This window comes from Bacteroides zhangwenhongii (assembly GCF_009193325.2).
GTDB lineage: Bacteria > Bacteroidota > Bacteroidia > Bacteroidales > Bacteroidaceae > Bacteroides > Bacteroides zhangwenhongii.
The window spans coordinates 3,285,344-3,340,584 of record NZ_CP059856.1 but is presented as its reverse complement, the minus strand read 5'-3'; the positions used below and the strand labels follow the sequence as shown (position 1 = coordinate 3,340,584).

The following is a 55,241-nucleotide window of genomic DNA, read 5'->3' as shown; positions in this document are numbered from 1 at the left end:
GGACAGAAGCATTTGTGAAGACTCAGGCGGATGAGATTATCCTTCGGGATACAGCTCCGGATTATCGTGTACTGAATTTTGTCGGTTTTCCGGGCAATACGTTTAATGAAAACAATACTGCTTACTGGCATAAGAGTGTCGGTGGTTATCATGCAGCGAAATTACGTCGCTATCAAGAGATGATCGATCATCATATCATGCCCGAAATGCAGGATACTTATCAGGCTGTGGCTGCTGCCGGAGGTAGGATGGATAGTGTGGACGCTTCCAAATTCCGCGTATTGAATATGCTGAATACGAAATACTTTATTTTCCCAGCCGGAGAGAAGGGACAGCCTGTTCCTGTTGAGAACCCGTATGCATATGGTAATGCCTGGTTTGTGGATAAAGTGCAGTATGTGAATAATGCGAATGAGGAAATTGACGCTTTGAATGATATTCGCCCGGTGGAGACTGCTGTGGTGGATGTGAGATTTAAAGAACAGCTAAAAGGGGTGACGGAAGGATACAAGGATTCTTTGTCTACTATCCGGTTGACGGATTACGAACCTAACCGATTGGTTTATAAAGTTTCTACTCCTAAAGATGGAGTTGTGGTATTCTCTGAAGTATATTATCCGGGATGGCAAGCGACAATTGATGGTCAGCCTGTAGATATTGCCCGTGCAGATTATATCTTGCGTGCCATGAATGTACCTGCCGGTGAACATACCATTGAAATGTGGTTTAATCCGCAGAGCATACACGTCACGGAAAGTATCGCTTATGTCGCGTTGGCTTTATTGTTGGTCGGAGTGATGATCCTTGTGTGGACGAAACGTAATAAGTTTACTGGAAAAACTGAAACGAAATAAATGAATATTTGCTTTTGAATAATTAAAGTAGCTGAATTTGATAGGAACGGCTCTCTTCGGAAGGAAGAGAGCCGTTTGTTTTTCTATGCAGTATATCCGGAATAGTCCGGTTTTGGGTAGATTATTGCTCGAAAAGGGAAAATATGAATATAAACAAATAGTTTGTGGATACTCTCATTATGTCATAAGCTGCTAAATTTGTAGCCAATAATAGCATATATATTATGAGAAGACTACTATTCATATTTTCCTTTCTTTCCTTACTTGTCGTGGACGGAAAAGCGCAAGAGGTGGAGATCCTGACATTAGAGGATTGCCTTCGTATTGGTATTGACAATAACTTGTCGTTGGAGGGGAAACGCAAAGAAATACAGAAAAGCAAGTATGGCGTATCTGAGAACCGGTCGAAGTTATTACCACAGATAACGGCGATAGCCGGTTATAATAACAATTTTGATCCGCCTGTGTCCGTTACTGACGGCTCTTCTTATGGTGTCCCTTATAATATTACGAAAACATTGCAGCATACTGCCAATGCGGGGTTGGAAATGCAAATGCCGCTTTTCAATCAGACACTCTATACCTCTATGTCCATAGCTAAGGTGATGGAGGAAATCAGCCGCCTGTCTTATGGAAAGGCTAGGGAAGATATCATTATGCAAATCAGTAAGATGTATTATCTCGGACAGGTTACGGCCGAACAGATAGTACTGATAAAAGCTAATATCACTCGTTTGGAAGAATTGAGGGATATTACGCAAGCTTTTTTTGATAACGGGATGTCTATGGAAGTCGATCTGAAAAGAGTGAATATAAATTTGGAAAATCTGAAGGTACAATATGACAATGCGCAGGCTATGATGAAACAGCAGTTGAATATGCTGAAATATATAATGGATTATCCGGCTGAAAAGGAGTTTGTATTAACACCGGTAAATACCGATAGTATTACTACAGTGGCTTTGACCGGTTTGTCGGAAAATATCTATGAACTTCAACTTTCACAATCACAAGTGCGACTGGCAGAGAAACAAAAGAAGATAATTAGTAACGGTTATATACCTTCACTGAGCTTGACGGGTAGTTGGCGATATGCTGCTTATACGGATAAAGGCTACCACTGGTTTCACTCCGGCCCATCCAACCATTGGTTCCGCTCTTACGGGTTGGGGCTGACGTTGCGTATTCCTATCTTCGACGGGCTGGATAAGACATATAAAATCAAGAAGGCGATGATTGATATTGAGAACAGTAAGTTGGCATGGGAAAATGCCCGGAAGAGTCTGCAAACTCAGTATCTGAATGCCGTGAACGACTTGATGAACAATCAGCGTAACTTTAAGAAGCAGAAGGATAATTATTTGTTGGCGGAAGATGTGTATACGGTCACATCCGACCGTTACCGTGAAGGAATTGCTTCTATGACTGAAGTGTTGCAGGATGAGATGCAAATGAGTGAGGCGCAGAATAATTATATTAGCGCGCACTATAATTACCGGGTCACTAACCTGATGTTGTTGAAACTGACCGGACAAATCGAATCATTAGTCAAATAACAATCATAAATATGGAAACAATGGAAAATAATATTCCTTCCGCTACTCATCAGGAGAAAGCGAAGAAGATGAAGAAACTTCGTCGGTGGCAGATAGCAGTCAGCCTTTTGGGAGTGGCTATTATCGTCTGGGGAGTGATTGAAGTGATCTGTCTTTTCCTGAATTATAGTCAGACGGAGACTAGTAACGATGCACAGATAGAACAATATGTGTCGCCTATCAACTTGCGTGCATCCGGCTATATTGACAAAATCTATTTTACCGAGCATCAGGAAGTACGTAAGGGAGATACGTTACTGGTACTTGACGACCGTGAATATAAGATTCGGGTAATGGAAGCGGAGGCTGCTTTGAAAGATGCGCAAGCCGGTGCAACGGTTATCAATGCGACACTCAATACAACACAGACAACAGCAACCGTTTATGACGCGTCTATCGCGGAGATTGAGGTGCGTTTGGCGAAGTTGGAAAAAGACAGGAAGCGATATGAGAATCTGGTGGAACGGAAAGCGGCTACCCCCATTCAGTTGGAACAGATTGTCACGGACTATGAAGCTACACGTAAGAAGCTGGAGGCTGTGAAAAGACAGAAAAAGGCAGCTCTTTCCGGTGTGGATGAAGTGTCTTATCGCCGTGTGAGTACTGAAGCTGCCATCCAAAGAGCAACGGCTGCACTCGAAATGGCACGTTTGAATCTTTCTTATACGGTTGTGGTGGCTCCATGTGATGGAAAACTGGGACGTCGTTCCTTAGAAGAGGGGCAATTTATTGCAGCCGGACAGACTATTACGTATATTCTCCCCAATACGCAAAAATGGATTGTGGCTAATTATAAGGAGACACAGATAGAAAATCTGAGTATCGGACAAGAGGTATCTGTTACGGTAGATGCGATCAGTGATAAAGAATTCAAAGGGAAGGTGACCTCCATATCCGGAGCTACCGGATCCAAATATTCATTAGTACCAACGGACAATTCGGCAGGCAACTTTGTGAAGATTCAGCAGCGTATTCCGGTGCGAATTGATTTTACCGATTTGTCCAAGGAGGATAATGAACGACTGGCAGCAGGCATGATGGTAGTGGTGAAAGCCAAACTCTAATTACCTACCACCTCCTCCCGCACTATATCTCCTTCTTTGATTTTTAATTTATAATTTTTAATTAAACCCAATGCCCTCTTATCCTAAAAACTATCCTTTTTACAGTTGGATGCCCAAACCGTTGGGTATTATAATTCTTTTGTTCTTCTTTCTGCCGATTCTTACGGTAGGTGGGGTTTATTCGGTCAATAGTACCGAAATGATGAGTGGGCTTGGTATTATCTCCGAACATATACAGTTTGCCAACTTTGTAACTTCGATAGGTATGGCGGCTTTTGCTCCCTTTCTTTATCAACTGGTATGTGTGCGACGGGAAAAGATGATGTGTATTGTCGGGTTTGCATTCATGTATATATTCAGTTATATCTGTGCAAAGACTGATAGTGTTTTTTTGTTGGCACTTTGTAGTCTTTTGACAGGATTTTTGCGCATGGTGCTGATGATGGTCAATTTGTTTACGCTTATCTGGTATGCCGGTGGCATGGAAGCTACCCGCAACATTACTCCAGGTTTGGAACCAAAAGACGCTTCCGGATGGAATAAGCTGGATATTGACCGGTGTGTGAGTCAGCCGGCGGTTTATCTGTTTTTTATGATTCTGGGACAGTCAGGTACGGCGCTGACGGCCTGGCTGTCCTTTGAATATGAGTGGAAGTATGTGTACTATTTTATGATGGGGATTCTGCTGGTATCTATTTTACTCCTTTTTATAACTATGCCGAATTATAAGTTTCCAGGACGGTTTCCTATTAATTTTCGTAAATTTGGCAATGTTACAGCGTTCTGCATCTCTTTGACGTGTCTCACTTATGTGCTGGTCTATGGGAAAGTACTCGATTGGTATGCTGATGAGTCCATTCGCTGGGCGACGGCTGTCAGTATTCTTTTTGCGGGAGTATTTCTTTATATGGATGCGAGGCGCCGCTCTCCTTATGTATTGTTGGATGCGTTTAAACTGCGTACCATACGTATGGGAGCATTACTTTATTTGTTGTTGATGGTGATAAATTCCAGTGCAATGTTTGTCAATGTGTTTGCGGGGGTCGGTATGCATATTGATAATTTACAGAATGCGGCGTTGGGTAACTGGTGCATGGTGGGGTATGCTATTGGTGCTGTACTTGCTATGGTGTTGGGAAGTAAAGGATTGCATTTTAAGTATCTATTTGCTATGGGATTCTTCTTTCTGTCTTTGTCTGCCGTATTCATGTATTTTGAAGTGCAGACCGCAGGAGTTTATGAGCGTTTGAAATATGCGGTTATTATCCGTGCCACGGGTATGATGATTTTATATGCGCTGACGGCTGCCTATGCTAACCAACGTATGCCCTTTAAATATCTTTCCACATGGATCTGCATTATGCTTACCGTGCGTATGGTTGTGGGGCCAAGCATTGGAGGAGCACTCTATACAAATGTATTGCAGGAACGTCAACAACATTATGTAACCCGTTATGCACAGAATGTAGACTTGCTTAATCCGGATGCTTCCGCTTCTTTTCTCGGTACGGTACAAGGGATGAAATATCAGGGGAAGAGTGAGACGGAAGCTCGTAATATGGCTGCCATATCTACCAAAGGCCGTATTCAGGTGCAGGCTACACTTTCCGCTCTTAAAGAAATGGCGGGCTGGACGATCTATGGTGGATTAATTTGTATGATATTTGTGCTTGTTGTTCCTTATCCTAAACGGAAATTGTTAACTTAGTGCCGTTTTTAGTAGTACTCTGTTAATATGCTGTTATAATGGGAATTGGACGAGATCGTTTGTTGCAGTTTGAACGCGATTTGCTAAACGGAAAAAATATATGTAGTTCAAGAGGAATATTTGTGACTTTTCCCTCCCCGCTGCAAGCACCTTTTCGTATGAAGGGGTTGGGGGTGATTGTTTGTGGGCAAGGAGAGTTTCTGTTTTTACTCAATCAGAAGAAACATTTGGCTAAGGCGGGTGAAAGTTTGTTTATTCCTGAAGATGGTGAATTTCAGATCCTCGAAGAATCTGGGGATTTGGAAATACAGATGTTGTTTTATCAGATAGATCCTATTCGGGATATTATGGGTAATCTGGTTGTTTCCATGTATATGTATTCTCGGTTGACATCTGAAGCCCCCTCTTGCGTGTGGAATACCGGTGAGGAGGAAGATATTCTGAAATATATGTCTTTGTTGGATAGTGCTTTGCAGCCTGAAGAGAATTCATTTAAGTTCTATGAACAGAAGTTGCTTCTGCTTGCGCTGACATACCGGATTTGCTCTATTTATAATCGTAAACTTGTTAGTGAAAGACGAGATGCGGGAGGGCGTAAGCGTGAAACCTTTATCCGCTTGATTCAACTGATCGAGCAGCATTATATGCAGGAGCGGGGAGTCGAATTTTATGCAGATAAATTATGTCTGTCACCTAAATACTTGTCTGCTGTATCTAAAAGTATCTGTGGATATACGGTACAGGAACTCGTTTTTAAGGCGATTATACGTAAATGTATCTCCTTGCTTAAAAATACTCAAAAAAATATTCAGGAAATATCCAATGACTTTGGCTTCCCAAATGCTTCCTATTTTGGCACTTTCTTTAAGAAGCAAATGGGGATGTCGCCACAACAGTATCGGAAAAGTCTCTAAAGGATTATTCCTTTTCTCCGTAAGCAAGGTCGCCTGCGTCGCCCAATCCGGGAACGATATAAGAATGTTCGTTGATTTCAGGATCAATAGCGGCACACCAGATAATAGTCTTGTCTTCGGGGAATATATTTTTGATATGATCGATGGCTTGTTGGCTGGCGATAATGGAAGCTACATGAATTTCGGTTGGATGACCTTTGGTCAGCATTGCCTGATAACTGAGTTCCATGCTACTACCCGTTGCCAACATGGGATCTGTGATGATTAGTGTTTTGTCATCAATGCGTGGTGAAGCAATATATTCTATGTGTATATCAAATTTCAGTGTATCCTTATATTTACGGTAAGCAGAAACAAATGCGTTCTCCGCTCCGTCAAAATAGCTTAGGAAGCCTTGATGAAAAGGCAGACCGGCACGTAGAATAGTGCTGATAACCAATTGGTTGTCCGGAGTGCTGACCGGGGCGATTCCGAGAGGTGTCCGAATGTTCTTTACCGAGTAGGTAAACTCCTTACTCATTTCATAAGCCATGATTTCTCCGATACGCTCAATGTTACGGCGGAAACGCAGGCGGTCGTTCTGAACTTCTACATTTCTAATTTCGGAGACGTATTGGTTTAGAATCGAATTTGTTTTGCTAAAATCAACTACTTTCATGATGAATAATTATTTAATGTATCCCGCATTATTTTGTTTTGCAAAGTAAGCGATAATCTTTCAAATTGCAATATTCAGTTTGCAGATATTGTTAGGAATTTATAAAAGAGATTCAATTAGGGAAAAATTTCTCTAATCCCTTCTTGCATTCCAAAGAAAGTATTACTTTTGTACCCGGATTTACAAGAGGGTATCCAATCTCCTCTGCATTTATATATCATAGAAAGAGATAATAAAACAAAATACCAATTTTAATTAATTCAAAAGAAAATGGCAAATTTAGATTTGAGCAAGTACGGTATTACAGGTGTAACAGAAATCCTGCACAACCCGTCTTATGATGTTTTGTTCGCTGAAGAAACAAAACCGAGTCTGGAAGGCTTTGAAAAAGGTCAAGTAACTGAATTAGGTGCTGTTAATGTAATGACAGGTATCTATACCGGTCGCTCTCCTAAAGATAAATTCTTCGTTAAGAATGAAGCTTCTGAAAATTCAGTATGGTGGACTTCTGACGAATACAAAAACGACAACAAACCTTGTACTGAAGAAGCTTGGGCTGACTTGAAGGCTAAAGCTGTGAAACAGTTGTCTGGCAAGCGCTTGTTCGTTGTTGATACTTTCTGTGGCGCTAACGAAGCTACTCGTATGAAAGTACGTTTTATCATGGAAGTAGCTTGGCAGGCTCACTTCGTAACTAACATGTTTATTCGCCCGACGGCAGAAGAACTTGCTAACTACGGAGAACCTGATTTTGTATGCTTCAACGCTTCTAAGGCTAAAGTTGACAACTACAAAGAACTGGGCTTGAACTCAGAAACTGCTACAGTATTCAACTTGAAGACTAAAGAACAAGTTATCCTGAACACTTGGTACGGTGGTGAAATGAAGAAAGGTATGTTCTCTATCATGAACTACATGAACCCGCTTCGTGGTATCGCTTCTATGCACTGTTCTGCTAACACAGATATGGAAGGTACTAGCTCTGCTATTTTCTTCGGTCTGTCAGGTACAGGTAAGACTACTTTGTCTACTGACCCGAAACGTAAATTGATCGGTGACGACGAACACGGATGGGATAACGAAGGTGTATTCAACTACGAAGGTGGTTGCTATGCTAAAGTTATCAACTTGGATAAAGACAGTGAACCGGATATCTACAATGCTATCAAACGTGACGCTTTACTGGAAAACGTAACTGTTGATGCTAATGGCAAGATCGATTTCACGGATAAGAGTGTAACGGAAAATACTCGTGTTTCTTATCCTATTTATCACATCGAAAACATCGTTAAACCTGTATCTAAAGGCCCTCACGCTAAACAAGTTATTTTCTTGTCTGCTGATGCATTCGGTGTATTGCCTCCGGTATCTATCTTGAATCCGGAACAGGCTCAATACTACTTCTTGTCTGGATTTACAGCTAAGTTGGCTGGTACAGAACGTGGTATCACTGAACCTACTCCGACTTTCTCAGCTTGCTTCGGTGCTGCTTTCTTGTCATTGCACCCGACTAAATATGCAGAAGAACTGGTTAAGAAAATGGAAATGACCGGTGCTAAAGCATACTTGGTTAACACTGGCTGGAATGGTTCCGGCAAACGTATCTCTATCAAAGATACTCGTGGTATTATCGATGCTATCCTTGACGGTTCTATCGACAAAGCTCCGACTAAGGTTATTCCTTATTTCGATTTTGTTGTTCCTACAGAACTTCCGGGTGTTGATCCGAAAATCCTTGATCCGCGCGATACTTATGAATGTGCTTGTAAATGGGAAGAGAAAGCAAAAGATTTGGCTGGACGTTTCATCAAGAACTTTGCTAAGTTTACAGGTACCGAAGCTGGTAAGGCTTTGGTTGCTGCTGGTCCGAAGCTCTAATTGGAAAATCAGATATAATAGAAAAGCGGTTCGAATGTCGGACCGCTTTTTTGTTTGCTCAACATGAAAATATCTAAAGAAAATTGCGTTATTTTGCAGAATAACTATTAATCATATAAAATATGGAAGAACAAAATAATAACGGTCAATTGCAGATTGAATTGAAGGAAGAAGTGGCACAGGGTACATATGCCAATCTTGCTATCATTACCCATTCAAGTTCAGAATTTATTCTTGATTTTATACATGTAATGCCGGGTATGCCTAAGGCTGGAGTGCAATCTCGTATTGTTGTAGCTCCTGAGCATGCAAAACGTCTGTTACGGGCTTTAGAAGATAATATCGCTAAATATGAACGGGTATTTGGTCCGATACGTACTTCTGACGAATCTTCGATTCCTCCTTTGGCGAGTGTAAAAGGCGAAGCGTGAGGCTGATATAAAAATATTAAAAAATAAAAAAAGGTTGTAGTGCATTGAATATTCAAATATTATTCGTATTTTTGCAGCCCAAAATGTATAGTTGCGAAATTAATATAACAATAATATAAATCAAAAAACAATTAAAATGCCTACAATTCAGCAATTAGTAAGAAAAGGACGCGAAGTGCTGGTGGAGAAAAGTAAATCTCCGGCCTTGGATTCTTGTCCTCAAAGACGTGGCGTTTGCGTGAGAGTATACACTACTACTCCGAAGAAGCCGAACTCTGCAATGCGTAAAGTAGCCCGTGTACGTTTGACTAACCAAAAAGAGGTGAACTCATACATTCCGGGAGAAGGACACAACTTGCAGGAACACTCAATCGTTTTGGTACGTGGCGGTCGTGTAAAAGACCTTCCAGGTGTACGTTATCACATTGTACGTGGAACTCTTGATACAGCAGGTGTTGCTGGTCGTACTCAAAGACGTTCTAAATACGGCGCTAAGCGTCCGAAACCGGGACAAGCTGCACCGGCTAAGAAAAAATAAGGATTAAAACCTAATTAAAATTAAAGTAATAACTTACGTTTTAGTTTGTTGGAGATGCTAAAGGTTGAGTAAATTCTCCGGTGGGAGAGTTGAAGAAGTCAAGAAGTAGACAACCAAGAACAAAAAACATTATTTTTCAAACAAATGAGAAAAGCAAAACCAAAAAAACGCGTTATCCTTCCGGATCCCGTGTTTAATGACCAAAAGGTTTCTAAGTTCGTAAACCATTTGATGTATGATGGTAAAAAGAATACATCTTATGAAATCTTTTATGCCGCTCTGGAAACAGTGAAAGTGAAACTTCCTAATGAAGAAAAATCCGCTCTCGAAATCTGGAAAAAGGCTTTGGATAATGTGACTCCGCAAGTGGAAGTTAAGTCTCGCCGTGTAGGTGGTGCTACTTTCCAAGTTCCTACTGAAATCCGTCCGGATCGTAAAGAATCAATCTCAATGAAGAATCTGATTCTGTTTGCTCGTAAAAGAGGTGGTAAATCAATGGCTGATAAACTGGCTGCTGAAATCATGGATGCCTTCAATGAACAAGGTGGTGCATATAAGCGTAAAGAAGATATGCACAGAATGGCTGAAGCTAACCGTGCATTTGCTCATTTTAGATTCTAATACTATAAGATACAATCATTAAAAACTTAAAGTAAAAGGAATTAAGATGGCTAAGCAAGATTTACATTTGACTCGTAATATCGGTATCATGGCTCACATCGATGCCGGAAAAACAACAACTTCTGAACGTATCCTGTTCTATACCGGATTGACTCACAAGATTGGTGAGGTGCATGATGGTGCTGCTACTATGGACTGGATGGAGCAGGAACAAGAACGTGGTATTACTATTACATCTGCAGCGACTACTACACGTTGGCAATATGCAGGTGATACCTATAAAATTAACTTGATTGACACTCCGGGACACGTTGACTTTACTGCTGAAGTAGAACGTTCATTGCGTATCTTGGACGGTGCTGTTGCTGCTTACTGTGCAGTAGGTGGTGTAGAACCTCAGTCGGAAACTGTATGGCGTCAGGCTGACAAGTATAATGTACCTCGTATTGCCTACGTAAATAAGATGGACCGTTCTGGTGCAGACTTCTTTGAAGTGGTTCGTCAGATGAAGGATGTTCTAGGAGCTAATCCTTGTCCTATTGTTGTTCCTATCGGTGCTGAAGAATCTTTCAAAGGTCTTGTTGATCTTATCAAAATGAAAGCTATCTATTGGCATGATGAAACAATGGGTGCTGACTATACTGTAGAAGAAATTCCAGCAGATCTTGTTGATGAAGCAAACGAATGGAGAGATAAAATGCTCGAAAAAGTAGCTGAATTTGATGATGCTTTGATGGAGAAATATTTCGATGACCCTTCTACTATTACAGAAGAAGAAGTCTTGAGAGCTCTTCGTAATGCAACTGTTCAGATGGCTGTTGTTCCAATGCTTTGCGGTTCTTCATTCAAGAATAAGGGTGTACAGACTTTGCTTGACTACGTTTGTGCTTTCTTGCCTTCTCCATTGGATACCGAAAATGTAATAGGAACAAACCCGAATACTGGTGCTGAAGAAGATCGTAAACCGAGTGATGATGAAAAGACATCAGCTTTGGCGTTTAAGATTGCTACTGACCCGTATGTTGGTCGTTTGACTTTCTTCCGTGTATATTCAGGTAAGATCGAGGCTGGTTCTTATATTTACAACTCTCGCTCTGGAAAGAAAGAACGTGTTTCTCGTCTGTTCCAGATGCATTCAAACAAACAGAATCCGGTTGAAGTAATCGGTGCTGGTGATATCGGTGCGGGTGTAGGTTTTAAAGATATCCATACAGGTGATACATTGTGTGACGAAAGTGCTCCGATTGTACTTGAATCTATGGATTTCCCGGAACCGGTTATCGGTATTGCAGTTGAGCCTAAAACTCAGAAAGACATGGATAAATTGTCTAATGGTTTGTCTAAACTTGCTGAGGAAGATCCGACGTTTACGGTAAAAACTGATGAGCAGACAGGTCAGACTGTTATCTCTGGTATGGGTGAGCTTCACTTGGATATCATTATCGACCGTTTGAAACGTGAGTTCAAAGTAGAATGTAATCAAGGTAAACCGCAGGTTAACTACAAAGAAGCAATTACAAAAACAGTTGATCTTCGCGAAGTTTATAAGAAACAATCCGGTGGTCGTGGTAAGTTTGCTGATATCATCGTTAAGATTGGTCCGGTTGATGAAGACTTCAAGGAAGGTGGATTGCAATTTGTTGATGAAGTAAAGGGTGGTAATATTCCTAAGGAATTTATTCCGTCGGTTCAGAAAGGTTTCACGACTGCGATGAAAAATGGTGTATTGGCGGGTTATCCGTTGGATTCACTGAAAGTAACTTTGGTTGATGGTTCATTCCATCCGGTTGACTCTGACCAGTTGTCTTTCGAAATTTGTGCTATCCAAGCATATAAGAATGCATGTGCTAAGGCAGGTCCGGTGCTGATGGAGCCTATCATGAAGCTGGAGGTTGTAACTCCGGAAGAAAATATGGGTGATGTCATTGGTGACTTGAACAAACGTCGTGGCCAGGTTGAAGGTATGGAGTCCAGCCGTTCAGGTGCTCGTATCGTGAAAGCAATGGTTCCGTTGGCTGAAATGTTTGGTTATGTAACAGCGTTGCGTACAATCACTTCAGGTCGTGCAACTTCATCTATGGTTTACTCTCATCACGCTCAGGTTTCTACTTCTATTGCTAAGGCTGTATTGGAAGAAGTGAAGGGACGTGCTGATTTACTCTAAAATATCTAAGGCAGCAGGCTAGCGAATGACTCTTAGCCTGCCGCTTTATCTTATTTATAACTATCTAAATTTAAAATTATAATGAGTCAGAAAATTAGAATTAAATTGAAATCTTACGACCACAACTTGGTTGACAAATCGGCTGAGAAGATTGTAAGAACCGTAAAGGCTACGGGTGCTATTGTTAGTGGGCCAATTCCTCTTCCTACGCACAAGCGTATCTTTACAGTGAACCGCTCGACTTTCGTAAACAAAAAGTCTCGTGAACAGTTTGAACTCTCTTCTTACAAGAGATTGATCGACATCTATAGCTCAACAGCTAAGACGGTAGATGCTCTGATGAAGCTGGAGTTACCGAGTGGTGTGGAAGTAGAAATTAAAGTTTGATAATTAAAAATTAGTGAAATGCCAGGATTATTAGGAAAAAAAATCGGAATGACATCCGTTTTCAGTGCCGATGGTAAAAACGTACCATGCACTGTTATCGAAGCAGGTCCTTGTGTTGTTACTCAAGTTAAAACTGTAGAAAAGGATGGCTATGAAGCTGTTCAGTTGGGTTTCCAAGACAAAAAGGAAAAGCACACAACTAAACCGTTGATGGGTCACTTTAAAAGAGCTGGAGTAACACCGAAGAGACACTTGGCTGAGTTCAAAGAATTTGAAACAGAATTGAATCTGGGGGATACAGTTACTGTAGAAATGTTTAATGACGCTAACTTTGTTGACGTTGTTGGTACTTCTAAAGGTAAAGGTTTCCAGGGCGTAGTAAAAAGACATGGTTTTGGTGGTGTAGGCCAGACTACTCACGGACAGCACAACCGTGCTCGTAAGCCAGGTTCTATCGGTGCTTGTTCTTACCCTGCAAAGGTATTCAAAGGAATGCGTATGGGTGGACAGCTTGGTGGTGACAGAGTCACTGTACAAAACTTGCAGGTATTAAAAGTAATCGCGGATCATAACCTTCTTTTGGTTAAAGGTTCTATCCCGGGTTGCAAAGGTTCAATCGTATTAATTGAGAAATAATGGAAGTTAACGTATATAACATTAAAGGTGAAGACACTGGGAGAAAGGTTACGTTAAACGAATCTATCTTCGGAATTGAGCCCAACGACCACGCTATTTATTTGGACGTAAAGCAGTTTATGGCTAATCAGCGTCAGGGTACTCATAAGTCAAAAGAAAGAAGTGAAATCAGTGGTTCTACTCGTAAGATCGGTCGTCAGAAAGGTGGCGGTGGAGCACGTCGTGGTGATATGAATTCACCGGTTCTTGTTGGTGGTGCTCGCGTATTCGGTCCGAAACCAAGAGACTACTTCTTCAAGTTAAATAAAAAAGTTAAGACATTGGCTCGTAAGTCCGCTTTGTCTTATAAAGCTCAAAACAATGCGATCGTTGTCGTTGAAGATTTCAATTTTGAAGCTCCAAAGACGAAAGATTTCGTTGCAATGACAAAAAATCTTAAAGTTTCCGATAAAAAGCTACTTGTGATTTTACCGGAAGCAAATAAAAACGTATATTTGTCAGCTCGTAACATCGAGGGTGCTAATGTTCAGACTATCTCAGGATTAAATACTTACAGAGTATTGAATGCTGGGGTTGTTATGCTTACAGAAAACTCTCTGAAAGCTATTGACAATATCTTAATTTAAATAGGAGGCTTAAATAATGGGAATTATTATTAAACCGTTGGTAACAGAGAAAATGACTGCAATTACAGATAAGCTGAATCGTTTCGGCTTTGTTGTGCGTCCTGATGCTAACAAACTGGAAATTAAGAAGGAAGTTGAAGCTCTTTATAATGTTACAGTAGTTGATGTGAATACTGTGAAGTATGCTGGCAAAAATAAGAGCCGTTATACCAAAGCAGGTATCATCAATGGTCGTACGAACGCTTTCAAAAAAGCAATCGTAACATTGAAAGAAGGAGATACTATTGATTTTTATAGCAATATTTAATAAAAATGGCAGTACGTAAATTTAAGCCCACAACACCGGGGCAAAGACATAAAATTATTGGTACTTTCGAAGAAATTACTGCATCAGTACCAGAAAAGTCTCTTGTATATGGTAAGAAATCATCTGGCGGTCGTAACAACGAAGGTAAGATGACTATGCGCTACATTGGTGGCGGTCATAGAAAGGTGATTAGAATTGTTGATTTCAAGAGAAATAAGGACGGTGTTCCAGCAGTGGTTAAAACAATTGAATACGATCCGAACCGTTCGGCTCGTATCGCTCTGTTATTTTATGCTGATGGAGAAAAAAGATATATTATTGCTCCCAATGGATTGCAAGTTGGTGCGACTCTGATGTCAGGTGAAACAGCAGCGCCAGAGATTGGTAATGCTCTTCCTCTTCAAAACATTCCGGTGGGTACTGTGATTCACAATATCGAATTACGTCCGGGACAGGGTGCTGCTCTGGTTCGCTCAGCTGGTAACTTTGCTCAGTTAACTTCTCGTGAGGGTAAGTACTGTGTAATTAAGTTGCCTTCAGGTGAAGTAAGACAGATTCTTAGCACTTGTAAAGCTACTATCGGTAGTGTAGGTAACTCTGATCATGGATTGGAAAGTTCAGGTAAAGCTGGACGTTCTCGTTGGCAAGGACGTCGTCCTCGTAACCGTGGCGTTGTAATGAACCCGGTTGATCACCCGATGGGTGGTGGTGAAGGACGCGCTTCCGGAGGTCACCCAAGATCACGTAAGGGATTGTATGCTAAGGGACTTAAGACTAGAGCTCCTAAGAAACAATCATCTAAGTACATTATTGAGAGAAGAAAAAAGTAATCTGATTAATTGAGTAAACTATGAGTCGTTCATTAAAAAAAGGTCCATATATTAACGTTAAGCTTGAAAAGAGAATTCTTGCCATGAATGAATCAGGTAAGAAAGTCGTAGTAAAGACTTGGGCCAGAGCTTCAATGATTTCGCCTGATTTTGTAGGCCATACAGTTGCAGTTCACAATGGAAATAAATTTATTCCTGTTTATGTTACCGAGAATATGGTAGGACACAAGTTGGGCGAATTTGCTCCAACTCGTACATTCAGAGGACACGCTGGTAATAAGAAAAAATAACAGGATTTATTTGAAATAATAAAGTAATAATAATAATGGGAGCAAGAAAAAAAATATCGGCTGAAAAAAGAAAAGAAGCCCTTAAGACCATGTATTTTGCAAAATTGCAAAATGTTCCTACTTCTCCGCGTAAGATGCGTCTGGTTGCAGACATGATTCGTGGCATGGAAGTGAACAGAGCACTTGGTGTTTTGAAATTTTCTTCAAAAGAAGCTGCTGCAAGAGTGGAAAAATTGCTTCGCTCTGCAATTGCTAACTGGGAACAGAAAAACGAACGTAAAGCTGAAAGCGGTGAATTGTTCGTAACAAAGATTTTTGTTGATGGTGGAGCTACACTCAAAAGAATGAGACCGGCACCACAGGGTAGAGGTTATAGAATTCGCAAACGTTCAAATCACGTAACATTGTTCGTTGGTGCTAAAAGTAATAACGAAGATCAAAATTAAGGTAGATGGGACAAAAAGTTAATCCAATAAGCAACCGTTTAGGAATTATCAGAGGATGGGATTCTAACTGGTATGGTGGAAATGATTACGGTGATTCTTTGCTGGAAGATAGCAAAATCCGTAAATATCTTAATGCAAGACTTGCAAAGGCAAGTGTATCAAGAATCGTAATTGAACGTACGCTGAAGCTCGTTACTATTACTGTTTGTACTGCTCGCCCAGGCATTATCATTGGTAAAGGTGGCCAGGAAGTTGATAAGTTGAAGGAAGAGTTGAAGAAGGTTACCGACAAAGATATTCAAATCAATATCTTTGAAGTGAAAAGACCGGAACTGGATGCTGTGATTGTTGCTAATAACATAGCTCGCCAGGTAGAAGGTAAAATTGCCTATCGCCGCGCCATCAAGATGGCTATCGCAAACACTATGCGTATGGGTGCTGAAGGTATCAAAATTCAGATTTCAGGACGTTTGAATGGAGCTGAAATGGCCCGTTCTGAAATGTATAAAGAAGGAAGAACTCCGTTGCACACTTTCAGAGCTGATATCGACTACTGTCATGCAGAAGCATTGACTAAAGTAGGTTTGCTGGGTATCAAGGTTTGGATTTGTAGAGGTGAAGTGTTTGGTAAGAGAGAATTGGCTCCGAACTTTACACAAAGCAAAGAAAGTGGTCGTGGAAACAATGGTGGAAACAACGGCGGAAAGAACTTCAAAAGAAAGAAAAATAATCGCTAAACGAATTTGAATTTTAGGAAACTATGTTACAACCGAAAAAGACAAAATTCAGAAGACAACAGAAAGGCCGTCAGAAAGGTAATGCCCAGAGAGGTAACCAGTTGGCCTTCGGTTCTTTTGGCATAAAGGCTTTGGAGACTAAGTGGATTACAGGCCGTCAGATCGAAGCTGCTCGTATTGCAGTAACAAGATATATGCAACGTCAAGGACAGATCTGGATCCGTATATTCCCGGATAAGCCGATCACTAGAAAGCCTGCCGATGTACGTATGGGTAAAGGTAAGGGTGCTCCAGAGGGATTTGTGGCTCCCGTAACTCCAGGTAGAATCATTATTGAAGCTGAAGGAGTATCTTACGAAATCGCGAAAGAAGCATTGCGCTTAGCTGCTCAAAAGCTTCCTATTACAACGAAGTTTGTCGTAAGACGTGATTATGATATTCAAAATCAAAATGCGTAAGTGTTATGAAAATTGCAGAAATTAAAGAAATGACTACTAATGATTTAGTAGAAAGAGTAGAGGCAGAAACAGCTAATTATGACCAGATGGTTATCAATCATTCTATTTCTCCTTTGGAAAATCCTGCTCAAATCAAACAATTACGCAGGACTATTGCGCGTATGAAAACTGAGTTACGCCAAAGAGAACTTAACAATAAATGATCAGCTTGATGGAAGCAAGAAATTTAAGAAAAGAAAGAACAGGGGTTGTGTTGAGCAATAAGATGGATAAGACTATCACAGTTGCTGCCAAGTTTAAGGAAAAACACCCTATATATGGTAAGTTCGTTAGTAAAACGAAGAAGTACCATGCTCACGATGAAAAGAATGAATGCAATATCGGTGATACTGTAAGCATCATGGAAACTCGTCCTTTGAGCAAGACTAAAAGATGGAGATTAGTAGAAATAATTGAAAGAGCTAAGTAATTATGATACAAGTAGAATCCAGACTTACAGTATGTGATAACAGTGGAGCGAAAGAGGCTTTGTGTATCCGCGTTTTGGGTGGCACAGGTCGTCGTTATGCTTCAGTGGGGGATGTCATTGTTGTTTCAGTGAAAAGCGTTATCCCTTCTAGTGATGTTAAAAAAGGTGCAGTATCAAAGGCTTTGATTGTACGTACGAAGAAAGAAATCCGTCGTCCTGATGGTTCTTATATACGTTTTGATGATAATGCTTGCGTGTTGTTGAATAATGCAGGTGAAATTAGAGGAAGTCGTATTTTCGGTCCTGTAGCAAGAGAACTTCGTGCTACAAACATGAAAGTTGTGTCACTTGCGCCTGAGGTACTTTAATTTTGTAAAAGATTTAAGTAATGAGTAAATTACATATTAAAAAAGGCGATACAGTTTACGTAAATGCTGGTGAAGATAAGGGCAAAACTGGTCGTGTATTGAAGGTTCTTGTTAAAGAAGGACGTGCATTTGTAGAAGGTATCAATATGGTATCTAAAAGCACAAAGCCGAATGCTAAGAATCCGCAGGGTGGTATTGTGAAGCAGGAAGCTTCTATCCACATTTCAAACTTGAACCCGGTTGATCCAAAAACTGGTAAAGCAACGCGTATTGGGAGAAAAGTAAGTTCTTTGGAAGGTAAAAGAACTGTAGTGCGTTATTCTAAAAAATCAGGAGAGGAGATTAAGTAATGAGTAATACTGCTAGTCTTAAGAAAGAATATGCAGAGCGTATAGCACCTGCATTGAAATCACAGTTCCAGTATTCTTCTACAATGCAGATACCCGTACTTAAGAAGATTGTTATCAATCAGGGTTTAGGTATGGCTGTTGCTGACAAGAAGATTATTGAAGTTGCAATCAATGAAATGACAGCTATCACAGGTCAAAAGGCTGTAGCTACCATTTCTCGTAAAGATATCGCGAACTTTAAGTTGCGTAAAAAAATGCCGATTGGCGTTATGGTGACTTTACGTCGTGAAAGAATGTACGAATTCCTTGAAAAATTGGTTCGTGTAGCTCTTCCTCGTATTCGTGACTTCAAAGGTATCGAAAGTAAGTTTGATGGTAAAGGTAACTATACCCTTGGTATTCAGGAACAAATCATTTTCCCTGAAATAAATATCGATAGTATTACAAGAATTCTCGGAATGAATATTACCTTTGTAACCTCTGCGGAAACAGATGAAGAAGGTTATGCATTGCTGAAGGAATTCGGTTTACCTTTTAAAAACGCTAAAAAAGACTAATAGATATGGCAAAGGAATCAATGAAAGCACGTGAAGTTAAACGTGCTAAATTAGTAGCCAAATACGCCGAAAAAAGAGCTGCTTTGAAGCAAATCGTAAGAACAGGTGATCCTGCTGATGCTTTTGAAGCTGCACAGAAATTGCAAGAGTTGCCAAAGAATTCTAACCCGATTCGTATGCACAACCGTTGCAAACTGACTGGACGTCCTAAAGGTTATATTCGTCAATTCGGAATTTCGAGAATTCAATTCCGTGAAATGGCGTCTAACGGACTGATACCAGGCGTAAAAAAAGCAAGCTGGTAATTATTGTTTAAATATTGTCAGGGTAGTCCTGATTAATTTAATTTATTTTTTATATGACTGATCCAATAGCAGATTATTTGACGAGGTTGCGGAACGCGATTGGTGCAAAGCACAGAGTTGTTGAAGTTCCCGCTTCGAATTTGAAAAAAGAAATCACTAAGATTCTTTTTGAGAAAGGCTACATTCTTAATTATAAGTTTGTAGAAGATGGTCCTCAAGGAACTATTAAAGTTGCCTTGAAGTATGATTCTGTTAACAAAGTTAACGCAATCAAGAAGTTAGAAAGAATATCTTCTCCGGGTATGCGTAAGTATACCGGTTACAAAGATATGCCGCGTGTTATTAATGGGTTGGGTATTGCTATAATATCTACTTCCAAAGGTGTAATGACTAACAAAGAGGCTGCAGAACTGAAGATCGGTGGTGAAGTCTTGTGTTATGTATATTAATTAGGAGGAATTAGAATGTCAAGAATAGGAAAATTACCCATTAGTATCCCTGCTGGAGTGACAGTCACTCTGAAGGATAATGTGGTTACCGTAAAGGGACCCAAAGGCGAAATGAGCCAATATGTGAATCCTGCTATCAATGTTGCGATTGAAGACGGACACGTAACTTTAACAGAAAACGATAAGGAAATGCTTGATAATCCGAAGCAGAAACATGCTTTCCACGGCTTGTATCGTTCATTGGTTCATAACATGGTTGTGGGCGTATCTGAAGGATATAAGAAAGAGTTGGAACTTGTTGGTGTAGGTTATCGTGCTTCTAACCAAGGTAATATCATTGAACTGGCTTTAGGTTATACACACAATATTTTCATTCAATTGCCTGCTGAGGTAAAAGTTGAAACTAAGTCTGAAAGAAATAAGAATCCTCTTATCATATTGGAATCGTGTGACAAACAGTTGCTTGGTCAAGTTTGCTCTAAAATACGTTCTTTCCGTAAGCCTGAACCATACAAGGGTAAAGGTATTAAGTTTGTTGGCGAAGTAATTCGTAGAAAGTCTGGTAAATCAGCCGGTGCTAAGTAAATCATATAAAATTAGATTATTATGACAACAAAAATAGAAAGACGAATTAAGATCAAATATAGAGTACGCAACAAAATTTCAGGTACTACTGAATGTCCGCGTATGAGTGTATTTAGAAGTAACAAGCAAATTTATGTCCAGATTATCGATGATCTTTCTGGCAAAACTTTGGCTGCCGCTTCTTCTTTAGGTTTGACTGAGAAAGTCGCTAAAAAAGAACAAGCTGCTAAAGTGGGTGAAATGATTGCTAAAAAGGCTCAGGAAGCAGGTATAACTACTGTAGTTTTCGACCGTAATGGTTACTTGTATCATGGGAGAATAAAAGAAGTAGCTGATGCTGCTCGTAACGGTGGACTTAAATTTTAATCATTATGGCAGGAGTTAATAATAGAGTTAAGATTACTAACGATATAGAACTGAAAGATAGATTGGTTGCTATTAATCGTGTTACTAAAGTTACCAAAGGTGGTAGAACTTTTAGTTTCTCTGCAATCGTTGTTGTAGGTAACGAAGAAGGTATCATTGGTTGGGGGCTTGGTAAAGCAGGTGAAGTAACAGCTGCTATCGCTAAAGGTGTTGAGTCAGCTAAAAAGAACCTGGTAAGAGTACCTATTTTAAAGGGTACTGTTCCTCACGAACAATCAGCTAGATTTGGTGGTGCTGAAGTATTCATCAAGCCTGCATCTCACGGAACAGGTGTTGTAGCTGGTGGTGCTATGCGTGCTGTATTGGAAAGTGTTGGTGTTACTGACGTTTTGGCTAAATCTAAGGGTTCTTCAAATCCGCACAACCTTGTTAAAGCTACAATTGAAGCTTTGAGTGAGATGCGTGATGCAAGAATGGTTGCTCAGAACAGAGGTATTAGTGTTGAAAAAGTATTTAGAGGATAAGGAGGAGATATGTCAACTATAAAGATTAAACAAGTTAAAAGTAGAATTGGTGCTCCGGCTGATCAGAAGAGAACTCTTGATGCACTGGGACTTCGTAAACTGAACCGCGTGGTTGAACACGAAAGCACTCCTTCAATTCTTGGAATGGTAGATAAAGTAAAACACTTGGTTGCCATTGTTAAGTAATTATTTGTTGAATAATAAAACGAAATTACAATATGAACTTAAGTAATTTAAAACCTGCAGAGGGATCTACTAAGACAAGAAAAAGAATTGGACGTGGTGCTGGTTCTGGATTAGGCGGTACTTCTACAAGAGGTCATAAAGGAGCTAAATCAAGATCTGGATACTCTAAGAAAATCGGTTTTGAAGGTGGTCAGATGCCTCTTCAACGTCGAGTTCCTAAATTTGGTTTTAAGAATATCAATCGTGTAGAATATAAAGCTATCAACTTGGATACTATCCAAAAACTCGCTGAAGCTAAGAGTTTGGTAAAAGTTGGTATAAACGACTTTATCGAAGCAGGATTTATTTCTTCAAATCAGTTAGTAAAAGTATTGGGTAACGGAACTCTGACTAACAAGCTGGAAGTAGAAGCTCATGCATTCTCTAAGACTGCAACTGCTGCTATCGAGGCTGCTGGTGGAACTGTAGTAAAACTCTGATTCAATGAGAAAAGCTATTGAAACATTAAAGAATATATGGAAGATTGAGGATCTGAGACAGCGGATCCTCATCACCATATTGTTTGTGGCAATTTACCGTTTTGGGTCATACGTCGTATTACCGGGTATCAATCCGGCGATGTTGGCAAAATTGCACGAACAAACAAGTGAAGGCCTTTTAGCCTTGTTAAATATGTTCTCTGGAGGAGCATTTTCTAATGCCTCTATTTTTGCATTAGGAATTATGCCTTATATCTCTGCATCTATCGTGATCCAGTTGTTGGGAATCGCTGTGCCGTATTTCCAGAAATTACAGCGCGAAGGTGAGAGCGGCAGAAGAAAAATGAATCAATATACTCGTTATCTGACGATTGCTATATTGTTAGTTCAGGCCCCTTCTTATTTGCTCAATCTTAAAATGCAGGCTGGTCCTTCCTTGAATGCTTCATTAGATTGGACTCTGTTTATGATTACCTCTACCATTATTTTGGCAGCTGGTAGTATGTTTATTTTGTGGCTTGGTGAAAGAATTACTGATAAAGGTATTGGTAATGGTATTTCATTTATCATCTTGATTGGTATTATCGCTCGTTTCCCTGATGCTTTGTTGCAAGAAGTTGTATCCAGAGTAGCAAATAAGAGTGGTGGTTTGATCATGTTTATAATTGAAATCGTATTCTTGTTATTAGTGATTGGTGCCGCTATTCTTTTGGTGCAGGGTACAAGAAAGATTCCTGTACAGTATGCAAAAAGAATTGTAGGTAACAAGCAATATGGTGGTGCTAGACAGTACATTCCTTTGAAAGTGAATGCTGCAGGTGTAATGCCTATCATCTTTGCTCAGGCAATCATGTTTATACCTATTACATTTATCGGTTTCTCAAATGTAAATGATGCAGGCGGTTTCTTGCATGCGTTTACAGATCATACAAGTTTCTGGTATAACTTTGTCTTTGCGGTAATGATTATATTATTTACATATTTCTATACTGCAATTACAATCAATCCGACTCAGATGGCTGAGGATATGAAGAGAAATAATGGTTTCATCCCTGGTATCAAACCGGGAAAGCAGACAGCAGAGTATATCGATGATATTATGTCACGTATCACTTTGCCGGGCTCTTTCTTCTTGGCTTTGGTTGCCATTATGCCTGCTTTTGCCGGTATATTCGGAGTGCAAGCCGGATTCGCTCAATTCTTCGGCGGTACATCTTTGTTAATTCTTGTAGGTGTAGTTCTAGATACGCTGCAACAGGTTGAAAGTCATTTGTTGATGAGACATTATGACGGTCTGTTGAAATCCGGTCGTATCAAAGGGCGCGCTGGTGTAGCGGCATATTAATTCTTTAGATTAGAAATGATATTTCTTAAAACAGAAGATGAAATAGAATTGCTCCGTCAGAGCAACCTGCTTGTTGGCAAGACTCTTGCTGAGGTTGCCAAACTGGTGAAGCCTGGTGTGACTACACGTGAGTTGGATAAAGTTGCCGAAGAGTTCATTAGAGATCATGGAGCGATTCCAACTTTCAAAGGATTTCCGAATCAATATGGAGAACCGTTTCCCGCATCCCTTTGTACTTCTGTAAATGATCAGGTAGTACATGGAATTCCGAATGATATTGTTCTGAAAGATGGTGATATCGTATCTGTGGATTGTGGAACTTATATGAATGGTTTCTGTGGTGATTCTGCTTATACTTTTTGTGTAGGAGAGGTGGACGAGGAAGTTCGTAATTTGTTGAAGGTTACTAAAGAAGCGTTATATATCGGTATTCAAAACGCAGTGCAAGGCAAGAGAATCGGAGACATCGGGTATGCTATTCAGCAATATTGTGAGTCTCACTCTTATGGTGTAGTGCGTGAGTTTGTAGGTCATGGCATCGGTAAAGAGATGCACGAAGATCCTCAAGTACCTAATTATGGTAAAAGAGGATATGGACCTTTGATGAAGAGAGGTCTTTGCATAGCAATAGAGCCGATGATAACATTGGGAGACCGACAAGTGATTATGGAACGTGACGGGTGGACTGTGAGGACCAGAGATCGTAAATGTGCTGCGCATTTTGAACATACGGTAGCTGTTGGAGCTGGTGAAGCTGATATTTTGTCTTCATTCAAATTCATAGAAGAAGTTTTAGGAGATAAAGCAATATAATATGGCAAAGCAATCTGCAATAGAACAAGATGGAGTTATAGTTGAAGCATTGTCTAATGCAATGTTTCGTGTTGAATTAGAAAACGGACATGAGATTACTGCACATATTTCAGGTAAGATGCGGATGCATTACATCAAGATCCTGCCGGGGGATAAAGTGAGAGTCGAAATGTCTCCTTACGACTTATCGAAAGGAAGAATTGTGTTTAGATATAAATAAAATAAGATATGAAAGTAAGAGCATCATTAAAGAAACGCACGCCAGAATGTAAGATCGTTAGACGTAATGGCCGTTTGTATGTTATTAACAAGAAAAATCCTAAGTATAAACAACGTCAAGGATAATTTGTTATTTTTGCAAAAAAAATAATTTAGTATATGGCTATAAGAATAGTTGGTGTAGATTTGCCTCAGAACAAAAGAGGTGAAATTGCGTTGACCTATGTATATGGAATAGGTCGCAGTAGTTCAGCAAAAATTTTAGATAAAGCTGGTGTAGATAAAGATCTGAAGGTTAAAGACTGGACAGATGATCAGGCTGCTAAGATTCGTGAGATTATCGGTGCAGAGTATAAAGTAGAAGGTGATCTTCGTTCTGAAATCCAATTGAACATTAAGCGATTAATGGATATTGGTTGCTATCGTGGTGTACGTCACCGTATTGGTCTGCCTGTAAGAGGTCAGAGCACTAAGAACAATGCACGTACTCGTAAGGGTAGAAAGAAAACCGTTGCTAATAAGAAAAAAGCTACTAAATAATAATTGTTGATATGGCAAAAAAAACAGTTGCAGCTAAAAAGAGAAATGTGAAAGTAGACGCTAATGGACAGTTGCATGTTCATTCATCTTTCAACAATATTATTGTTTCTCTTGCAAATAGTGAAGGGCAGATTATCTCTTGGTCATCTGCTGGTAAAATGGGATTTAGAGGTTCTAAAAAGAACACTCCTTATGCAGCGCAGATGGCTGCCCAAGATTGTGCTAAAATTGCATTCGATCTTGGCCTAAGAAAGGTAAAAGCATATGTGAAGGGTCCAGGTAACGGACGTGAGTCTGCTATTAGAACTATCCACGGTGCTGGTATCGAAGTTACTGAAATCATTGACGTGACTCCGCTTCCACATAATGGTTGTCGTCCTCCGAAAAGACGTAGAGTTTAATTTACCTTTAACTTACACAATGATCTTGATTTTGTTTTTGGATTACATTTAATTTCTCTCTGTAATCGCGGCTGCAACAAATTAAGTTCATGAATAAACAATTAAATATTTAAAAGAAATGGCTAGATATACTGGACCAAAATCAAGAATCGCCCGTAAATTCGGTGAAGGAATCTTTGGAGCTGATAAAGTTTTGTCAAAGAAGAACTATCCTCCCGGACAACATGGAAATTCAAGAAAAAGAAAAACTTCCGAATATGGTGTGCAACTTCGTGAAAAGCAGAAAGCTAAATACACCTATGGGGTTTTAGAAAAACAATTCCGCAATTTGTTTGAAAAGGCAGCTACTGCGAAAGGTATTACCGGTGAGGTACTCCTTCAATTGCTGGAAGGCCGTCTTGACAACGTAGTATTCCGTTTGGGTATTGCTCCTACACGTGCTGCTGCTCGTCAGTTGGTTGGTCACAAACATATTACTGTAGATGGTGAAGTAGTAAACATTCCTTCATACGCAGTAAAACCAGGACAATTGATTGGTGTTCGTGAAAGATCTAAATCTTTGGAAGTAATTGCTAATTCTCTCGCTGGTTTCAATCATAGCAAATATGCTTGGTTGGAATGGGATGAAGCTTCAAAGGTTGGTAAAATGTTGCACATACCTGAGAGAGCTGACATTCCTGAGAACATTAAAGAACATTTGATCGTTGAATTGTATTCTAAATAATAATTAATTTCATGGCGATATTAGCATTTCAAAAACCTGATAAAGTATTAATGTTGGAGGCGGACTCCAGATTCGGTAAATTCGAATTTCGTCCGTTGGAACCCGGTTTTGGTATTACTGTAGGTAATGCGTTACGCCGTATCCTTCTCTCTTCATTAGAGGGTTTTGCTATCACAACTATCAGAATCGATGGTGTGGAGCATGAATTTTCTAGTGTACCTGGAGTAAAAGAGGATGTTACCAACATTATCTTGAATCTGAAACAAGTGAGATTCAAGCAAGTAGTTGAAGAGTTCGAGAGCGAAAAAGTGAGCATTACTGTCGAGAATTCCAGTGAATTTAAAGCAGGTGACATAGGTAAGTATTTGACTGGATTTGAAGTGTTAAATCCGGAATTAGTTATTTGTCATTTAGATTCTAAGTCAACTATGCAGATTGATATTACAATTAACAAAGGACGTGGTTATGTGCCTGCTGATGAAAATCGCGAGTACTGTACGGATGTTAATGTAATTCCAATCGACTCTATTTATACACCGATACGTAATGTCAAGTATGCTGTAGAAAACTTCCGTGTAGAACAGAAGACTGACTACGAAAAGCTAGTACTTGAAATTAGTACCGACGGTTCTATACATCCGAAAGAAGCGCTGAAAGAAGCTGCAAAGATCCTGATATATCACTTCATGTTATTCTCAGATGAGAAGATCACGCTTGAAAGTAATGATACTGACGGCAATGAAGAGTTTGATGAAGAAGTATTGCACATGCGTCAATTGTTGAAAACTAAACTCGTTGATATGGACTTGTCAGTTCGTGCCCTCAACTGCTTGAAGGCTGCTGACGTAGAAACTCTCGGCGACTTGGTACAATTCAACAAAACTGACCTGTTGAAATTCAGAAACTTCGGAAAGAAATCGCTTACCGAGCTTGATGATTTGCTGGAAAGTCTGAATCTGTCGTTTGGAACCGATATTTCTAAATATAAATTAGATAAAGAATAAAAAATGAGACATAATAAAAAATTCAATCATTTAGGTCGTACTGCTTCTCATAGAAGCGCTATGTTATCTAACATGGCTTGCTCTTTGATCAAGCACAAAAGAATCACTACGACTGTTGCAAAGGCGAAAGCTTTGAAAAAGTTTGTTGAGCCTTTGATTACTAAGTCTAAAGAAGATACTACGAACTCTCGTCGTGTTGTATTTAGCAACTTGCAAGATAAGATTGCAGTAACAGAATTGTTCAAAGAAATCTCTGTTAAGATTGCTGATCGTCCGGGTGGTTATACTCGTATTATCAAGACTGGTAACCGTTTGGGTGACAATGCAGAAATGTGCTTCATTGAGTTAGTTGACTACAATGAAAACATGGCTAAGGAAAAAGTTGCTAAGAAAGCCACTCGTACTCGTCGTTCTAAGAAGAGTGCAGAGGCTGCAGCACCTGCTGCTGTTGAAGCTCCTGCAACTGAAGCTCCTAAGGCTGAAGAACCTAAAGCAGAGTCTGCAGAATAATTCAACGATTGTTCATATCGAATATAAAGGCTATTCCGGCAACGGGGTAGCCTTTTTTGTTATGATCCTGTTACTAATCCTAAGATAAATTAAAAGATTTCTTCAATGAACCTTACCTGGATAGAATCTGTTATATTTGTACGAGATTATGGCAAAATTTGTAAAGGTTATATTGTTTCTGTTGTTGACGGTTACCCTTCACGGGGTAGCAGGCAATGTTTTCACTGGAAAAGCAGTGGAGCAGGAAAAGTATGCCGTAACATACTCGATGAGTCAGCATGAGCAGATCAGTGAACCGGAGTTTCCTTGTTCGCCTGTGGCTGAATTAAATAATTTGCAAAGTTATCAGACTTCGGTAACTCGTGTCCAGCGTGTACAACTTGGCGAATATTTCTCTACTCTAAAGAATCTGTTACAATGCTGTGCAGACTATGAGAATTCTCTCTCCCAGCATTTGGGAAAGATTTATAATACTACGATATCCTATTATTGTCAACCGTCCAGCGAGTACTATGTATTTGCTTTAAGGCGTATTATTATTTAGCAGTTTATTTATTGGTATTATTTCTTTTAAGATTACCGGTATAACTTATTATCTACCGGTCATCCTATCACCTTTATATTTTTACTAATAAATTAAACTTTAAATATTATGGCAACTACTCAAGCTATTGATGCTACTATATTTGCATCTTCACATCCCGATATCGCAAAACGTACTAGTTTTTCAGGTGTATTAATATCCTCCATTATGTTGGTGGTCGGTGTTATAGCATTTGCTTCCACCTTCGGACTGGAAGACAAATCTTCGACAGTCAGTATGGCTTTAATGGTTCTAGGAACAGGGCTGTTTCTTATGGGCATTTTCCGGCTATTCTGGAAATCAAAAGAGGTGGTTTATTTACCGACAGGCAGTGTTGCAAAAGAACATAGTGTATTCTTTGACCTAAAACATATGGATTCGTTGGTGAACATAGTGAATTCCGGTTCTTTTTCTGCAGATTCTGCAATAAAGAGTGAGTCTAACGGTAACATACGAATGGATATTATACTTTCTGAGGACAAAAAGTTTGTAGCGGTACAGCTATTCCAATTTGTACCTTATAATTATCAGCCTATAACGTCGGTACAGTACTACACCAATGAAAGTGCGTCTGCTGTTGTTGCATTTCTTTCCAAAAGCAAAATTTAAGGTATAGGCACACTTATTTGAGTTAGCAATCGCATAAAGAGAAAACTTTGATTTTTATATGTTGTGGGATGGGGATTAGTCGTCAATAACGGCAATCCCCATTTTCTTCATTAAGAAACATGCATTCATATTTTGGGCAACCCCGTTCCTCATCCGATAAGAGAAGGTAAGCTCATTATTTGTGATATCTGCTTCAAAGCAATAATTCCGGATATTTTCCGGAAAGGCTTCTATTAAAGTACCTAAAAGGAGATCATGAGTGGCGATGATACCGTTAGCATTCATACTCATGAATTGTTTGATAAGGGCAAAAGACCCCTTCTGTTTATCCATAGAATTTGTACCTTTCAGGATTTCATCAAGGATAATAAAGAGTTCTTCCCCAGCTTCCAATTTATCGATGATTAATTTTAGTCGTTTAAGTTCAGCGAAGAAATAAGATTCGTTATCGGTCAATGAGTCGCTGGTACGCAGACTGGTGACAAGGCGTGCCGGGTATATTTCCATTTCATCCGCCCAGACAGGCGCACCCATACATGCCAAAAGATAATTTACGCCTACAGTGCGTAGATACGTACTTTTGCCAGCCATGTTAGCACCGGTGATAATAATAAAGAAAGGCCGTTTGTCGATGTCTATTCCGTTACGTACACATTTGTTACGATCCATCAGAGGATGTCCCAATGCTTTCGCTTGCATATGGAAAGAATGCGAGTTGATTTTAGGATAGATATATTCCGGGTGATTATAGGCAAATGTTGCCAAAGAGCAATAGGCGTCGATTTCTCCGACAGTCTCTATCCAGCGGGGTAGATCCGAAGCGTGTACCTCCTTCCATTGTTCAATTTTCATAACCTGGCGTAATTCCCAAAATATAAGTCCATTGAGAAGCATACTAATTAACAGATTATTCCGCTGGTCTAGTGCATTCATTAGTTTGGAGAGTCGGCGTACTGCCTGAGAAGCCGTTTGATTCCGGCTGGTAAGTTCAGCTTTCAACTCTTGCAATACAGGACTGTGCATATCTTTTTTCTCGGTGAGAAGAATCTGGTCAGCATACGTAGAGAGAATTTGTAGCTTTTTGCCATAGGTAGCCTGCAATTTAGTGATTCCTTTGGAAAAGACAGAACTGAATACTACAAAGCAAGCAAATACTCCTCCGGTAACGCTGGCGGGAAGGATATCCAGACAGGCAAGACTTATGCACAGCAGATTGGTTACGCTTACGGCGGCAGGAATCATGCGTAAAAGCCTATGCTTCCGATAATAGCTTGGGCTATTTGCCCATTCCTTGATTTCGGAAGTATCTGCAGGTTTTCCTTTATAAAGCAACCCTGATAAACGGATTTGTTGTCTATACTCCAGGTCTGTCGATAACTCACGGATAGCCTCCTGCCGTTGTTCAATAGCCTCCTTATTTTCCAAATGCGCATTGAACCACTCTGCCAGATGCTCCTTGCCGACAGGCGTTGAAGTGCGATTTATATATTGGAAAAGAGAATGCTCTCCGAAGATATCCAAATCAAAAGTATAAAGATGTCCCGGATCAATATATTCTTTTCCTCCATCAAAATCGGAGAAATCATACTGAATAGCGCGCAACTCCTGTTCATTGATAACAATCTTCTTTTTCAGGAAATCTTTTCGGTGAAACCAGAAATTGTGCCGTTTGACCAACCATATAAATAAAATGAAAGGTAAAATAGCAAATATGGAAATATACAGCCAGCCGTCCGGCCAGAAAATGATAGCTCCTGCTATGGCTCCCACAAATAAAACGAGTCGCAAAAGACTGATATAATAGATACGTTTCCGGGCATTTCGTAACTCCAGTTCAGCTTTTTGAATGGTAAGCCGGTATGTTTCAATGATCTGTTCCAATTTTTCCATAATAAACTCAATACTTTTTCGCAAAGGTAATCAAAGTATATTTAAATATTTCTTTTTCTCCCTTGCATTTATCCGCTAAAATGTATAACTTTCCACTCGAAAAATGCGTTTAGACAGGAAAGGAGGAAGACCAATGAAGAAAGGATGTATCTTATTGTTGTTGATGAGCGTGATTAGCCTCCCGTTAATTGCGCAGAATATCATTTATTCTAATTTGAAAGAACTGTTGGCTCAAGACGGTGATACTGTTGCCGTGTTGCGTGTAGAGAGACGTTCCAAGAACCAGATAGTATTGACAGGAGGAGCTGATTACCGGATAACGGCCGGAAATGACGAGTCCATGTGTCGGCGTTTGAAAAAGCGTTGTTTTGCTGTGCGTGATGAAAAAGGAGACTTATATCTGAATTGCCGTAAACTGCGATATAAAAAGTTACGTTTTGGAGCCTGGTATGCACCGGCTGTTCAGTTAGGCAAGAAGATCTATTTTTGTGCTATGCCTTTAGGATCTGTTGTTGGTGGAAATTTTGTGGAAGAAGATGATGTCAAGTTAGGTGGGAATATAGGGGACGCTCTTGCTGCCTCGAGTCTGGTGACAAAGCGGGTTTGTTATGAACTTGACGGCGAGACCGGGAAGATTGAGTTTTTGGATAAGAACAAAATGGTTGAATTGTTGAAGAAATCTCCTGAACTAAAGAAAGCCTATCTCAAAGATGATAGTCAGGAAGCGAAACACACATTCAAATACCTATTGGAGTTGAAGGAACAACAAAAACCATAACCCCTAATAATAAGCTTTTATTTTACGTTAATAGAGATACTGATTATTGAGAGTGTGTCAAAATGCATTCCCCTTTTATAGCGATAAAACTTTACTTCTAGTTTTTATACTTTCTATCTTTCTCCTCCATTTGTTCTGTATTTCCTAATTAACACTTGTTTTCATATTGCTCTATTGAATGATAATAATTCCCAAATGGATTATAAATAGGCGGAAACTTAATTCGTTAATTGAGTTTTCTGTATATCTTTGTTCCGTTTTTCCTTTGGAAACGAATATAAAATGAAAACTGTATTTTAATAAAATTGAAAACGGACGATGGCAGAGCATGGAAAAGACGCTTCCCAACGGGCAGAGCTAAGAGAACGGATTTTGGTGACGGCAACAGAAGCTTTCGCTTCAAAAGGTATCAAGAGTATAACAATGGACGACATTGCAGCGGCATTGGGTATCTCCAAGCGTACTCTTTATGAAGTCTTTTCGGACAAAGAATCGCTGCTGAAGGAATGTATATTGAAGGTACAGTCCGATAGGGAGGCTTATTTGCAGGAAGTATATGAACAGTCTCACAATGTACTGGAAGTGATATTGGCAGTATTTCAGAAGAGCATTGAAGTGTTCCATCAGACGAACAAGCGTTTTTTTGAAGACATCAAGAAATATCCGAAAGTATACAGTTTAATGAGAGACCGTCAGGACAGCGACTCGGAGAAAACGATGTCCTTCTTTAAGGCGGGTGTGGAACAAGGAATTTTTCGTTCGGACGTAAACTTTGGCATTGTCAATATGTTGGTGAAAGAGCAGTTTGATGTACTTTTGAATACGGATATCTGCAATGAATATCCTTTTATAGAAGTGTATGAGTCCATCATGTTCACCTATATTCGTGGCATTTCCACAGAGAAAGGAGCGAAGGTTCTGGAAGACTTTATACAAGAATATCGTAAAAATCGTATTGGAACACCGAGAGAGTAAGGTGTACCCCATTGACAAACAATTAAGATTAAATTAGAAACCAGTTTATGAACAAAATTAAAGAATTGACAGGAAAGAAGATTCTTCTGGCAGTTGCGGTACTCTGCACGTTCGGCTTTGCAAAGGCGCAGAATACCCAAGGGGCAAAGGAGATACTGACCTTAACTTTAGACAAAGCCCTCGAAATTGCATTGGATGAAAATCCCACAATGAAAGTGGCTGCAGAAGAGATCGCTTTAAAGAAAGTAGCCAGCAAGGAAGCTTGGCAAAATCTGTTGCCGGAAGCCAGCATATCCGGGTCGGTGGACCATACCATTAAAGCGGCTGAGATGAAATTGAATGATATGTCCTTCAAGATGGGGCAAGACGGAACCAATACCGCCAATGCCGGATTGAACATAAACCTGCCTTTATTTGTGCCGGGAGTTTATCGCGCCATGTCGATGACAAAGACGGATATTGAACTTGCGGTAGAGAAATCCCGCGCTTCCAAACTGGATCTGGTGAATCAGGTGAGCAAGGCTTATTATCAGTTGATGCTTGCGCAGGACAGTTACGAGGTACTTCAAGGAAGCTATAAACTGGCGGAAGATAACTACAATGTTGTCAATGCCAAATATCAGCAGGGGACAGTGAGCGAATACGATAAGATTAGTGCGGAAGTGCAGATGCGGAGTATCAAGCCCAACTTGATATCGGCGGCCAACGCAGTGACTTTGGCTAAATTGCAGCTCAAAGTTTTGATGGGTATCACTGCCGATGTAGAGATTAAGATTAATGACAATCTGACTAACTATGAGACCTCCATGTTTGCCGAACAGCTGAAAGAAGAGGATGTGAATTTGGACAACAATACCACGATGAAGCAGTTGGACTTGAACATGAAGTTATTGGAGAAGAATGTTAAGTCATTGAAAACGAACTTTATACCGACCCTTTCAATGAGCTTCTCCTACAAATATCAATCTTTGTACAATCCGAACATCAACTTCTTTGATTACAGTTGGAGTAACAGTTCCAACCTGATGTTTAACATCAGCATACCTCTGTATAAGGCAAGCAACTTTACAAAAGTAAAATCCGCCCGTATACAAATGCGTCAGCTCGATTGGAACCGCATCGATACGGAGAGAAAGTTGAATATGCAGATTGTCAGTTGCCGTAACAATATGAGTGCGAGCACAGAGCAAGTGGTCAGCAATAAGGAAAATGTGATGCAGGCTAAGAAAGCGGTAGTGATTGCCGAGAAACGTTATGACGTAGGTAAAGGTACGGTGCTCGAACTGAACAGCTCTCAAGTATCATTGACGCAGGCACAACTCACCTACAATCAATCAATATACGATTACCTGGTTGCTAAGGCAGATCTCGATCAGGTGTTGGGAAAAGAATAAAGATAGACAACTAAAAAATTACAACTAAGGAATATGAAAAAAGGTATCCAATTAGTAGCCTTGCTGTTAGCAGCGTTCATGGGCTCGTGTACAGGTGGAAAAGACAAAGCAGCTGTGGCAGCACAAGCGGACGAGAAACCCATTGTGAAACTGGCAGATGTAAAAGCCCGTCCCGTAGATCAGATACAGGATTACACGGCAACGGTAGAAGCGGAAGTGAAAAACAATATAGCCCCTTCCTCTCCCGTGCGTATCGACCAGATCTTTGTAGAAGTGGGCGACCGTGTATCCAAAGGCCAGAAATTAGTGCAGATGGATGCGGCTAATCTGAAACAAACCAAGTTGCAACTGGATAATCAGGAAATCGAATTTAAGCGTATCGACGAACTTTATAAAGTGGGTGGCGCTTCCAAATCGGAATGGGATGCTTCGAAGATGCAGCTCGACGTGAAAAAGACGGCTTATAAGAATCTGTTGGAGAATACCGCTTTGCTAAGCCCCATCAATGGCGTGGTTACTGCACGCAACTATGATAACGGCGATATGTATAGTGGTGGAAACCCGGTATTGGTTGTAGAGCAGATCACTCCGGTGAAACTTCTTATCAATGTTTCCGAAACCTACTTTACCAAAGTGAAGAAAGGCGCGCCCGTAGATGTGAAGCTGGATGTATACGGCGACGAAGTATTCACCGGAAATATCAGTCTGATTTACCCTACGATAGACGCTGCTACCCGCACGTTCCAGGTAGAAATCAAGCTGGATAATAGAGACCAGCGTGTGCGTCCGGGAATGTTTGCCCGTGCTACATTAAACTTCGGCACAGCGGACAACGTGGTTGTTCCCGATCTGGCCATTGTTAAGCAGGCAGGTTCCGGCGACCGTTATGTCTTTGTATATAAAGATGGTAAAGTATCTTATAATAAGGTAGAGTTAGGTCGGCGTATGGGTACGGAATACGAGTTGAAATCCGGTGTGCCCGATAATTCTCAAGTTGTAGTTGCCGGTCAGTCGCGTTTGGTGAATGGCATGGAAGTGGCAGTTGAGAAATAAATCACTAACAAATTAATCCCTTACAAAAATGAGTTTATACGAAGGTGCGGTTAAGAAACCGATTATGACCTCCCTCTGCTTTTTGGCAGTGGTGATTTTTGGTCTTTTCTCTTTGTCCAAATTGCCTATCGACTTGTATCCGGATATTGATACAAATACGATCATGGTGATGACCGCTTATCCCGGTGCAAGTGCTTCGGATATAGAAAACAACGTTACTCGTCCGCTTGAGAATACCTTGAATGCGGTGAGCAACCTGAAACATATCACCTCCCGTTCTTCCGAAAATATGTCATTGATTACGCTGGAGTTCGAGTTCGGTAACGATATTGACGTTCTGACCAATGATGTGCGTGATAAGCTCGACATGGTAAGCTCGCAGCTTCCCGACGATGTCGAGAATCCGATCATCTTCAAGTTCAGTACGGATATGATTCCTATCGTGCTGCTTTCCGTACAGGCCAATGAGAGCCAGTCGGCGCTTTACAAAATATTGGACGACCGTGTAGTTAACCCCTTGGCACGTATTCCGGGAGTCGGAACCGTGTCCATCAGTGGTGCTCCGCAGCGTGAGATTCAGGTATATTGCGACCCTAACAAGTTGGAAGCATACAACCTGACCATCGAATCCATCAGCTCCATTATCGGAGCGGAGAACAAGAACATTCCCGGCGGTAACTTCGATATCGGTAGTGAAACCTACGCGTTGCGGGTGGAAGGAGAGTTCGATGATTCCCGGCAGTTGGCGGATGTCGTAGTAGGTACTCACAATGGAGCGAACGTCTTCTTGCGTGATGTGGCCCGGATAGTCGATACCGTAGAAGAACGCGCGCAGGAAACCTATAATAACGGTGTGCAAGGCGCCATGATTGTTGTTCAGAAACAATCCGGAGCCAATTCGGTAGAAATCTCCAAGAAAGTGGCCGAAGCGCTGCCGAGACTTCAGAAGAACCTGCCGAGCGATGTAAAGATCGGTGTCATTGTCGATACCTCCGACAACATCCTGAATACAATCGACAGTTTGACCGAAACCGTTGTCTACGCCTTGCTGTTCGTTGTCATCGTTGTGTTCCTCTTCTTGGGACGCTGGCGTGCGACGTTGATTATCTGTATCACCATTCCGCTTTCTTTGATAGCCTCGTTCATTTACCTGGCGATTAGCGGAAACACGATCAATATTATCTCGCTTTCGTCACTTTCCATCGCTATCGGTATGGTGGTGGACGATGCGATTGTGGTACTTGAGAATGTGACAACCCATATCGAGCGTGGTTCCGACCCCAAACAAGCTGCCGTGCATGGAACCAATGAGGTGGCGATTTCCGTAATTGCCTCTACCTTGACCATGATTGCCGTGTTCTTCCCGTTGACTATGGTGAGCGGTATGTCCGGTGTACTTTTCAAACAGCTCGGTTGGATGATGTGTGCCATCATGTTTATCTCTACGGTTGCTGCTTTGTCATTGACCCCCATGCTCTGTTCCCAGTTGCTTCGTTTGCAGAAAAAGCCGTCAAAGCTGTTCAAGCTCTTCTTCACCCCGATTGAAAAAGCGTTGGACGGACTCGACACTTGGTATGGCAAGATGTTGAATTGGGCGGTTCGCCATCGTCCGATAGTCATTACGGGGTGTATCGCTTTCTTCGTTGTCAGCTTGCTGTGTGCAAAGGGGATTGGTACGGAGTTCTTCCCGGCACAAGATAATGCCCGTATCGCCGTACAGTTGGAATTGCCTATCGGAACACGAAAAGAGATCGCTCAGGAGCTTTCGCAGAAACTGACCAATCAATGGCTGACGAAGTATAAAGACATTATGAAAGTCTGCAACTATACCGTAGGGCAGGCCGATTCGGACAACACATGGGCTTCTATGCAGGACAACGGTTCGCATATCATCTCATTCAATATCAGTCTGGTAGATCCGGGTGATCGTGATATCACATTGGAAGCTGTCTGCGACGAGATGCGTGAAGACTTGAAAGCCTATCCGGAATTCAGCAAAGCGCAAGTTATACTCGGAGGTAGCAATACGGGTATGTCTGCTCAGGCCAGTGCCGATTTTGAGGTGTACGGATACGATATGGCTTTGACTGACAGCGTGTCAGCCCGTCTGAAACGTGAACTGTTGAAAGTGCCAGGAGTGACTGAGGTGAACATCAGCCGTAGCGATTATCAGCCGGAATATCAGGTGGACTTCGACCGTGAGAAACTGGCAATGCACGGACTGAACCTTTCGACAGCCGGTAACTATCTGCGTAACCGGATCAATGGTGCGGTTGCTTCGAAATATCGTGAAGACGGAGACGAGTATGACATTAAAGTGCGTTATGCGCCGGAATACCGTACAAGTCTGGAAAGTCTGGAGAACATCCTTATTTATAATGCGCAAGGACAATCTGTCCGTGTGAAAGATGTCGGAAAGGTAGTCGAGCGCTTTGCACCTCCTACTATCGAACGTAAAGACCGTGAACGTATCGTGACCGTTTCTGCTGTAATCTCCGGTGCGCCGTTGGGCAACGTAGTGGCTGCCGGTAACGAGATCATCGACAAGATGGACATACCGGGAGAAGTGACTATTCAGGTTGCCGGTTCGTTCGAAGACCAGCAGGATTCGTTCCGCGATTTGGGAACGCTTGGTATTCTGATAGTCATTCTTGTATTTATCGTGATGGCGGCGCAGTTCGAGTCGCTCACCTATCCGTTCATAATCATGTTCTCTCTGCCGTTTGCGTTTAGCGGTGTCTTGATGGCACTCTTCTTTACGGGCAGTACGTTGAGCGTCATGAGCCTGTTGGGAGGTATCATGCTGATTGGTATTGTGGTGAAGAACGGTATTGTGCTCATCGACTACATCACCCTTTGTCGGGAACGCGGGCTGGCAGTTGTAAATTCTGTGGTAACTTCCGGTAAGAGCCGTCTTCGTCCGGTATTGATGACCACAGCCACAACCGTTCTCGGTATGATTCCGATGGCTATCGGTGGTGGTCAGGGTTCTGAGATGTGGAGTCCGATGGCAATTGCCGTAATCGGTGGTTTGACAATATCGACCGTGTTGACATTGATTCTGATTCCTACTTTGTATTGTGTCTTTGCAGGAACCGGCATCAAGAACCAGCGTCGTAAGCTTCGTCGCCAACGCGAATTGGACACTTACTTCCAGGAGCATAAAAATGATATTATTAAGAAATAACAAGAAAGAAATATGAAATCAGTACTGATAACATTCGACCAGGCCTATTACGAACGAATCATGTCATTGCTCGACCGTTTGGGATGTCGTGGCTTCACCTACCTTGAGAAGGTGCAGGGACGTGGTTCGAAGACGGGCGACCCGCATTTCGGAAGTCACGCCTGGCCAAGTATGTGCTCGGCCATCATCACGGTAGTCGAAGATCACAAAGTAGATCCATTGCTGGATACGCTGCATAAGATGGACCTGGAAACGGAGCAATTGGGTTTGCGCGCGTTTGTATGGAACATTGAGCGGACTATTTGATATCCGTCTACTTTCAGTTGACCAAGCGCGGATTAACACAGATTTATCGCAGATTGAATGTAATCATTGCGAAAATCTGTGTTAATCCGCGCTTAATTATTATTTCCGACACCGCTTTTTCTTACTGCTTTTATCTATCTTTGCGGTCGTTTGGGATTTAGAACATTATGGAGATAATAAAGAACTATTTGAAATATTCGTTGTGGTTTGTATTGATTGTCTTTGCAGCCTTATTGGGGCTTCATTGGCTTCCGGCCATTACCATCGACGGACATACGATGCGTCGCGTGGATTTGTTGAGCGACCTTCGTTATCCGGAACCGGAGTCTGTTGCTGCCGATTCGGACAGTATACCCTTGCCACCTGTGATAAAACCGGTTTTTGTAGATACCTGCCGTGCCGGAATGACTTGCATTGAAGATTACAGTGATTCCACTCATCGGGGCATGGCTCCTTTTTATGAAGCTCTCAATCGCCTTTCTTCCGGTTCCGAAGACGACAATCTGGTACGTATAGCTGTATTCGGCGACTCCTTTATAGAAGCTGATATCTTTACGGCCGATCTCCGCGAAATGCTTCAAAAACGGTTTGGAGGGTGCGGTGTCGGTTTCGTGACCATCACCTCCATGACAAGCGGTTACCGTCCTACGGTGCGGCATACATTTGGCGGATGGTCCAGCCATGCGGTGACGGACAGTGTCTATTTCGACAGGAAGAAGCAGGGGATTTCCGGACATTATTTCGTTCCCCGGAGTGGCGCATACGTGGAACTGCGTGGACAAGACAAATACGCTTCGTTGCTTGATACCTGTCAGCGTGCTTCCATCTTCTTTTACAATAAAGACTCCCTTCATCTTTCCGCCCGTGTGAACAAAGGAGAAAGCCGTAACTATTCGCTGTCCCCTTCGGGCGGTTTACAGGAAGTGCGGGTGGACGGACGCATCGGTTCCATACGTTGGACGGTGGACCGTGCCGACTCTACGCTCTTTTATGGATTGGCGATGGATGGAAAGCAAGGAATAATTCTCGATAACTTCTCGCTGCGCGGCAGTTCCGGACTTTCCCTGCGCGGCATTCCGCAGCAAATGTTGAAACAGTTTAACCGCCAGCGTCCTTACGACCTGATTATTCTTGAATATGGATTGAATGTCGCAACGGAACGCGGACGCAATTACGATAATTACCAGAAAGGGCTGCTGACAGCTATCGAACATCTCAAAACGTGTTTCCCGCAGGCGGGAATCCTGTTGTTGAGCGTGGGCGACCGTGATTACAAGAACGAAAACGGCGACCTCCGCACCATGCCGGGAGTCAAGAACCTGATTCGTTATCAGCAGAATATTGCCGCCGAAAGCGGTATCGCATTCTGGAATATGTTCGAGGCTATGGGAGGAGAAGGGAGTATGGCAAAACTTGTCCATGCCAAACCGTCTATGGCAAACTATGATTATACACATATCAACTTCCGTGGCGGCAAACATTTGGCGGGACTTCTCTATGAGACATTGATATATGGCAAAGAACAATACGACAGGAGGCGTGCTTATGAGAAAGAATAGTCTGTTGTCCTTCTTTGTGCTTGTTCTGGCAGGCATTTTGTTTGCTCCTTGTTCTCTTTCGAGGATGATGGCGCAAGACCGTATCCCCGTTTGTCCTCCATTGAACAAGGTGCAGAAAGGCGTCAAACCTTTGCGGGAAATGATTTGGGCGAATGATACCATCCCTGTGCAGACTTCCTTCCCGTCCGCTTTCCGTGAAACCGGGCGAAATGAAATTATCGACAGTATTGCCCTGCTGACACCTGTGCTCGAACGACTCCGTCAAGTACGTGCGGGACTGTCCGAAGATACGGTGCGTATCGTACATATTGGCGACAGCCATATTCGGGGGCATATCTATCCTCAAACCACCGGTATGCGGCTGGCCGAAACCTTCGGTGCTGTTTCCTATATAGATAAAGGAGTGAACGGCGCCACTTGCCTTACTTTCACCCATCCCGACCGCATCGCCGAGATAGCGGCGCTCAAACCCGAATTGCTGATTCTCTCTTTCGGAACCAATGAGAGTCATAACCGGCGTTACAATAGTAATGTGCATTACAACCAGATGGATGAACTTGTCAGACTCCTGCGTGCCGCACTCCCTGATGTGCCTATCCTGCTGACTACTCCGCCCGGTTCGTATGAAAGTTTCCGTCAAAGAAGGCGGAGACGTACGTATGCCGTCAATCCCCGCACGGCGACTGCGGTGGAAACCATTCGCCGCTATGCCGGAGACCATCGTCTGCTGGTGTGGGATATGTATGAGGTAGTCGGCGGCAAAAAACGTGCCTGTAAGAACTGGACGGAAGCGAAGCTGATGCGTCCCGATCATGTGCATTATCTTCCCGAAGGATATATCCTGCAAGGAAATTTATTATACCAAGCCCTTATCAAAGCATACAACGATTATGTTTCCCATTGATATAGATTTCAGTAGATTAAAAGAGGTGTTTACCTACGATCCGCAGGCACCGATGATATTCAGTAGTGGTATCTTTCTTTGGCTGTTTGCCGCTTTTATGGTGGTGTACGTATTGTTGCAACATAAATATACAGCCCGTATCTTGTTTGTCACCCTTTTTTCTTATTACTTCTACTATAAAAGTAGCGGTACTTACTTTTTCCTGCTTGCCATTGTCACGGTTTGCGACTTTCTGTTGGCGCAACTGATGTACCGCACCGAAGGATATTGGAAACGCAAAGGGCTGGTCACCTTGAGTCTGGGTGTCAACTTGGGACTTCTGGCTTACTTTAAATATACCAATTTCTTGGGAGGTGTCATCGCGTCCCTGATGGGGGGAGAGTTCACGGCCCTTGATATATTCCTGCCGGTCGGTATCTCTTTCTTCACGTTCCAGTCGCTGAGCTATACCATCGACGTCTACCGGAAAGAAATCCAGCCGCTGACGAGTCTGCTCGATTATGCCTTTTACGTATCATTCTTCCCGCAGTTGGTGGCAGGTCCTATTGTCCGTGCCCGCGATTTTATTCCGCAAATCAGGAAACCTCTTTTTGTCTCGCAGGAGATGTTCGGACGGGGTATCTTTCTGATTCTTTCCGGCCTGTTCAAGAAAGCCATTATTTCCGATTATATCAGTATTAACTTCGTAGAGCGTATTTTTGAAAATCCGACGCTCTATTCGGGTGTTGAGAATCTGATGGGAGTGTACGGCTATGCCTTGCAGATTTATTGCGACTTTTCCGGATATAGTGATATGGCTATCGGCATCGCACTGTTATTGGGCTTCCACTTCAACCTTAACTTTAATTCTCCTTACAAGTCGGCCTCCATCACCGAATTCTGGCGTCGTTGGCATATCTCTTTGTCCAGTTGGCTGAAAGATTACTTATACATCTCTTTGGGTGGAAACCGGAAAGGGAAGATCCGGCAATATCTGAACCTTATTATTACCATGTTTTTGGGAGGGTTGTGGCATGGAGCTTCCTGGAATTTTGTTCTTTGGGGCACATTTCACGGTGTTGCACTGGCGATGCATAAAATTTGGATGACGATAACCGGACGGAGGAAAGGAGAACAAAGTTACGGTTGGCGACGTGTGTTTGGCATTATCATTACCTTCCACTTTGTCTGTTTCTGCTGGATATTCTTCCGTAACGCCGATTTTCAGAATTCGATGGATATGCTGGGGCAGATATTTACGACTTTCCGTCCCCAACTGTTCCCTCAGTTACTTGAAGGCTATTGGAAAGTATTCGCGCTAATGCTGCTTGGCTTCCTGCTTCATTTTGCTCCCGATAGCTGGGAAAATGCAGTTTGCCGGGGAGTGATTCGCCTGCCGTTCGCAGGCAAAGCTGTGTTGATGGTGGCTTTGATTTATCTTGTTATTCAAATGAAGAGTTCGGAAATACAACCGTTCATTTATTTTCAGTTCTAATTCCGGCTATAGTTCTAATTGAAACCTATAAAAATATCGCCTTATGGAAAATTCTCTCAATTATCAGCCTGTTGCCGACCGTTACGAACGGATGCCTTATAAATATTGCGGCAAAAGTGGTCTGCAACTTCCTCTTATCTCTTTGGGATTGTGGCATAATTTCGGCAGTGTGGACAGTTTCGAGGTAGCGACCGACATGATTAAGTTTGCTTTTGATCATGGAATCACTCATTTTGATTTGGCAAACAATTACGGTCCTGTTCCCGGAAGTGCGGAATCCAATTTCGGCAGGATTCTGCAAGAGAACTTTCGTGGTTATCGGGATGAGATGATTATCTCTTCCAAGGCCGGACATGAAATGTGGGCGGGACCTTATGGCGGCAACAGCTCCCGTAAAAATCTGATGGCGAGCATTGACCAAAGTCTCCGTCGGACAGGTTTGGAGTATTTTGACATCTTTTATAGTCACCGTTATGACGGAGTGACTCCGATAGAAGAAACCGTCCGGACATTGATTGACATTGTGAAGCAAGGGAAAGCGCTGTATATAGGAATCTCTAAATATCCCCCCGAACAAGCCCGTATCGCCTATGAGATGATGGCAAAAGCCGGTGTCCCTTGTCTTATCAGCCAATACCGGTATAGTATGTTCGACCGTGCGGTGGAGGCTGAATCACTTCCTTTGGCGGCGGAATATGGTTCTGGTTTCATCGCTTTTTCTCCTTTGGCGCAAGGATTGTTGACAGATAAATACCTGAACGGCATTCCGGAAGGTTCCCGTGCTGCACGTTCTTCCGGCTTCCTCCAGCGTTCGCAAGTAACTCCCGAAAAAGTAGAAGCCGCCCGGCAATTGAATGAGATTGCCCGTCGTCGTGGACAGACTTTGGCGGAAATGGCTTTGGCATGGGTACTGAAAGATGAACGAATGACATCGGTGATTGTAGGAGCAAGTTCCGTAAAGCAGTTGGCGGACAATCTGAAAACATTGGAGCATTTGGAGTTTGCAGAAGAAGAACTGCAAGAGATTGAACGAATATTATAAAAATTCCTATCTTTGTAAGAAAGGTATCTTTGTTATCATAAAGAAGAGAGTATGAGCAATAAAATTTGTCCGATCGGCATTCAGAACTTTGAGAAGATTCGTTAGGATGGTTATTTCTATATTGATAAAACGGCGTTAATGTATCAAATAATACATTGTATTCTCCTCCCTATGAGTTTGAATAGATAAATCATCTGCCATCCTACACCAACCGCACCTTATGTTGTTGAATACTAGTATATTAATGGTGTGTAGGATAGTGGTGTAGGATGGTTGCAGATGCGGTGTATCCTACACCTTTCCCTCGCTCATCCTTATGCCTTGCTTTACTTATCCTTACACACTTTTCCTTGCCATCCTGCTTTTCGCCAATTGTTTCCTGCGTATGAAACTTTAGTTTCCCCTGCTTGAACCTTTAGTTTCATTTGCTTGAACTTCTAGTTTCCTGTGGTGAAACAACATTTTCTGTTACTTGAAACTGTCTGTTCTTGTACTCTCTTTCGGCTCTTGATACTTGCTTTTCAGTCATTACTACCTGTCTTCTCAGTCATTAATAGCCTATGTGTTGAGTACTGACATCCTATACGTAGGTTGTTAATATCCCATATATGAGTTATTAATATCCTATATATTGTTTATTTATATCCTGTATTTAGGTCGTTAATGTATTGAGTATCTACTGTTTATGCTTCTTACCCATCATCTGCCGTCCGGTGATAGGCGGGTGATAGGTGACAGATGCGGTGATAGGTTGCGGACAACCTGTCACCATGCCTTAAACCCCGATGAACAGGGGTGTTCATGATTGCCGGTGATAGGTGATAGAGGAAAGTGTGAAAAATATCTGTGTATAAGTTCTCCGGGCGGATTATTTTTTCTCTGTATTACTTGTTTAATAGAAATTTATAGCTACTTTTGTCGTAGCATACTTTCGTGCGTTGAAAGGAGCTTTGTTTTGTTTTTTATCGAGAACGGTTATTTGTTGCATTCAATCATAAAAATCCGCTAATTTTTTATCCACGAATGACAATGAGTGACAGGTCTCACGCAACATTGTATGTATAACCTTGTTATATGTCCAATTGAGCGTGGGACTATCACTTATGTCGTGGAGGGGTCTTAGCGGATACCTATGATTGGCATAAGCAGATAGTTCCTGCGCTCTCTTTTTTAATGAACCCTCGCACCATCGGGAACTGATGCGTACAAAACAATACGTGATGAATGCAGATTTTAAAGTCGATATTGTCCGCCTGATGCAGCATCCCATAATGAAAAAGCCTCTCGGTGATCTGAGTGAATCCGAACTGTGCTGTGCCCACGACATCCTTCGTCGTCTGATAGATTTTTCCGATGATGAATCCTTCACTCTTGTTGATGTTCTCCAGATTTCCCGTTTGTACTATGCTTGGGGCGAACTTTCCTATATCATGGGTGAAAACCCAGAAAAGACAATCAGGCATTTCCGCTCCTCCCTGCGTTTTCTGCAGAAAAGCGGTATTGACCTTAGTCTGGCTAAATGGCTTGAGTTGGTAAGTTTGCGGATCTCTGAGGAGCTGTAAGATGAAAATCCGATTTGTTTTTGCTTTATACGGATAAGATGCCGGTCTTGCGTAGAGAGAGTAGTCTATTCTGGAGAAATTATGTTTAGATAGAGAATCTTTTAGTCTGGAGGAGAAATGCTTTTAACGCCGTTTGTTTGGTTTCACCCTAACTCTTATTTCGTTTTATCCCTAACCAGTTGATTTGAGAGGCGTTTAGGGGGCACAGAACGATATGTGTAGATTACGGCGCCCTCGAAAACTTATTGAACTGCCGATGAATAAAAGGTTTCGGGCAAATTCTCTTATATGTATAAATCAAAACGACGTGCTACAATAACTAACATTGCGTTTACATTGGGCTACCATTTGAATGGCTTAAACAGGACAAATGGTTGACTATTGGTTAATCGGCTTGCATTATCGGGGCATAAACTACCATACATAAGGCTAAAGTCCTCTATATATCGCTTATTTCGGCATAGTACTGCCGAGGTAGGCGATTTCTTTTTGCTGTTTGAAAAACTGTTTGAGAGCTATGAAATCGTTGTTTAAGAAAGAGGTTCTGAGAGGATATCACGGTAGGAATTTAATTGTTAAAAACATAGTTGGGGATACTATTGGGGATACAGTTGGGGATACCAGATTTTGTGCGATAGGTATCGTATTTTAAAAGTTGGGGATACCTTTTCAGGACTTTTTTTTGCGTGTTGAAATATAGATAATACCTTTTTTGATACGTTTTTTGCCGTATTTATGCGTTTTAATAGGGGGATAATACTATTATTGCGACCGTTTATTGCAATACTAATATGAGATAAATTGTTGATTTATAGTTGTATATTGGGAATTATATGTACTTTAGCGGTGAAAAAGTGCGTGTGGACTAAACAAAATAAGTAGTTATGTTCTTTTTAAAGAAGTGGTACATATTTAGGTTGAAAAGAAGAATCATAATGAAACTTCTTTCCAACCCCAATTATACTCCTGATCGTTTGGATACCCCTAAGGATGCATATCGAATAGCTCGTTTTATTTGGGATACAAGTGATTGCGGAGATTTTTATTAATTACCATGCAGAATTGTTTCGAGAATGCGAATAGGATATCGGAATTAAATCTTCATTATCTTGAATATCATCAGAAGGTAATACTAATGGGACGGAAAAGCGAACATTAGTAACAGATATTAATTTGGAATCTTCATGATTACTAGTTCCAATATTAAAGCTACCTAATAGTACGCCAATTCCCGTTTTGTTTCCTTCGCTATTGGATGAGGTTAACGCAACCTCAAAGTTGACATTCTGTACAGGACGATATTGATTATCTATTTTTGCATTAAGTGTATCTGTACTTTTTTGGTATTGTGCAGGATTTACTATCGCACCATATTCTTTTACTGTTTGCTGTGCTTCATGTACTCCTTGAGTAATTTGTAGCAATGTTTCTCGTATAAACTCTTTTAGTTCCATCTTTTAAGGATATATATATTTAGTTATTGATTTTACCACATTCAATTACATCTTTTTTCATTGGGCAGTGGCAGAGGTCACATTGTCTACATTGGGCGAAGAAGGTTTCTTTGTAGAAACATTCTTCGCAGTTCCTAAACCCTTAGGTTTAAGTTGTTCATCATCTTTCCGATACTCTGTTGGGGGACGAAGGTGTCCTAGTTCTTCGGACATTTGGGCAATCTGTTGGTTTAGGCTTTTTATTTCTTTATCCTTTTTTTCAAGTTGGGACACGAATATTTGCACAATCTGAGATTGATCCGTAGATTGTGTTTGCTCTAATTGTTGTGTTTGCTCATTTGGAAGCATAGAACCTCTTCCTATAAGAAGCCAGTCTGAATTTATACTGTACTTATAACATAAGCATGCAATAAGATCTGTTCCAGCTTTCATTCTTTTATTCAGAATTTCTGAAAGTTTAGTGTTGCCTATCCCTAGGTTTTCTGCTAGATCTATCTTGTTCGCTACTAATTTGTTGCTGATTAGATAGTTTACGCTTTCTATAAAGCGGTCATTAATACTGTTTTTATCCATGCTATCTGAAATTTGATTCCAAATATTCTGAATTTAACTTTGATAATTCAGAAATTCTGTATTACTTTGCAAAGTCTTCCAATGAGAGACGCTTCAAAGATAAGAAATAACAATTAATAATAATATTAGTATGGAAGAAAAAAAAGAAGTAATCGAAATCAGTTTGGAACTCCAAAGAGAGATTGCCAAAGTATTTAAAGTTACTGAAAGAACTGTTCAGAGTGCCATGCGATTTGAAACGCAGAGTCCTACCGCTCGAATATTGCGTGCTTATGCCTTGAATCATGGGGCAGAACAGTATGAGGTTACCACTATCAAAAAGAAAGTGGAGAATCCGTATCGGGAAACGATAAAACTATAATCATGATATACTGGAAAGAAGAATGCACCCGCTTGGTGAACTCGCAGTCGGTGGTAGTAGTGGTTGATCGCTACGATGAGAACAGGGTTCCTGTGTTCGCAATCCGGCGTGCACAGTCTGCCGGTGGAAGCCGTAGTGGTAAGAACTCCTATTGGAGCATAAGTTTTGATGAGCCGCTAAGTGACGGATGTAACTCGGTGACGTTTCCTTTCATCTTGGCGACAATAAGCCTCGATGATAACGGGAATGTTGAGGTCAATTCAAAACGGCTAAAGGAATACCACCCGGCTTGGACGCTGGACGGATATGAAAAAGAATTGGAGTGGCGCAAAGGAAGCGCGCTTTACGGTATGAAACAGATGTTTAACGACTTAAATAAGATAGTATGAAAGTGATTAAATGGATTCAGAATGTGGCCGCTGCGGCTGCGTTCATTGTGGCTCTCAATTTGGTTGACGGGCTTGGCGTTTCAATAAAGGATGCCTGTACGGCTGGTGTGTTATTGGTTCTTTCAGTGGCTATGCTGCTGGGACGAGCTTTGGAAGAGGAAGAAAGGAGGGATGAGTGATGGAAGACGAAAGAATGATGCATAGAAAGAATTTAGAGGAACGTATTGAGGAACTTACGATTCTAAGGAAATCCGAACTGTCACTATTAAAAGCAGGCTGTTTGGAGTTTATTAACGAGATGACTGACAAACCGTTTTTATGGATACCTCTATTATCTCAGGAACATCCTTCTTTATGTTATCAGAAAGCGATACAAGACTCTTCAGAAGAGCCTTGTCTTCGGTTAGCCGGTCTTTTGGAATTTTTACTAAAAAATTTAATTCCAATGGAACTCCAAATGCAGGGGGTGACCATCCGGATTCAGGAAAATAAATGTCACTACTGTATCTCAGGTTCAATTTCCTCAGATGATCTTTATAAATTGTGCGAACATCATCAAGTGGACCTCGACTGTGCGAATAAAAAATAATAGAGAAATAGTTCATGATAATATAAATTCTGGTTTTGATGGCTACAGATATGTGTAAAATAGAAATAGATATTACTTATATTCCTCAGGATGAATCAAATAAATTTTCTCCTATTGATCGTATAAATAGAATCGTTCGAGTTGACGGACAAGAAGTCTATAATGAAACAACTGATTGGAAAATTTATTTCGCTTTTGAAGCCCATCCAATTAGACAATTCGAACGGTTCATATTAGGACTTGAGAAAAGCGAGAACGCTAACGATGCTTGCCCCAAGCGCAGCCAAACGATTAGCTTCTTCAAGAAAATCAGGTTGAAGTTTTTTCGCTAGGAGGTCAATTTCAGCACTTAGCTTTTCAATGTTGGCTTTTAATAGTTCTTCTTGGGCATAAAATCCACCACGGGCTAGAAAGTCTGAAGCTTCGACAAGTAAGCAGATTCTGATTGTATTAGAATTGTTGACATAATGAGAAATCAAACCCATTCTGGCAAATTGGGATAAAATAGAAGTAAGTTCATTCTCGGAACATTCTTCTGAAATTTCTTTCAAAAGTGCTTGTTTGTCTATTGTATAGACCCGTTCGTATTGAAGTTCGCAAGAACATATAACAATTAAGATGTTGTCTTTTAATTTAGTTGTAATCATTATGATTGAGTTTTAGTTAGATAGCTACAAAGGTAGCAAACTATTCCGGTTCGGGATGAATAGGGATAGTGTTTTTCTCACATGCAAGATAAGAACTTTCTGTTTTTTAGGATAACATCCCTGTAGTATGTTTCAGTCAACATTAGGGGTTTTCAATAAGTAGTTTTTAGGGTATGGAAAGTGGCTTACAGGTTCGGGTCGGTGCCGGGCGCTTGCGCAATATTTAAAATGATAGATTATGGAAATGTTTGGTAATATACGGTGTGTGACTTTCGCTGAGCTGGTGACTCAGGGAGGAATCCTGAGTAAGCCGAACTATAAGAAGAAGGTACGTGAGGGAAAGATAAAACCCCTGACGATTGGAGGAAACGGACGTAAGGTTCTCATCGATTACGTCTCCCTTTACAAACCCATCAAAGACGCTTACGACGCCAAATTCCCGGACGCGGAACAACGGATGAAAGAACAAATCAAAGAAGAAATCATGAGTGAGGCTTTAAGAAGTGACAGCAAAGCTGTCGAATTCTACCGTGACAGATATAAATTAGCCGACGGTAGTGGTTTGGCCGACAAGAAGCAGGCCGAATATGTACTGAACGCGCAGGTGATGAATGAGATGATCCGCGTTGAAAGCGAAATGGTGTCGCGGCATAGGAAAAGCGGTTATTCACATCCGAAGGAAGTATGGGAAACCGTGCTGGGTACATGTGAAAAACTTCGTGGAATGTATCGGCATACGCTTCCATCCAACGCGGCCCGTCTTCGTGAAAAGTTTACTGCTTATAAGAAATACGGGTATGAAGTCCTGGTCAGTCGCAAGAACGGGAATCAGAATACCCGTAAGGTTGGACCAATGGAAGGACGTCTGTTGTTGAAACTGAAACGTAGCAAATTTCCTATATATAACGATTCGCAGATATTTGAGGAGTTCAACCGCCAGGCTGTAGAACGTGGTCTTAAACCTGTCAAGTCAATGACTACTCTCAGGAATTATTTGAATGATCCCGCTGTAATGCCACTCTGGTTTGCTGCCGTATATGGTATGCAGAAGTGGAAATCGAAATATTCATCGCTGTTAAAGACGCAGCTTCCGCAGATGCGTGATGCCCTTTGGTATTCGGATGGTACGAAACTGAACCTGTATTACCGGAATGAAGCCGGAAAGATGTGCACCACTTCCGTCTACGAAGTGATGGATGCCTATAGTGAGACATTGATAGGTTACGACATCGCTCCGAAAGAAACATTCGACAGCCAGTATCGCGCATTCCGTATGGCGGTAGATTTTGCAGGTGTCCGTCCATACGAAATAGTCAATGACAATCAAGGTGGTCATACCAAACTTGCCGCACAGGGCTTTTTTAATAAGATTGCCATTTTGCACAAGCCCACTATGCCATATAACGGACAGAGTAAGACGATTGAAAGTGCCTTTGGACGTTTTCAACAGCAGATACTCCATAAAATATGGTATTTCACAGGTCAGAACGTGACAACCAAGAAGATGAACAGCAAGCCCAACCTTGAGTTTATAGAGCAAAACGCATACGCATTGCCCACGTTGGCAGAAGTGAAGGAGATCTACCGTCAATGTCGTGCCGAATGGAACAATGCCGCTCACCCGGCTACGGGAATAGCGCGTATTGATATGTATCGCATGAGTGAGAATCCGGAAACCGTACCGGTTCAGCCTGTAGATATGATACAGATGTTTTGGCTGACAAGTGCCAAGGAGGTGACTTATACCAATGCCGGGCTGAAAATAGAGATTGACAAGCGGAAATATGAGTACGATGTCTACGCTGAAGACGGCCTGCGCAACGAGCAATGGGCACTTCGCAATACCGGACGTAAGTTTAGGGTTATGTACGATCCGATGGATATGACTGTCGTAGAGCTTTGGGAGGTGACCGGATCGGGACTGAAATACAGTGCAAGCGCTACTCCACGGGTTGTTATCAGCCGTGCGACACAGGAACGTACTACCGAAGAAACTTCGTTCATGCACCGGACAGTCAATCAGAATAAAGAGACAATGGCTTTGGTACAACTCAGTACGGAAGATTTTGATTTGAACGAAGCTATCGCAGCCGAGCTGTTCAATCTCTCCACTCCGCAACCGAAGAATGTGAGCAAAAAGAAAATGAAAGAAGTGCGTGAGAAGTATGAAGCCGGAACACTGCAATCTCCTGTTTCCCTGCCGGAAAAACTAGTCATGGAGGAAGAGGATGAAGATATGGAACTGGGCTATTCCACAACCGGAGAATATACCAAGGTCACTTCGAATCTAACCTTCGAGGACGTAACCTCTTCCCGTTACGATCGGATGTAACATCCACCTGTTTAATCAGTATCCAATAATCATTAAAATAATATTCAAACAATGAAAGATTTAAGCATAGAAGATAAAAACGCCATCCGTGACGCTCTTAGTGCCTATTGTGACAATTATTTGTCACGCAACCGTGCGGCGGAAAGCCTCAATGGCGTGAGTGCCGCCACCGTATCTACCATATTAAACAGCAAGTACGTCAGTATTTCCGATGATATGTTTATCCGTATTGCCACGCAGATCGGTTTTAGCTTTGAACACTGGGCACTACACGAAAGCGAGACATTCAAGGATATTACTTTTGTACTGGCAGATGCCCAATTGTACAAGAATGTCACCTGGGTGGTCGGCGATGCCGGATGCGGGAAGACTACCGCGGCCATTGATTACCGTAAGAAACACCGCAACGTGTTCTATATCCTTTGTTCGGAAGATATGAAGAAAAGCGACTTTGTCCGTGAAATAGCCAAACAGGTGGGAGCGCCGACTGACGGAACGAATCTCCGCGATATGCTTGAGTATGCCATCAGTATGATCGCCTTTCTGAATAATCCTCTTATCATCTTTGATGAAGGTGATAAACTGACCGATTCGGTTTTCAATTATTTCATCTCTATATATAATCGCCTTGAAGGTCATTCCGGTATTGTCTTTTTCTCTACAGACTACATCAAACGCCGGATGGAAAACGGATTGCGATACAATAAGAAAGGTTATAAAGAAATCAATTCCCGCATCGGTCGTCGGTTCTTCGATCTTACAGCTACCACGCGGAATGATATTTTTGCTATTTGCCGTGCGAATGGGCTGATCGATGAAGGGGAGATAAAAAAGGTACTGAAAGATGCGGAAGCCAGCGAAAACGACCTTCGCAGGGTGAAGCGTTTTGTCCATTCCCGTAAACGTCGTATTGATGAACAGAAAAGGAAAGGAGACGCGGAATAATGGGCAGAGCCAAGTCGGTGAGTGAGTTGCTTGCCACGAAAGTGGAAACTTTTCCCTTCAAGGGCGAATGGTACGATGCTTTCGGAGAACCGGAACGTAAAGGCGTCTGGCTTGTGTGGGGGAATTCCGGTAATGGAAAGACAACCTTCGTCGTTCAGCTCTGTAAATATCTCTGTCAGTTTGAACGGGTGATATACGACAGCCTGGAGGAAGGTGCCGGTCTGACGATGAAGAATACACTGGTGCGCTGTGGAATGCTGGAGGTAAACCGTCGTTTTCTTCTTCTGGACAACGAGCCGATGGATGAATTGAGCGAACGGCTTCTACGACGGAAGTCTCCGGGAATAGTTGTTATCGACAGTTTCCAATATACACAGATGAACTATAAACAGTATATAGTCTTCAAGGAGAAGCACAAGGATAAGCTGATTATTTTCGTCAGTCATGCGGATGGAAAGCTCCCATCCGGTCGGAGTGCCCGCAGTGTGATGTATGACGCTTCACAAAAAATATATGTGGAAGGGTACAGGGCCTTCAGTAAAGGGAGGTTCAACGGACCGAAGATGCGGATTGACGCATGGCCGGAGGAAGCGGCTAGATATTGGGGAGAAGTTTTCTGATCATTAAATAATAACATCATGAGAATAACAAAAGATAAAACAATCAGCCCGCAACAGATGAAAGCGTTACAGACCACCTTCCGTCGGATAGGAATGGATGATGATGCCCGTCACGACTGTATCTACGCTTTCACGGACGGACGCACACAGAGCAGTAAGGAGCTTTCTTTTGATGAGGCACGCAGATTGCTGGCGTCACTCAATGAGGACCAGGCTGAAAAGGCATGTAAAGAAGCAAAAGAACTGGTGAAAGCCATTTTCGGATTGTCTTTTCAGATTTCCTTCTTGAATAAAGGCTATACCAATGATACACAGGAAGAATTTCAAATGAATATAGCCAAATTAAATGTATTCGCCCGTAGCAAGAGCGCTTCGCATAAAAATGTATCTAAAATGTATCTGTCGGAATTGAGGGCTTTTAAAAAGCAGTTGGAAGCAGTGGCACATAAGGAGAAGAACCAATTAAAAACTAAGAAATCATGAGAAAGAATCGGGAAATAGACCAAGCGATTGCCATTCTACGTAAGAAAGGTGATAAGACCAGCATGATTCAGGCGGAAGTTCTGCAAGAACGGCATACGGAAGTCTGGGTGTTTGAGCATTATGTCCGCGATGTGTCGGAAGGGAATAGGGATGAAGCTGCTTACTGTGCGGCTCGTGAGGCGGCGCTGTTTCTGACCGGAAAATTAGAATTAGAGACATTGATACCGGATGTCTCAAAGTACGGGGCTGTACGGCTTCCGGATACTCCGAAGAAAATTTCTTCAGAGGCGCTTCTTCGCCGTATTGAAAAACTGGAAATTCTTGTGGAGGAATTATTGGATGAACGTCGGAGACGGTGTGCCTACAAAAAGATGCCGGAAAGTTATAGCCGTGCAGATTTCCTTATCCAGCAAAAGGCGTATGAATATATCGGCTGCAGTAGAGGAACCTTAAAATCATGGACGGACAAGGGACTGGTTACCGGATATCGTAAAGGGACTAAGGTCTATTATAGCAAAAGTGAATTGGATGCTAGTCCCACAGTCCGAAATTTCATGAATATCAATCATAAAATCGGGTAAGGAGTAGAGGCTTATGGCACGTTTGCAAAAGGAATCCGATGAATTGATGTCCTTGCGTCTCCGGGAACTCACCCGTCTGGAGGATCAGATCGCCCGTGATGAATCCCGCTCCGATGAAATCATCTCCCTGCTGATGGAAGGCGGGATACTCGACGGGACAACCGGATCCGACAATCTGATCAGTGAGCTGAATGCCGTCGGCAAACGGCTGGAGACCAACAAGGCCAACCTTGCACGGCTGAAAGCTCCGTCGGAACTGACGGAAGAGGATAAGGAATACCTTCCCGCTCCGGAAAGCAGCGAGAGATTCAATATCAAGTATTAATCATAGTATGAACCATTTAATCAATCAAAATTGTATGGACATCAGTAATTTATCAAGAGAGGAACGGGCAAAGCTGCTCCGTGAACTCAAGGAAGAGGAGAACAGAGAGAAAATCAGCCGTCGTGAAGCTTTTGAAGCGATACAGACGAAGTTTACGTTCGACGTGAAGACACGTTTCATGGAGTATCTGCAACACGGTAAGGACTTTATGGCATGGTTGCGTGGAGAGTCGGAAAGCTATATGGATGTGCTCAAAGAGTACGGCAAACTCAAGCGTGACGAACAGATCGGTTTCAGCGTGCGTGACGAAGATTTTAAAATGACCGTTAAGGGCTGCCGGGTAAAAGGCTTCGACGACCGTGCGGACGTGGCGGAGAAACGCCTGGTCGATTTCCTGAACGAATGGATCGGGAAAACCGACGACACCCGGAAGAATCCGATGTACAAGCTGGCCATGAAGATGATCCAGCGTAATGAAGCGGGCGACCTTGATTATAAATCCATTTCCGCCCTGTATGATTTGGAAGAAGACTTCAATAACCCGGAATACTCGGATATCATGTCTCTTTTCCGTGAAAGCAATACCGTTGAGGGTACCGTTATCAAGTTCTACTTCGAACGGAAGGATAAGTATAACAACTGGTCCAAGGTGGAACCGTCTTTCAACCGGATGTAACGGGATTCATCTATAAGAGCAACCTCCGGCGTGAACGTATGCCGGAGTGGCAATCAATCACTATTTAAACAATTTACAATTATGGCAATGCACACATGGTTTGAATGCCGTATCCGTTATGAAAAAGTAATGGATAACGGAATGCAGAAGAAAGTAACCGAACCCTATCTGGTGGACGCTCTCAGTTTTACGGAAGCGGAAGCGAGGATCATTGAAGAGATGACGCCGTTCATCAGCGGTGAGTTTACCGTATCGGACATAAAGCGCGCTAATTACAGTGAACTGTTCCCCAGCAATGACGAACAGGATGACCGCTGGTTCAAGTGCAAACTGGCCTTCATTACTCTTGATGAAAAGAGCGGGGCGGAAAAATGCACTTCCACTTACGTGCTGGTACAGGCTTCCGATCTTGACCGCGCCAAGAAGAACCTTGACGAGGCGATGAAAGGGACGCTGGCGGATTATCAGGTTCCGTCGGTGACGGAAACGGCTATCATGGATGTTTATCCGTACACGGCATCAGATAACGAACTGGAATTTAGAGAATGATAATAGCTGTAGATTTTGACGGGACGATTGCACGGAGCAATTATCCCGTTATCCTCGGAGAACAG

The 55,241-nt window shown here is 41.8% G+C and carries 71 protein-coding genes and 1 pseudogene (2 of these 72 running past the window's edge); 67 read left to right on the top strand and 5 right to left on the bottom strand.

The genetic code is table 11. From position 1 onward, the window contains the following. From GD630_RS13605 to GD630_RS13585, 5 genes are all read left to right on the top strand, one after another. On the top strand, positions 1–854 hold the end of the coding sequence (locus GD630_RS13605) for a YfhO family protein (protein WP_143868159.1). It extends 1,669 nt beyond the left edge of the window; 854 of the gene's 2,523 nt are visible here — the last part of the coding sequence; the start codon falls outside the window, past its left edge; it ends in the stop codon at positions 852–854. A gap of 224 nt (positions 855–1,078) precedes the next feature. After that, a complete protein-coding gene (locus GD630_RS13600; RefSeq protein WP_143868158.1) occupies positions 1,079–2,410 on the top strand; it encodes a TolC family protein in 1,332 nt (443 codons plus the stop codon). An 11-nt stretch (positions 2,411–2,421) separates the two neighbouring features. Continuing rightward, complete coding sequence (locus GD630_RS13595) at positions 2,422–3,513, top strand: HlyD family secretion protein (protein ID WP_007747893.1); 1,092 nt, start codon at positions 2,422–2,424, stop codon at positions 3,511–3,513. Positions 3,514–3,583: 70 nt separating this feature from the next. Further along, positions 3,584–5,221: an efflux MFS transporter permease gene (locus GD630_RS13590; protein WP_143868156.1), complete on the top strand. Its 1,638-nt coding sequence runs from the start codon at positions 3,584–3,586 to the stop codon at positions 5,219–5,221. Between the two features lie 38 nt (positions 5,222–5,259). Next, positions 5,260–6,135 carry a helix-turn-helix domain-containing protein gene (locus GD630_RS13585; protein ID WP_143868155.1) on the top strand — a complete coding sequence of 292 codons (876 nt, stop codon included), beginning with the start codon at positions 5,260–5,262 and terminating at the stop codon, positions 6,133–6,135. A gap of 4 nt (positions 6,136–6,139) precedes the next feature. Here the strand turns inward: GD630_RS13585 and upp are convergent, their stop codons facing one another. Next, positions 6,140–6,793 (bottom strand): uracil phosphoribosyltransferase, encoded by a 654-nt coding sequence (upp, locus tag GD630_RS13580; RefSeq protein ID WP_143868154.1) that lies wholly within the window; start codon positions 6,791–6,793, stop codon positions 6,140–6,142. Positions 6,794–7,063: 270 nt separating this feature from the next. Here upp and pckA point away from each other — a divergent pair, with 270 nt between their 5' ends. From pckA to GD630_RS13395, 37 genes are all read left to right on the top strand, one after another. Further along, a complete protein-coding gene (gene pckA / locus GD630_RS13575) occupies positions 7,064–8,671 on the top strand; it encodes a phosphoenolpyruvate carboxykinase (ATP) (protein ID WP_007761960.1) in 1,608 nt (535 codons plus the stop codon). Between the two features lie 122 nt (positions 8,672–8,793). Beyond that, positions 8,794–9,102 carry a DUF3467 domain-containing protein gene (locus GD630_RS13570; RefSeq protein WP_143868151.1) on the top strand — a complete coding sequence of 103 codons (309 nt, stop codon included), beginning with the start codon at positions 8,794–8,796 and terminating at the stop codon, positions 9,100–9,102. Between the two features lie 136 nt (positions 9,103–9,238). Continuing rightward, positions 9,239–9,640, top strand: a complete 402-nt coding sequence (rpsL, locus tag GD630_RS13565; RefSeq protein WP_005675419.1) for a 30S ribosomal protein S12 — start codon at positions 9,239–9,241, stop codon at positions 9,638–9,640. A gap of 144 nt (positions 9,641–9,784) precedes the next feature. Further along, on the top strand, positions 9,785–10,261 hold the full coding sequence (rpsG, locus tag GD630_RS13560; protein WP_005675420.1) for a 30S ribosomal protein S7: 477 nt from the start codon (positions 9,785–9,787) through the stop codon (positions 10,259–10,261). Positions 10,262–10,307: 46 nt separating this feature from the next. Beyond that, positions 10,308–12,425: an elongation factor G gene (gene fusA, locus GD630_RS13555; protein WP_007747921.1), complete on the top strand. Its 2,118-nt coding sequence runs from the start codon at positions 10,308–10,310 to the stop codon at positions 12,423–12,425. 81 nt (positions 12,426–12,506) lie between these two features. Next, entirely contained in the window at positions 12,507–12,812 is a 306-nt protein-coding gene (gene rpsJ / locus GD630_RS13550) for a 30S ribosomal protein S10 (protein ID WP_002558075.1), read from the top strand. Between the two features lie 18 nt (positions 12,813–12,830). Further along, positions 12,831–13,448 carry a 50S ribosomal protein L3 gene (gene rplC / locus GD630_RS13545; RefSeq protein WP_007761947.1) on the top strand — a complete coding sequence of 206 codons (618 nt, stop codon included), beginning with the start codon at positions 12,831–12,833 and terminating at the stop codon, positions 13,446–13,448. Continuing rightward, a complete protein-coding gene (gene rplD, locus GD630_RS13540) occupies positions 13,448–14,074 on the top strand; it encodes a 50S ribosomal protein L4 (protein ID WP_007747930.1) in 627 nt (208 codons plus the stop codon). Before rplC ends, rplD begins: the two co-directional genes overlap by 1 nt. A gap of 16 nt (positions 14,075–14,090) precedes the next feature. After that, the gene (gene rplW / locus GD630_RS13535) at positions 14,091–14,381 is read left to right on the top strand and encodes a 50S ribosomal protein L23 (RefSeq protein WP_007747932.1); all 291 of its coding nucleotides are present in this window, start codon (positions 14,091–14,093) and stop codon (positions 14,379–14,381) included. A 5-nt stretch (positions 14,382–14,386) separates the two neighbouring features. Continuing rightward, complete coding sequence (gene rplB / locus GD630_RS13530; RefSeq protein WP_007747936.1) at positions 14,387–15,211, top strand: 50S ribosomal protein L2; 825 nt, start codon at positions 14,387–14,389, stop codon at positions 15,209–15,211. 20 nt (positions 15,212–15,231) lie between these two features. After that, positions 15,232–15,501, top strand: coding sequence for a 30S ribosomal protein S19 (rpsS, locus tag GD630_RS13525; protein WP_007747939.1), 270 nt, complete (start codon positions 15,232–15,234; stop codon positions 15,499–15,501). A gap of 35 nt (positions 15,502–15,536) precedes the next feature. Beyond that, positions 15,537–15,947, top strand: coding sequence for a 50S ribosomal protein L22 (gene rplV, locus GD630_RS13520; protein WP_005675428.1), 411 nt, complete (start codon positions 15,537–15,539; stop codon positions 15,945–15,947). 5 nt (positions 15,948–15,952) lie between these two features. After that, positions 15,953–16,684: a 30S ribosomal protein S3 gene (gene rpsC, locus GD630_RS13515; protein WP_005675430.1), complete on the top strand. Its 732-nt coding sequence runs from the start codon at positions 15,953–15,955 to the stop codon at positions 16,682–16,684. Positions 16,685–16,707: 23 nt separating this feature from the next. After that, complete coding sequence (gene rplP, locus GD630_RS13510; protein ID WP_004291234.1) at positions 16,708–17,142, top strand: 50S ribosomal protein L16; 435 nt, start codon at positions 16,708–16,710, stop codon at positions 17,140–17,142. Between the two features lie 5 nt (positions 17,143–17,147). Next, positions 17,148–17,345 carry a 50S ribosomal protein L29 gene (rpmC, locus tag GD630_RS13505; RefSeq protein ID WP_007747942.1) on the top strand — a complete coding sequence of 66 codons (198 nt, stop codon included), beginning with the start codon at positions 17,148–17,150 and terminating at the stop codon, positions 17,343–17,345. After that, positions 17,342–17,611: a 30S ribosomal protein S17 gene (gene rpsQ, locus GD630_RS13500; RefSeq protein WP_004296341.1), complete on the top strand. Its 270-nt coding sequence runs from the start codon at positions 17,342–17,344 to the stop codon at positions 17,609–17,611. Before rpmC ends, rpsQ begins: the two co-directional genes overlap by 4 nt. A 2-nt stretch (positions 17,612–17,613) precedes the next feature. Next, entirely contained in the window at positions 17,614–17,979 is a 366-nt protein-coding gene (gene rplN, locus GD630_RS13495; RefSeq protein ID WP_004296340.1) for a 50S ribosomal protein L14, read from the top strand. A gap of 20 nt (positions 17,980–17,999) precedes the next feature. Beyond that, the gene (gene rplX, locus GD630_RS13490) at positions 18,000–18,329 is read left to right on the top strand and encodes a 50S ribosomal protein L24 (protein WP_007747948.1); all 330 of its coding nucleotides are present in this window, start codon (positions 18,000–18,002) and stop codon (positions 18,327–18,329) included. Further along, complete coding sequence (gene rplE, locus GD630_RS13485) at positions 18,329–18,886, top strand: 50S ribosomal protein L5 (protein WP_004310886.1); 558 nt, start codon at positions 18,329–18,331, stop codon at positions 18,884–18,886. The genes rplX and rplE overlap by 1 nt, the downstream gene beginning before the upstream one ends. Positions 18,887–18,891: 5 nt before the next feature. Further along, entirely contained in the window at positions 18,892–19,191 is a 300-nt protein-coding gene (gene rpsN, locus GD630_RS13480; RefSeq protein WP_004310885.1) for a 30S ribosomal protein S14, read from the top strand. A 53-nt stretch (positions 19,192–19,244) separates the two neighbouring features. After that, positions 19,245–19,640, top strand: a complete 396-nt coding sequence (gene rpsH, locus GD630_RS13475; RefSeq protein ID WP_004296336.1) for a 30S ribosomal protein S8 — start codon at positions 19,245–19,247, stop codon at positions 19,638–19,640. 15 nt (positions 19,641–19,655) lie between these two features. Beyond that, a complete protein-coding gene (gene rplF / locus GD630_RS13470; RefSeq protein ID WP_004296335.1) occupies positions 19,656–20,225 on the top strand; it encodes a 50S ribosomal protein L6 in 570 nt (189 codons plus the stop codon). A 21-nt stretch (positions 20,226–20,246) separates the two neighbouring features. After that, positions 20,247–20,591: a 50S ribosomal protein L18 gene (rplR, locus tag GD630_RS13465; protein WP_143868150.1), complete on the top strand. Its 345-nt coding sequence runs from the start codon at positions 20,247–20,249 to the stop codon at positions 20,589–20,591. A 5-nt stretch (positions 20,592–20,596) separates the two neighbouring features. Then, positions 20,597–21,115, top strand: a complete 519-nt coding sequence (gene rpsE / locus GD630_RS13460) for a 30S ribosomal protein S5 (RefSeq protein WP_007747952.1) — start codon at positions 20,597–20,599, stop codon at positions 21,113–21,115. Positions 21,116–21,124: 9 nt separating this feature from the next. Further along, positions 21,125–21,301: a 50S ribosomal protein L30 gene (rpmD, locus tag GD630_RS13455; RefSeq protein ID WP_004296332.1), complete on the top strand. Its 177-nt coding sequence runs from the start codon at positions 21,125–21,127 to the stop codon at positions 21,299–21,301. Positions 21,302–21,333: 32 nt separating this feature from the next. Beyond that, positions 21,334–21,780 (top strand): 50S ribosomal protein L15, encoded by a 447-nt coding sequence (gene rplO, locus GD630_RS13450; RefSeq protein ID WP_007761937.1) that lies wholly within the window; start codon positions 21,334–21,336, stop codon positions 21,778–21,780. A gap of 4 nt (positions 21,781–21,784) precedes the next feature. After that, positions 21,785–23,125: a preprotein translocase subunit SecY gene (gene secY, locus GD630_RS13445; protein WP_007761929.1), complete on the top strand. Its 1,341-nt coding sequence runs from the start codon at positions 21,785–21,787 to the stop codon at positions 23,123–23,125. 15 nt (positions 23,126–23,140) lie between these two features. After that, positions 23,141–23,938, top strand: coding sequence for a type I methionyl aminopeptidase (gene map / locus GD630_RS13440; protein WP_007761927.1), 798 nt, complete (start codon positions 23,141–23,143; stop codon positions 23,936–23,938). A gap of 1 nt (position 23,939) precedes the next feature. After that, a complete protein-coding gene (infA, locus tag GD630_RS13435; protein WP_002558052.1) occupies positions 23,940–24,158 on the top strand; it encodes a translation initiation factor IF-1 in 219 nt (72 codons plus the stop codon). An 8-nt stretch (positions 24,159–24,166) separates the two neighbouring features. Next, on the top strand, positions 24,167–24,283 hold the full coding sequence (gene ykgO, locus GD630_RS13430; RefSeq protein ID WP_002558051.1) for a type B 50S ribosomal protein L36: 117 nt from the start codon (positions 24,167–24,169) through the stop codon (positions 24,281–24,283). A gap of 33 nt (positions 24,284–24,316) precedes the next feature. Beyond that, positions 24,317–24,697, top strand: coding sequence for a 30S ribosomal protein S13 (gene rpsM / locus GD630_RS13425; protein ID WP_004296328.1), 381 nt, complete (start codon positions 24,317–24,319; stop codon positions 24,695–24,697). Between the two features lie 11 nt (positions 24,698–24,708). Further along, entirely contained in the window at positions 24,709–25,098 is a 390-nt protein-coding gene (gene rpsK, locus GD630_RS13420; protein ID WP_004296327.1) for a 30S ribosomal protein S11, read from the top strand. Positions 25,099–25,216: 118 nt separating this feature from the next. Next, on the top strand, positions 25,217–25,822 hold the full coding sequence (gene rpsD, locus GD630_RS13415) for a 30S ribosomal protein S4 (protein ID WP_005675444.1): 606 nt from the start codon (positions 25,217–25,219) through the stop codon (positions 25,820–25,822). 11 nt (positions 25,823–25,833) lie between these two features. Beyond that, positions 25,834–26,826 (top strand): DNA-directed RNA polymerase subunit alpha, encoded by a 993-nt coding sequence (locus GD630_RS13410; RefSeq protein WP_004296325.1) that lies wholly within the window; start codon positions 25,834–25,836, stop codon positions 26,824–26,826. A 3-nt stretch (positions 26,827–26,829) separates the two neighbouring features. Next, on the top strand, positions 26,830–27,336 hold the full coding sequence (gene rplQ, locus GD630_RS13405) for a 50S ribosomal protein L17 (RefSeq protein WP_007761926.1): 507 nt from the start codon (positions 26,830–26,832) through the stop codon (positions 27,334–27,336). A gap of 148 nt (positions 27,337–27,484) precedes the next feature. Further along, the gene (locus GD630_RS13400; protein ID WP_143868149.1) at positions 27,485–27,880 is read left to right on the top strand and encodes a hypothetical protein; all 396 of its coding nucleotides are present in this window, start codon (positions 27,485–27,487) and stop codon (positions 27,878–27,880) included. Between the two features lie 108 nt (positions 27,881–27,988). Beyond that, a complete protein-coding gene (locus GD630_RS13395) occupies positions 27,989–28,528 on the top strand; it encodes a hypothetical protein (RefSeq protein ID WP_143868148.1) in 540 nt (179 codons plus the stop codon). Between the two features lie 75 nt (positions 28,529–28,603). Here GD630_RS13395 and GD630_RS13390 read toward each other — a convergent pair whose 3' ends face one another. Then, entirely contained in the window at positions 28,604–30,418 is a 1,815-nt protein-coding gene (locus tag GD630_RS13390) for a MutS family DNA mismatch repair protein (protein ID WP_143868147.1), read from the bottom strand. Positions 30,419–30,551: 133 nt separating this feature from the next. Between GD630_RS13390 and GD630_RS13385 the strand changes: the two genes are divergently transcribed. The 12 genes and pseudogenes from GD630_RS13385 (at position 30,552) to GD630_RS13335 (ending at position 44,652) form a co-directional block, all read left to right on the top strand. Continuing rightward, positions 30,552–31,196 (top strand): DUF6563 family protein, encoded by a 645-nt coding sequence (locus GD630_RS13385; RefSeq protein WP_182505616.1) that lies wholly within the window; start codon positions 30,552–30,554, stop codon positions 31,194–31,196. Between the two features lie 318 nt (positions 31,197–31,514). Next, positions 31,515–32,171: a TetR/AcrR family transcriptional regulator gene (locus GD630_RS13380; protein ID WP_143868144.1), complete on the top strand. Its 657-nt coding sequence runs from the start codon at positions 31,515–31,517 to the stop codon at positions 32,169–32,171. Between the two features lie 47 nt (positions 32,172–32,218). Next, positions 32,219–33,565, top strand: coding sequence for a TolC family protein (locus tag GD630_RS13375; protein WP_007761914.1), 1,347 nt, complete (start codon positions 32,219–32,221; stop codon positions 33,563–33,565). A gap of 33 nt (positions 33,566–33,598) precedes the next feature. Continuing rightward, positions 33,599–34,618: an efflux RND transporter periplasmic adaptor subunit gene (locus tag GD630_RS13370; RefSeq protein WP_007761911.1), complete on the top strand. Its 1,020-nt coding sequence runs from the start codon at positions 33,599–33,601 to the stop codon at positions 34,616–34,618. Positions 34,619–34,646: 28 nt separating this feature from the next. Then, complete coding sequence (locus tag GD630_RS13365) at positions 34,647–37,805, top strand: efflux RND transporter permease subunit (protein ID WP_007761907.1); 3,159 nt, start codon at positions 34,647–34,649, stop codon at positions 37,803–37,805. Positions 37,806–37,817: 12 nt separating this feature from the next. Continuing rightward, positions 37,818–38,111, top strand: coding sequence for a PG0541 family transporter-associated protein (locus tag GD630_RS13360; RefSeq protein ID WP_007758092.1), 294 nt, complete (start codon positions 37,818–37,820; stop codon positions 38,109–38,111). A 167-nt stretch (positions 38,112–38,278) separates the two neighbouring features. Next, complete coding sequence (locus GD630_RS13355; protein ID WP_143868143.1) at positions 38,279–39,670, top strand: SGNH/GDSL hydrolase family protein; 1,392 nt, start codon at positions 38,279–38,281, stop codon at positions 39,668–39,670. Further along, positions 39,657–40,574 carry an SGNH/GDSL hydrolase family protein gene (locus tag GD630_RS13350; RefSeq protein WP_182505771.1) on the top strand — a complete coding sequence of 306 codons (918 nt, stop codon included), beginning with the start codon at positions 39,657–39,659 and terminating at the stop codon, positions 40,572–40,574. The genes GD630_RS13355 and GD630_RS13350 overlap by 14 nt, the downstream gene beginning before the upstream one ends. Next, the gene (locus tag GD630_RS13345; protein WP_143868142.1) at positions 40,561–42,048 is read left to right on the top strand and encodes an MBOAT family O-acyltransferase; all 1,488 of its coding nucleotides are present in this window, start codon (positions 40,561–40,563) and stop codon (positions 42,046–42,048) included. Before GD630_RS13350 ends, GD630_RS13345 begins: the two co-directional genes overlap by 14 nt. A 43-nt stretch (positions 42,049–42,091) precedes the next feature. Then, entirely contained in the window at positions 42,092–43,090 is a 999-nt protein-coding gene (locus GD630_RS13340; RefSeq protein ID WP_143868141.1) for an aldo/keto reductase, read from the top strand. Positions 43,091–43,141: 51 nt separating this feature from the next. Next, a pseudogene (locus GD630_RS21495) lies at positions 43,142–43,243 on the top strand (AAA family ATPase); the annotation flags it as partial. 1,046 nt (positions 43,244–44,289) lie between these two features. Continuing rightward, on the top strand, positions 44,290–44,652 hold the full coding sequence (locus tag GD630_RS13335; RefSeq protein ID WP_229118858.1) for a hypothetical protein: 363 nt from the start codon (positions 44,290–44,292) through the stop codon (positions 44,650–44,652). Between the two features lie 1,049 nt (positions 44,653–45,701). Here GD630_RS13335 and GD630_RS13330 read toward each other — a convergent pair. Together GD630_RS13330 and GD630_RS13325 are read right to left on the bottom strand one after the other, a co-directional pair. After that, positions 45,702–46,106: a hypothetical protein gene (locus GD630_RS13330; protein ID WP_143869222.1), complete on the bottom strand. Its 405-nt coding sequence runs from the start codon at positions 46,104–46,106 to the stop codon at positions 45,702–45,704. A 57-nt stretch (positions 46,107–46,163) separates the two neighbouring features. Further along, the gene (locus tag GD630_RS13325; protein ID WP_182505615.1) at positions 46,164–46,679 is read right to left on the bottom strand and encodes a hypothetical protein; all 516 of its coding nucleotides are present in this window, start codon (positions 46,677–46,679) and stop codon (positions 46,164–46,166) included. A gap of 130 nt (positions 46,680–46,809) precedes the next feature. On the opposite strand from GD630_RS13325, the gene GD630_RS13320 reads away from it, so the two are divergent. From GD630_RS13320 to GD630_RS13305, 4 genes are read left to right on the top strand one after another with little or no spacing between them, the layout of a single operon-like run. Continuing rightward, positions 46,810–47,040 (top strand): hypothetical protein, encoded by a 231-nt coding sequence (locus tag GD630_RS13320; RefSeq protein ID WP_122264763.1) that lies wholly within the window; start codon positions 46,810–46,812, stop codon positions 47,038–47,040. A 2-nt stretch (positions 47,041–47,042) separates the two neighbouring features. Then, entirely contained in the window at positions 47,043–47,429 is a 387-nt protein-coding gene (locus GD630_RS13315) for a hypothetical protein (RefSeq protein WP_143869220.1), read from the top strand. Next, positions 47,426–47,608: a hypothetical protein gene (locus GD630_RS13310; RefSeq protein ID WP_143869218.1), complete on the top strand. Its 183-nt coding sequence runs from the start codon at positions 47,426–47,428 to the stop codon at positions 47,606–47,608. Before GD630_RS13315 ends, GD630_RS13310 begins: the two co-directional genes overlap by 4 nt. Continuing rightward, positions 47,608–48,018 (top strand): hypothetical protein, encoded by a 411-nt coding sequence (locus tag GD630_RS13305; RefSeq protein WP_143869216.1) that lies wholly within the window; start codon positions 47,608–47,610, stop codon positions 48,016–48,018. The genes GD630_RS13310 and GD630_RS13305 overlap by 1 nt, the downstream gene beginning before the upstream one ends. Positions 48,019–48,251: 233 nt before the next feature. On the opposite strand, the gene GD630_RS13300 is transcribed toward GD630_RS13305, so the two are convergent. Then, positions 48,252–48,665, bottom strand: a complete 414-nt coding sequence (locus GD630_RS13300) for a hypothetical protein (protein ID WP_143869214.1) — start codon at positions 48,663–48,665, stop codon at positions 48,252–48,254. Between the two features lie 238 nt (positions 48,666–48,903). Here GD630_RS13300 and GD630_RS13295 point away from each other — a divergent pair, with 238 nt between their 5' ends. The 9 genes from GD630_RS13295 to GD630_RS13255 all read left to right on the top strand — a co-directional run. Beyond that, entirely contained in the window at positions 48,904–50,997 is a 2,094-nt protein-coding gene (locus GD630_RS13295; RefSeq protein ID WP_143869212.1) for a DDE-type integrase/transposase/recombinase, read from the top strand. Positions 50,998–51,048: 51 nt separating this feature from the next. Further along, complete coding sequence (locus GD630_RS13290) at positions 51,049–51,942, top strand: AAA family ATPase (RefSeq protein WP_143869210.1); 894 nt, start codon at positions 51,049–51,051, stop codon at positions 51,940–51,942. Continuing rightward, positions 51,942–52,562 (top strand): DNA repair protein RadA family protein, encoded by a 621-nt coding sequence (locus GD630_RS13285; protein WP_143869209.1) that lies wholly within the window; start codon positions 51,942–51,944, stop codon positions 52,560–52,562. Before GD630_RS13290 ends, GD630_RS13285 begins: the two co-directional genes overlap by 1 nt. A gap of 18 nt (positions 52,563–52,580) precedes the next feature. Continuing rightward, positions 52,581–53,045 carry a hypothetical protein gene (locus GD630_RS13280; protein ID WP_143869207.1) on the top strand — a complete coding sequence of 155 codons (465 nt, stop codon included), beginning with the start codon at positions 52,581–52,583 and terminating at the stop codon, positions 53,043–53,045. After that, on the top strand, positions 53,042–53,626 hold the full coding sequence (locus tag GD630_RS13275; protein ID WP_143869205.1) for a helix-turn-helix domain-containing protein: 585 nt from the start codon (positions 53,042–53,044) through the stop codon (positions 53,624–53,626). Before GD630_RS13280 ends, GD630_RS13275 begins: the two co-directional genes overlap by 4 nt. A 13-nt stretch (positions 53,627–53,639) precedes the next feature. Next, on the top strand, positions 53,640–53,951 hold the full coding sequence (locus GD630_RS13270) for a hypothetical protein (protein ID WP_238482914.1): 312 nt from the start codon (positions 53,640–53,642) through the stop codon (positions 53,949–53,951). Between the two features lie 34 nt (positions 53,952–53,985). After that, complete coding sequence (locus GD630_RS13265) at positions 53,986–54,627, top strand: DUF3164 domain-containing protein (RefSeq protein ID WP_143869203.1); 642 nt, start codon at positions 53,986–53,988, stop codon at positions 54,625–54,627. Between the two features lie 81 nt (positions 54,628–54,708). Beyond that, entirely contained in the window at positions 54,709–55,176 is a 468-nt protein-coding gene (locus GD630_RS13260; protein WP_143869201.1) for a DUF4494 domain-containing protein, read from the top strand. Beyond that, a protein-coding gene (locus GD630_RS13255; RefSeq protein WP_143869199.1) for a Cof-type HAD-IIB family hydrolase crosses the window boundary here: on the top strand, positions 55,173–55,241 show its start. Its footprint extends 306 nt past the window's final position; only the first 69 of its 375 coding nucleotides appear in the window; the start codon lies at positions 55,173–55,175; its stop codon lies beyond the right edge, outside the window. Before GD630_RS13260 ends, GD630_RS13255 begins: the two co-directional genes overlap by 4 nt.

Excerpts from the sequence above, each read along its gene's own strand:
- GD630_RS13600 (WP_143868158.1), top strand. The coding sequence starts at position 1,079 with ATGAGAAGACTACTATTCATATTTTCCTTTCTTTCCTTACTTGTCGTG.
- GD630_RS13595 (WP_007747893.1), top strand. The coding sequence starts at position 2,422 with ATGGAAACAATGGAAAATAATATTCCTTCCGCTACTCATCAGGAGAAA.
- GD630_RS13590 (WP_143868156.1), top strand. The coding sequence starts at position 3,584 with ATGCCCTCTTATCCTAAAAACTATCCTTTTTACAGTTGGATGCCCAAA.
- GD630_RS13585 (WP_143868155.1), top strand. The coding sequence starts at position 5,260 with ATGGGAATTGGACGAGATCGTTTGTTGCAGTTTGAACGCGATTTGCTA.
- upp (WP_143868154.1), bottom strand. The coding sequence starts at position 6,793 with ATGAAAGTAGTTGATTTTAGCAAAACAAATTCGATTCTAAACCAATAC.
- pckA (WP_007761960.1), top strand. The coding sequence starts at position 7,064 with ATGGCAAATTTAGATTTGAGCAAGTACGGTATTACAGGTGTAACAGAA.
- GD630_RS13570 (WP_143868151.1), top strand. The coding sequence starts at position 8,794 with ATGGAAGAACAAAATAATAACGGTCAATTGCAGATTGAATTGAAGGAA.
- rpsL (WP_005675419.1), top strand. The coding sequence starts at position 9,239 with ATGCCTACAATTCAGCAATTAGTAAGAAAAGGACGCGAAGTGCTGGTG.
- rpsG (WP_005675420.1), top strand. The coding sequence starts at position 9,785 with ATGAGAAAAGCAAAACCAAAAAAACGCGTTATCCTTCCGGATCCCGTG.
- fusA (WP_007747921.1), top strand. The coding sequence starts at position 10,308 with ATGGCTAAGCAAGATTTACATTTGACTCGTAATATCGGTATCATGGCT.
- rpsJ (WP_002558075.1), top strand. The coding sequence starts at position 12,507 with ATGAGTCAGAAAATTAGAATTAAATTGAAATCTTACGACCACAACTTG.
- rplC (WP_007761947.1), top strand. The coding sequence starts at position 12,831 with ATGCCAGGATTATTAGGAAAAAAAATCGGAATGACATCCGTTTTCAGT.
- rplD (WP_007747930.1), top strand. The coding sequence starts at position 13,448 with ATGGAAGTTAACGTATATAACATTAAAGGTGAAGACACTGGGAGAAAG.
- rplW (WP_007747932.1), top strand. The coding sequence starts at position 14,091 with ATGGGAATTATTATTAAACCGTTGGTAACAGAGAAAATGACTGCAATT.
- rplB (WP_007747936.1), top strand. The coding sequence starts at position 14,387 with ATGGCAGTACGTAAATTTAAGCCCACAACACCGGGGCAAAGACATAAA.
- rpsS (WP_007747939.1), top strand. The coding sequence starts at position 15,232 with ATGAGTCGTTCATTAAAAAAAGGTCCATATATTAACGTTAAGCTTGAA.
- rplV (WP_005675428.1), top strand. The coding sequence starts at position 15,537 with ATGGGAGCAAGAAAAAAAATATCGGCTGAAAAAAGAAAAGAAGCCCTT.
- rpsC (WP_005675430.1), top strand. The coding sequence starts at position 15,953 with ATGGGACAAAAAGTTAATCCAATAAGCAACCGTTTAGGAATTATCAGA.
- rplP (WP_004291234.1), top strand. The coding sequence starts at position 16,708 with ATGTTACAACCGAAAAAGACAAAATTCAGAAGACAACAGAAAGGCCGT.
- rpmC (WP_007747942.1), top strand. The coding sequence starts at position 17,148 with ATGAAAATTGCAGAAATTAAAGAAATGACTACTAATGATTTAGTAGAA.
- rpsQ (WP_004296341.1), top strand. The coding sequence starts at position 17,342 with ATGATCAGCTTGATGGAAGCAAGAAATTTAAGAAAAGAAAGAACAGGG.
- rplN (WP_004296340.1), top strand. The coding sequence starts at position 17,614 with ATGATACAAGTAGAATCCAGACTTACAGTATGTGATAACAGTGGAGCG.
- rplX (WP_007747948.1), top strand. The coding sequence starts at position 18,000 with ATGAGTAAATTACATATTAAAAAAGGCGATACAGTTTACGTAAATGCT.
- rplE (WP_004310886.1), top strand. The coding sequence starts at position 18,329 with ATGAGTAATACTGCTAGTCTTAAGAAAGAATATGCAGAGCGTATAGCA.
- rpsN (WP_004310885.1), top strand. The coding sequence starts at position 18,892 with ATGGCAAAGGAATCAATGAAAGCACGTGAAGTTAAACGTGCTAAATTA.
- rpsH (WP_004296336.1), top strand. The coding sequence starts at position 19,245 with ATGACTGATCCAATAGCAGATTATTTGACGAGGTTGCGGAACGCGATT.
- rplF (WP_004296335.1), top strand. The coding sequence starts at position 19,656 with ATGTCAAGAATAGGAAAATTACCCATTAGTATCCCTGCTGGAGTGACA.
- rplR (WP_143868150.1), top strand. The coding sequence starts at position 20,247 with ATGACAACAAAAATAGAAAGACGAATTAAGATCAAATATAGAGTACGC.
- rpsE (WP_007747952.1), top strand. The coding sequence starts at position 20,597 with ATGGCAGGAGTTAATAATAGAGTTAAGATTACTAACGATATAGAACTG.
- rpmD (WP_004296332.1), top strand. The coding sequence starts at position 21,125 with ATGTCAACTATAAAGATTAAACAAGTTAAAAGTAGAATTGGTGCTCCG.
- rplO (WP_007761937.1), top strand. The coding sequence starts at position 21,334 with ATGAACTTAAGTAATTTAAAACCTGCAGAGGGATCTACTAAGACAAGA.
- secY (WP_007761929.1), top strand. The coding sequence starts at position 21,785 with ATGAGAAAAGCTATTGAAACATTAAAGAATATATGGAAGATTGAGGAT.
- map (WP_007761927.1), top strand. The coding sequence starts at position 23,141 with ATGATATTTCTTAAAACAGAAGATGAAATAGAATTGCTCCGTCAGAGC.
- infA (WP_002558052.1), top strand. The coding sequence starts at position 23,940 with ATGGCAAAGCAATCTGCAATAGAACAAGATGGAGTTATAGTTGAAGCA.
- ykgO (WP_002558051.1), top strand. The coding sequence starts at position 24,167 with ATGAAAGTAAGAGCATCATTAAAGAAACGCACGCCAGAATGTAAGATC.
- rpsM (WP_004296328.1), top strand. The coding sequence starts at position 24,317 with ATGGCTATAAGAATAGTTGGTGTAGATTTGCCTCAGAACAAAAGAGGT.
- rpsK (WP_004296327.1), top strand. The coding sequence starts at position 24,709 with ATGGCAAAAAAAACAGTTGCAGCTAAAAAGAGAAATGTGAAAGTAGAC.
- rpsD (WP_005675444.1), top strand. The coding sequence starts at position 25,217 with ATGGCTAGATATACTGGACCAAAATCAAGAATCGCCCGTAAATTCGGT.
- GD630_RS13410 (WP_004296325.1), top strand. The coding sequence starts at position 25,834 with ATGGCGATATTAGCATTTCAAAAACCTGATAAAGTATTAATGTTGGAG.
- rplQ (WP_007761926.1), top strand. The coding sequence starts at position 26,830 with ATGAGACATAATAAAAAATTCAATCATTTAGGTCGTACTGCTTCTCAT.
- GD630_RS13400 (WP_143868149.1), top strand. The coding sequence starts at position 27,485 with ATGGCAAAATTTGTAAAGGTTATATTGTTTCTGTTGTTGACGGTTACC.
- GD630_RS13395 (WP_143868148.1), top strand. The coding sequence starts at position 27,989 with ATGGCAACTACTCAAGCTATTGATGCTACTATATTTGCATCTTCACAT.
- GD630_RS13390 (WP_143868147.1), bottom strand. The coding sequence starts at position 30,418 with ATGGAAAAATTGGAACAGATCATTGAAACATACCGGCTTACCATTCAA.
- GD630_RS13385 (WP_182505616.1), top strand. The coding sequence starts at position 30,552 with ATGAAGAAAGGATGTATCTTATTGTTGTTGATGAGCGTGATTAGCCTC.
- GD630_RS13380 (WP_143868144.1), top strand. The coding sequence starts at position 31,515 with ATGGCAGAGCATGGAAAAGACGCTTCCCAACGGGCAGAGCTAAGAGAA.
- GD630_RS13375 (WP_007761914.1), top strand. The coding sequence starts at position 32,219 with ATGAACAAAATTAAAGAATTGACAGGAAAGAAGATTCTTCTGGCAGTT.
- GD630_RS13370 (WP_007761911.1), top strand. The coding sequence starts at position 33,599 with ATGAAAAAAGGTATCCAATTAGTAGCCTTGCTGTTAGCAGCGTTCATG.
- GD630_RS13365 (WP_007761907.1), top strand. The coding sequence starts at position 34,647 with ATGAGTTTATACGAAGGTGCGGTTAAGAAACCGATTATGACCTCCCTC.
- GD630_RS13360 (WP_007758092.1), top strand. The coding sequence starts at position 37,818 with ATGAAATCAGTACTGATAACATTCGACCAGGCCTATTACGAACGAATC.
- GD630_RS13355 (WP_143868143.1), top strand. The coding sequence starts at position 38,279 with ATGGAGATAATAAAGAACTATTTGAAATATTCGTTGTGGTTTGTATTG.
- GD630_RS13350 (WP_182505771.1), top strand. The coding sequence starts at position 39,657 with ATGAGAAAGAATAGTCTGTTGTCCTTCTTTGTGCTTGTTCTGGCAGGC.
- GD630_RS13345 (WP_143868142.1), top strand. The coding sequence starts at position 40,561 with ATGTTTCCCATTGATATAGATTTCAGTAGATTAAAAGAGGTGTTTACC.
- GD630_RS13340 (WP_143868141.1), top strand. The coding sequence starts at position 42,092 with ATGGAAAATTCTCTCAATTATCAGCCTGTTGCCGACCGTTACGAACGG.
- GD630_RS13335 (WP_229118858.1), top strand. The coding sequence starts at position 44,290 with ATGCGTACAAAACAATACGTGATGAATGCAGATTTTAAAGTCGATATT.
- GD630_RS13330 (WP_143869222.1), bottom strand. The coding sequence starts at position 46,106 with ATGGAACTAAAAGAGTTTATACGAGAAACATTGCTACAAATTACTCAA.
- GD630_RS13325 (WP_182505615.1), bottom strand. The coding sequence starts at position 46,679 with ATGGATAAAAACAGTATTAATGACCGCTTTATAGAAAGCGTAAACTAT.
- GD630_RS13320 (WP_122264763.1), top strand. The coding sequence starts at position 46,810 with ATGGAAGAAAAAAAAGAAGTAATCGAAATCAGTTTGGAACTCCAAAGA.
- GD630_RS13315 (WP_143869220.1), top strand. The coding sequence starts at position 47,043 with ATGATATACTGGAAAGAAGAATGCACCCGCTTGGTGAACTCGCAGTCG.
- GD630_RS13310 (WP_143869218.1), top strand. The coding sequence starts at position 47,426 with ATGAAAGTGATTAAATGGATTCAGAATGTGGCCGCTGCGGCTGCGTTC.
- GD630_RS13305 (WP_143869216.1), top strand. The coding sequence starts at position 47,608 with ATGGAAGACGAAAGAATGATGCATAGAAAGAATTTAGAGGAACGTATT.
- GD630_RS13300 (WP_143869214.1), bottom strand. The coding sequence starts at position 48,665 with ATGATTACAACTAAATTAAAAGACAACATCTTAATTGTTATATGTTCT.
- GD630_RS13295 (WP_143869212.1), top strand. The coding sequence starts at position 48,904 with ATGGAAATGTTTGGTAATATACGGTGTGTGACTTTCGCTGAGCTGGTG.
- GD630_RS13290 (WP_143869210.1), top strand. The coding sequence starts at position 51,049 with ATGAAAGATTTAAGCATAGAAGATAAAAACGCCATCCGTGACGCTCTT.
- GD630_RS13285 (WP_143869209.1), top strand. The coding sequence starts at position 51,942 with ATGGGCAGAGCCAAGTCGGTGAGTGAGTTGCTTGCCACGAAAGTGGAA.
- GD630_RS13280 (WP_143869207.1), top strand. The coding sequence starts at position 52,581 with ATGAGAATAACAAAAGATAAAACAATCAGCCCGCAACAGATGAAAGCG.
- GD630_RS13275 (WP_143869205.1), top strand. The coding sequence starts at position 53,042 with ATGAGAAAGAATCGGGAAATAGACCAAGCGATTGCCATTCTACGTAAG.
- GD630_RS13270 (WP_238482914.1), top strand. The coding sequence starts at position 53,640 with ATGGCACGTTTGCAAAAGGAATCCGATGAATTGATGTCCTTGCGTCTC.
- GD630_RS13265 (WP_143869203.1), top strand. The coding sequence starts at position 53,986 with ATGGACATCAGTAATTTATCAAGAGAGGAACGGGCAAAGCTGCTCCGT.
- GD630_RS13260 (WP_143869201.1), top strand. The coding sequence starts at position 54,709 with ATGGCAATGCACACATGGTTTGAATGCCGTATCCGTTATGAAAAAGTA.